Below are 55,683 nucleotides of genomic sequence, written 5' to 3'. Positions count from 1 at the left end.
ATCGTATTGCGCGTGCATATCGAAGCGGCCATCGATTTTCCCGAAGAGGAAATCGACTTCCTCGCCGACCCGGCCATCACGCACAAGCTCGAAGCGCTACGCGGACAGCTCTCCGACCTGTTACGCGAAGTTCAACGCGGCGTACGACTCAACGATGGTTTGCGCGTCGCGATCGTCGGACGTCCCAATGCAGGTAAATCCAGCTTGCTTAATGCACTGGCAGGCAGCGAACGCGCGATCGTCACCGATATCGCAGGCACCACGCGCGACGTGCTACGCGAGAGCATCAACCTCGACGGCATCACACTGGAACTTGCCGATACAGCAGGCCTGCGCGACACGCACGATCCGGTCGAACGCGAAGGCGTTCGCCGTGCACATGGCGAACGCGAGCGTGCCGACGTGGTTTTGCTCGTGACCGATACTCAACATGCCGACGTCGACCTTGCATGGCTGAAGGATCTCCCTTCTGCAGTCGAACGTATTGTTGTGGTCAACAAGATCGACATCGGTGGCGATCAAGCGCGCGGCGAATGGCGTGCGGACACGCAATGGCTATGGCTCTCCGTCAAGTCAGGCATCGGTCTGGAGACGTTGCGCGAACATCTCAAGCGACTTGCTGGTGCCGGTAGCGGCGAAGGCGCATTCAGTGCGCGTCGTCGCCATGTGCTTGCACTCGAACTAGTCAACGATCACCTTGCAAGAACGGCCCACGTTCTGAGCGAAACGCGGTCGGGCGAACTCGCCGCCGAAGAACTCCGGCATGCGCAGCATGCACTTGGGGAAATCACCGGCACCTACAGCAGCGATGACTTGCTAGGCGCCATCTTCAGCTCTTTTTGCATCGGCAAGTAATCAGCCGCGTTGTCTCGCCAGCAGTGCATCCACTTCCGCCGGATGCGGCATCCCGCCGCGCGCACCCAGGCGCGTGACGGAAAGTGCCGCGGCCGCGCACGCCTTGCGCACCGCAATCGGCAAGCCTTCATGCAGAAAGACGGCAAGCGCAGCGTTGAAGGTATCGCCCGCACCGGTGCTGTCCACCGCTTCGACATGAAAGCCTTCTTGATGCTGCGGTTCGCCTCCTTCGCGGAACCAGGCGCCTTCGGCACCGCGCGTGAGCACGACCGGACACGGTGAGCGGCGCATCAGGCTTCGAAAATCCTCGCTGGCCTCTGCGCCAAGCAAGATGGCAAGTTCGTGCTGGTTGGGTGTGATGTAACGGGTGAGTTGCAACCAATCGGTCGGCAGACGTTGCGCGGGTGCCGGATTGAGGATCACGGGTACATGCAGCTCGTGCCCAAGGCGCAGCGTTGCCTCCACGGTCTCAATCGGAATTTCCATTTGCACCAGCACGGCATCGGCGCAAGCCATCACACGCCGCGCATCGCTTACTTGTGCGGGAGTGATTCGTGCGTTGGCACCCGGCACCACGACGATCTGGTTTTCGCCACCGGAGACGGTGATCGACGCGGTACCACTACTGAAGTTTTCGATTCGCGCGACGTGTTTGACATCGACGCCTTCCGCTACCAGTGCATCGCATAGGGGTTGCCCAAAGGCATCGTCGCCCACCGCGCCGACCATGTGCACTTCGGCACCCAGGCGCGCCGCGGCTACCGCCTGGTTGCCGCCTTTGCCGCCGTGTACGGAAACAAAGCGCTCGCCGAGCAGGGTTTCACCGGGCGCCGGGAAACGCGGCGCCACCGTGACCAGATCCATGTTGATGCTGCCGACGACGACGAGACGAGTCATGGGACGCTCTTGAAGTGTGAGGCGAGGCTTTACCCCTGAGAGCGTAAAGGCGAAAGCGCGGACGTGGTAGCTCGTTCGATGCCACGTACCGGCTGCCCGCCGGTACGCCGCGAATGTGTCATCAGTTGCCGTTGCCGCTGGAACCGCCGTTGTTCGCCCCCGTGGAGTGGCTGTCATCGCCGTGGCCGGACGAATTTCCGTTGCGCGCGTTCTGCATGCGTTCCCGCATCTGCTGCTTCATGTTCGCGTACTGCGTCTGCTGGGCGGGCGTGAGCACGGTGTTGATCTGCGAATCGGTGTCTTGCTGGATCGAACGCATTTTCGTGCGGCGGTCCTGCGGCGAAAGCGAGCTGTCGCCGCGAACCGTGGCGAGTTGCTGTTGACGATTCTGGAGAATGGTGGCGATCTTGGACGATTGATCGTCGCTCAAACCCAGACGCTTGGTGAGCCGGGCGGCCTGCTTTTGCGGGTCGGGCGCGGCGTGCCTCGTCATCGCGGGCGACGCGCTGCCGGTGTCAGCGGGGGTGCTGTCCTGCGCAAACGCGGACGACGCAAAGCCGGCGGCGCTCAGCGAAAGGGCGAGCAGGGCAAAACGCAACGCGAACTTCTTCATGGGGTTCTCCTTGGCACAGACATGGTGAAAGGCTTCTGTCGACGACTGCCTGTCTTCAACGATGAAAGCGACGAGTCGTTTACCTGGAGCTGTTCACGCCACGGCGGCAAACGTCAAAGGAACGCAAAAACCGTACGAATACGACAGACCACCGCAAACCTTGAAAGCACCTGTAACGGCCCCGACGCTGTAGGTTTGTGTTTTGGAGGCTCCCCATGATCGACCTGCATTACTGGCCTACGCCGAACGGTCACAAGATCACCTTGTTCCTGGAAGAAGCCGGCCTGCCCTACACCATCAAACCGGTGAATATCGGCAAGGGCGAACAATTCGAACCCGCATTCCTGAAGATCTCGCCCAACAACCGCATGCCGGCCATCGTCGACAAAGCGCCGGCCGATGGCGGCGAACCGATCAGCGTGTTCGAGTCGGGTGCGATTTTGCAGTACCTGGCGGAAAAAACCGGTCGATTCCTGCCGGCCGACCTGCGCGGTCGCACGACGGTGATGGAATGGTTGTTCTGGCAAGTCGGCGGACTCGGGCCGATGCTCGGCCAGAACAACCATTTCAATCGCTATGCGCCGGAGAAAATTCCATATGCGATCGATCGCTACGTGCGCGAGACGCACCGCCTCTACGGCGTGCTCGACAAGCGCCTGGAAGGGCGCGATTTCATCGCCGGCAACGACTACACCATCGCCGACATGGCCGCCTATCCGTGGACCGTGTCACATGAAAATCAGGGCATGAATCCCGCCGATTTCCCGAACTTCAAGCGCTGGTTCGAACGCATTCGCGAACGTGCGGCCACGCAGCGCGCCTATGCGATCGCCGACACGATCGAAGGCAAGCTCGATGCAAGCAGCGACGAGGAAGCGCGCCGCAATTTGTTCGGGCGTTGAGACGTTTTCGGCTCTGGGCGAGAAAAGAAAAGCCCGCCATTTGGCGGGCTTTTTCATGCGGTGTGTTTTCTCAATGCGCGCGGCCGACGCCCGAGTCGCCTTGTAGCAACGGCGGCGGCGCGCCCGCCACGGCGAGCAGCGAGGTGGCGTAGCCGTCTTCGATCGTCACGGTCGATACCTCGTCCCACGCGAAGAACGACGCTTCACGCAGCCACTCCGCATCCGGCGTGATCTCCTGCATGTTGAAGCCGTCTTCCTCGACGCTGACCAGGCGGCCGATGTAACAGACCTCCGACTCTTCCTCGCTGTCCACGTGCACGCCGATCACCGGCGCCATCGCACTGGCGGCTTGAACGACGTCGCGGATGTTGTCGAGCGGGAACGCAAGCGACGGGCGTGGCGCGAGGTTTTTCAACGTCAGCGCCTTTTCCATGAACGAATGATGCTTGTCCGGCGCTTCCAGTTCGGTGACGTCGCGGTGCCGCATGACGTACATGCCGTCGTAGGTGATGCCATCGCCCACGACCCAGAGCAGGAAGAACTCCCGTCCCACACTGCCGACATAACCGCAGAAGCTGCCGTGTTCCAGTTCGCCGCGCCACAACCGCACCAGTTGCTGTTTCTGTTGCGCTTCGCGGAGCTGCGCACGCTGACCGGTGGTCTTTAATTCAATGATCTTGCCCATGGTCAATATTTTACCAGAGGGGGTACGGGGCCTTTGTTTACAGGCTGCTAAAGTGCTGACAGATAGGGTTATTTATCCTTTACAGTCAGTTGGTTACGGGAAAACGACAGCCATCAGAGAATATAGCGGCTCAGATCCTCGTCCCGGACCAGGCTGCCGAGGTTCTTGTCGACATATTCGGCGTTGATAAGGTAATTTTCGCCGGATTTGTCAGCAGCTTCGTAGGAGATCTTCTCCAGAAGCCGTTCCATCACCGTATGCAGGCGGCGGGCGCCGATGTTCTCGGTGCGCTCGTTGACCTGGAAGGCCACCTCGGCCAGCCGGTCGATGCCCGTTTCGTCGAACGTCAGGCTCACGCCCTCGGTACCGAGCAGGGCCACGTACTGTTTGGTCAGTGCGTTGTGCGGCTCGCGCAGGATGCGCTTGAAGTCGTCGACCGACAGGGCCGACAGCTCCACGCGAATCGGCAGGCGACCCTGCAGTTCGGGAATCAGATCCGATGGCTTGGCCAGCGAGAACGCGCCGGACGCGATGAAGAGCATGTGATCGGTCTTGATCGGGCCGTACTTGGTCGACACCGTCGAGCCTTCCACTAGCGGCAGCAAGTCGCGCTGCACGCCTTCGCGGCTCACGCCGGCACCGCCCCATTCGGAGCGCTGCGCGATCTTGTCGATCTCGTCGATGAAGACGATGCCGTTCTGCTCGGCCGCTTCCATCGCCTGCGCGCGCAATTCCTCATCGTTGAGCAGACGTCCGGCTTCTTCCTCGATCAACAGCGGACGCGCGGCCTTGATCGCGAGCTTGCGCTTCTGCGTCTTGCCGCCGCCAAGGTTCTGGAACATCTGGCGAAGCTGCTGACCCATCTCTTCCATGCCGGGTGGCGACATGATTTCCACGCCGACATTCATGCTGACGTCCAGCTCGATCTCGCGATCGTCCAGCGCGCCTTCGCGCAACTGCTTGCGCAGCTTCTGGCGCGTATCGCTTTCGAGCGAGGATGCCGGTGCCGGGTCGTGGCTCCAGTCGCTCGGCGACTGGCGGCGCGGCAGCAGGGCATCGAGGATGCGGTCCTCGGCGCGGTCTTCGGCCTGCGTGCGCACGCGCTTCATGGCCTGCTCGCGCGTGAGCTTGTAAGCCACGTCGGCCAGGTCGCGCACGATCGATTCCACGTCCTTGCCGACATAGCCGACCTCGGTGAACTTGGTGGCTTCCACCTTCACGAAGGGCGCGTTCGCCAGCGTGGCCAGGCGTCGTGCGATCTCGGTCTTGCCCACGCCGGTGGGGCCGATCATCAGGATGTTCTTCGGCGTCACTTCCTCGCGCAATGCCGGTTCCAGCTGCATGCGGCGCCAGCGGTTGCGCAGCGCGATGGCGACGGCGCGCTTGGCGTCGTGCTGGCCGATGATGAAGCGGTCGAGTTCGTTGACGATTTCACGCGGGGTGAGTTCGGACATGAGGTCACCGGAAAAAGAGTGGATTGCTCCGTCCAACCGGCGCAGGCCGAAAGCGCTTGGCTGCGGCGACGCCGATCGTTGACGGTGTTACGAGAACAAGCTGCGGATTACAGCTCTTCAATCGTGGTGTTGTGGTTGGTGTAGATGCAGATGTCGCCGGCGATCTTCAATGCACGCTCGACAATCGCACGCGCATCGAGCTCGGTGTTCTCCATCAGCGCCAGCGCGGCCGATTGTGCATAGGGGCCACCGGAGCCGATCGCGATCAGACCGTGTTCGGGCTCGAGCACGTCACCATTGCCGGAAATCAGCAGCGAGGCTTCTTTGTCGGCGACGGCGAGCATGGCTTCCAGGCGGCCCAGGCGGCGGTCGGTGCGCCATTCCTTGGCCATCTCGACAGCGGCGCGGGTGAGGTTGCCGCCATGCTTGTCCAGCTTCTGCTCGAACAGTTCGAACAGCGTGAAGGCGTCGGCGGTGGCGCCGGCGAATCCCGCCAGCACGTCGCCCTTGCCAAGGCGGCGGATCTTGCGCGCATTGGCCTTCATCACGGTATTGCCCAGCGTGACCTGGCCGTCGCCGCCGATCACGACGCGGCCATGGCGGCGCACCGAGACGATGGTGGTGGCGTGGAACGATTCCATGGAGTTCTCCGAAAACAAGCCTAGCCCCGAAACGTGGGGCCGCAGCGCACAATTCCAAGACGCAGGGAGGGGGTCAGTGCCGCTGCCAGAGCAGCACCGCACCGGCCGCCACGGCGCACCACACCATCAGGGCAACGAGCAGGGCAGGCACCAGCGGCAAGCGGTCGACCAGCCAGTAAAGGCTGACCAGATAAGCCAGATAAGGCACCACCGCCCACATGCCGAACAGGATCGTCGCTTTCAGGTCCGCCGTGCCGCGTTCGCTGCCCACGATGTAGTGCGCCATCAAGGCAAATGTGGGAAACAGCGGCAGCAATCCGGCGATGTAGTAATTGCGCGTGCGCGACAGCACGCCGATCAGCAACACCATCAACGCACCGATCAGCGCCTTGAAAAGCAGGTTCACGGTGGAGCTGGAAACCATCACGTTCGTTTGCGCCGCGCGCGTGGATGCGCGGCGTCGTACACCTTGGCCAGGTGCTGGAAATCAAGATGCGTGTAGATCTGCGTGGTGGCGATGTCGGCGTGGCCGAGCAACTCCTGCACCGCACGCAAATCGCCGGAGGATTCCAGCATGTGGCTGGCGAACGTGTGACGCAACAAGTGCGGATGCACGTGTTTGGCGAAACCCTGCCGCATCGCGAGCGTTTTCATGCGCGCCTGCACGGTGCGCGGACTGATCGGCGCGCCATGACGGCCGCGAAACACCGGCGAATCCGCTTCGCGGCCTTCCGCTTCGCCCAACGCGCGCAACGCCGCGATCGCGTGACGTCCCACCGGCACGATGCGCGTCTTGCGTCCCTTGCCCAGCACGCGCACTTCGCCGGCATCCAGATCCAGATCCAGCCAGCGCAATCCGGTCAGCTCGGAAAGGCGCAAGCCGGAGGAATAAAAGAGCTCCAGCATCGCGCGATCGCGCACGCCCAAGGCATCGTCGCCCTCGCCTTCCACCAGCGCGGTGGCTTCATCGACGTCCAGCACCTGCGGCAGTTTGCGATGCACTTTCGGTCCGCGCACGCCGGCGAGCGGGTCGTGCGTGAGCAGGCCTTCGCGCGTCAGTTGCCGGAACAGGCTGCGGCACGACGAAAGCAGTCGCTGCAGACTCTTCGGCGACAAACCCCCGCGATGCTCCGCGGCGATGAAACCGCGCATGCGGTTGGGCATCAGCGTGTCGAACGAGGCGACCTGCTGCGTTTGCATGAAACGCAGCAATTTCGACAGATCACGGCGATAGCCGTCGATGGTATGCGCCGACGCCTTGCGTTCCGTGGCCAGCCGCGTGAGCCATGCGTCGACCTGGCCTTGAACGTCCACGTCGCCGCTCAGGCGCCGTCTTTCAGGCGTGCCAGGGATGCGGTCACGGTGGCGGAAATCATCTTCAGGAACATCGTGCCCATGCCCGGCTGGAAATGATCCGGATCGCGGCTTCCGATCGCCAGCAGACCGTATTCGCCCAGCGGCATCACGGCGACGGATCGGATCTCCGGTGCGTGCTGACCGAACAGGCGATACAGGCGCTCGGCGGAAAGCCGTCCCGATATGGGTTCGTGATGCGCGAGGAAATCGGCAAATTCGGGCATCGCCGCGCGGCCGCCCGGTTCGTGCAGCAGCCAGTCCGCGGGCGGCAGCGTCATGTCGCCGAACAGCACCAGGCGAACCTGGTCGGTGCCGAAGTCGTCCGACAGTTTGGCCACTACGGTGCGCGCCGCCACGGCCGGCGTATTGGCGCGCAGCACGGCCACGTTGAGATCGTGCACGCGCTGCATCAGGCGTTCGTTGTCCGCGGCTACCGCGGTCAGCTCCGCGAGCTTGCGCTCCAAGTCGCTGTTCTTGTCGCGCAGCGTCTGCAGTTGATAAGCCGCCAGCGAGGCTACCGCGCCTTGCTCGCGCGGCATCGTCAGCACCGCGGCCAGCTCCGGGTAGCTGCTGAGAAAGTCGGGATGGCGCCGCAGGTAGGCGGCCACATCGCTGGCTTTCAGCGTGTCATCGAGCAGGGCGTTGGTCATACGCGAAACCTCGAACCGGAATGGTGGGCGATGGATTGCCAGAGCCGAGTGTGCGATGGACGCGCCCGCGCATCAATCACCGCGTCGTCGATCCAGCCATTCGCCTTCGAACACGAATGTGGCGGGGCCGGTCATCCACAAGCGCTCGCCGGGCCCTTGCCAGTCGATCTGCAGGCTGCCGCCGGGCAGATCGACCTGGACCTGCGCGTCGACTTCGCCGCGCTGGCGCAGCACCGCGACGGCGGCGCAGGCGCCCGTGCCGCAGGCGAGCGTCCAGCCGGCGCCGCGCTCATGTACACGCAGGCGAACGTGTCGGGGGGTCACGATTTGTACGAATCCGGCGTTGGAACCTTCGCCGAAGCGTGCGTGTCCGGTCAGTGCGGGGCCGAGTCGCGACAACTCCGGCGCAGTCATCTCATCCACCGTCACCACGGCATGCGGGTTGCCCATCGAGACCGCGCCGATCTCCAGCGCCTGACCGTCTACATCCATCGTGTAGCGATCCGCGGCGTGCGGCGCATTGAACGGAATGCGTGGCGGATCGAAGATCGGTTCGCCCATGTCGACCGTCACGCGATGCGCGTCGACCAGGCGCACGGCGACCGGACCTGACGGACTCTGGATCTGCACAGTATCGCCAATATTCAACGCACCGGCCCGATGCAGCCATGCTGCCACGCAGCGCACGCCGTTGCCGCACTGTCCCGATGGCGACCCGTCGGCATTCCAGATGCCGTAATAGAAAGCGCTGACGCCGTCGCGCGCCGGCTCCACGCTCAGCAACTGATCGAAGCCGACGCCGGTGTGGCGGTCGGCCATCGCGCGGACGAGAGAAGGGTTCAGCGCCAGTGCGCCATCGCGGCTGTCGATCACGACGAAGTCGTTGCCGCTGCCGTGCATCTTGGAAAAACGCAGTGTCATCGCCTCAACCGAAACCGTCATCCACCGTTGAGCGGCTTGGTGGTGACACTGCTGGAACTGGCCGGCGCTTCTGCCGTACTTGCATGAGCGGGTGCGGCGGTCGAGGCCGTGTGTGCCGGCGCGGCAGCAGGCGCGGGCCTGGGTTCGGGCGGCGGCAGATACAGCGGACCTTTGTTGCCGCAGCCGGACAGCGCAGCGAAGGCGAGGCAAGCCGGCAGGAGAAGAATCGATCGGCGCATGATGCAAAGTCCTCGGGGAACGGCCGCAGTATAGCCAAGCGGCCCGGATCTGACCGCGCCGCGGGTATCATGCGCACCTGACCGCAAAAGGATGTGCGGCACGTGGAGTACCCGATGAACTGGAACGAACTACTACGCTTACCTGCCACCCTGCTCGTCATCCTGGCGGCGGTGGTTTTGTTTGTGGCGCTGGTCCAGCTGATGGCGGCGCGCCAGCATGTGCTGGCGCGCCGCCCCCTTGCTGCCAGCGGTCATGCGCTGCTGCTGGTGATCTTCACGGTGCTGGGATTGTTTCTGGCCGGCATCGCCATGTCGCTGCGCGGCTATCGCTTCCTCAGCGAAGAAGAGCCGGTGGTGCAGATCGACTCGCGCATTCTTTCGCCGCAGCGCTGGGCGCTCACCCTGACCTGGCCGGACGGCGCGACCCGCAACGTGATGCTTGCCGGGGACGACTTTCGCGTCGAAGCCGTCGTGCTGAAGTGGAAGCTGCCCGCCATGCTGGCGGGCTTGCCGCCGCTGTACCGGCTCGATCGCGTCTCCGGGCGCTACGACGATGCATCGCAGGAGATGAACGCACCGCGCACGGTGATCGACTTCAACCGGGCCGGGCAGAGCGATCTGCTGGATCTGCGAAAACAGTATCCGGGCTGGGTGCCCGAAGTGGACGCCTTGTTCGGCAGTGGCGTTTTCCTGCCATTGGTCGACGGCGGCCACTACAGCGTGAGCCTGATGCGCACGGGTGCATTGGTGGCCCGTCCCGACGATGCCACGCAGCAGCGCATCGGCCAGCCGCTGGGTGGCTGACCCTGCACTCGCCACGTCGCCTAACTGTCGATAAATCGCAAGAATTCCCGTTTCTTTTGTGTCATGCCGCGATGCTAGATTCGCCCCACCATCAACCTGCATCCGCAGACGAAAAGGGGAGACACGCATGAAACGTTTCGCATCCGCCGCCTTGCTCGCCGGCCTAACCTTGGTTGCCACCGCCGCGATGGCGCAGCAGCAGCCGGTTCGCGACGTCAGCGGCAGGCACCATCCGAATCTTGCCCGTGCGCAGCATCAGGTCGATGAGGCCTACCGGAGCGTCGTTGCCGCGCAACAGGCCAATGAATTCGATCTGGGCGGCCACGCGCAGCGCGCCAAGGAACTGCTCGACCAGGCCAATATCGAACTCAAGAAGGCGGCTGAAGTCTCCAACGAAGACCACGAGCATCACTGATCGCGGTACGACGGTGGAGCAAGTTCAAAGGCCTCCCGCAAGGGAGGCCTTTTTCATGCCAGTGATTTCTCGAAACGGTAGGCGTCCGAACCGTCTTCGTAAAACCCCTTCAGCACCGGACCGATGCGTTGATAGCCCAGCCGCTCGTAGAGGCGTACGGCGCTGTGGTTGTCGGTGCGCACTTCCAGCCGCACGGCATGGCCGCGGCGCTGGCGAGTAGCGGCCTCGACGGCTTCGATCAGCGCCGTGCCCACGCCTTTGCCGCGCGCTTCGGGCAGGCTGGCGATGGAATACAGCCGCGCCACGCGGCTGCCCTTGCGGAAAAACACCAGCGCCGTCCCCAGGAAGCGGCGATGGTTGGCGCTGGCGACCAGCACCCGCGCGGTATCGCTGTCGAGGTGACGGCGATATTGGGCGCGACTGATCTGATCGTGATCGAAGGTGGCTTGTTCCAGCGCGACCAGATCATCGAGATCGGAAAGTTCGGCTCGGCGCACCCGCACGGCGGCGGTTGCTGGCGATGGCGTCATCAATGGGCTCTCGTTAGAACGCGCTGGCGGCGGGCCTGGCGCGGGTTGCCAAAAGTTCTAGAAAGCAAGGGTTTCGAGTAAGGGCGGCACTGTAGTGCAGAGCGCGCTGGAAAGCATCCGCTGCGAGTCATCCGGAAGCTCTCCGGGAGCATCCGGGCGTCCTGCGTTTAGTCGAGCTTCAGTGCCCGCCCTTGTGCACCCAGCGTCTGTGCATGACACTGCGCCCTTGCGCTGCGCCGCCTCGTTCCCCTACGCGACGACGTCTCTCCCGCCGGTCCACCTGAGGTGTCATGACCCGACTCGTCATCGTCGTCGAGAAAGCTTCCGATTGGGGCTCCTACTATCCGTCCGTCGACGTGGTCAGCGCGATGGATTACCTGCGCGAACCGGTGGGCGGTGACGACGAACGCACCCATGTGATCAACCTGTGCCGCAGCTACAAGTACCTGGGCACGGGCTACTACGTGTCGCTGCTGGCGGAGGCGCGCGGGCATCGCGTGATGCCCTCGGTGCGCACGGTGAACGATCTGCGCCGCCGCTCGCTTTACGGCCTGACGATCGACGACCTCAACGCCAAGCTCACCCACTTCCTGCCGGCGGGCGGACGCGACACCACCGACTTCGGCACCCTCGTCTACTTCGGCGAGACCGCCTACCCTGCACTGCAGGATCTGGCGCGGCAGGTGTTCGAAATGTATCCCTGCCCGCTGCTGCGCATCGAGTTCGAGCGCGAGCGCGTGTGGCAGATTTCGTCGATCAAGCCGGTGGGCCTGCATACGCTCGACGATGCGCAGGAAGACGCCTTCGCCGCCGAACTCGACCGCTTCTCCAAGAAGCTGTGGCGTAAGCCTCGCGCAAGGCGGCTGTATCGCTACGACCTTGCCATGCTCGTCGATCCGAACGAAGCGATGCCGCCGTCCAACAAGAAGGCGCTCAAATCCTTCATCACCGCCGGCAAGGAACTGGGCATCGAAGTCGACCCGATCGGCAAGAACGACTATCAGCGCCTTGCCGAATACGACGGTCTCTTCATCCGCGAAACCACCGCCAGCGACAACCACACCTACATCTTTGCGCATCGCGCAGAGCGCGAAGGCATGGTGGTGATGGACGATCCCAGTTCGATCCTGCGCTGCACGAACAAGATCTTCCTCAACGACCTGATGGTGTCGCGCAAGCTCGCCGTGCCGCGCACGGAGATTCTCTATCGCGACGACACCAAAGGCCTGAGAGACGTCGCCGCCAAGCTCGGCTATCCGCTGGTGCTGAAAATTCCCGACGGGTCGTTTTCGCGCGGCGTGGTGAAGGTGCAAAGCGAAGACGAGCTGGAAAAAGCCACCAGCGAACTGTTCCAGCACAGCGCGCTGCTGCTGGTGCAGGAATTCGTCGCCACGGAATTCGATTGGCGCATCGGCGTGCTCAATCGCGAACCGCTGTACGCCTGCAAGTACTACATGTCGCGCGGCCACTGGCAGATCTACAACCATGGCGCGAAAGGCGCGGCGAAAACCGGCAGTTCCGAAACGATCCCGATTCGCGACGCGCCGCCCGAAGTGGTGAAGCTCGCGCTCAAGGCCACCAGTGCAATTGGCGATGGCCTTTACGGTGTCGACCTCAAGCAAGTGAGCGACAAGGCCGTCATCATCGAAGTGAACGACAATCCGTCCATCGATGCGGGCGTGGAAGACGCCTATCTCGGCGAGGATCTCTACCGGCGCATCATGCAGGAGTTCCTGCGGCGCATGGAACGCAAGCGCTTGGGCATCACCGCCTAGGGTTTTCCGGCTCGTGCATCCGTGCACGAACCGGAATCGTGTGCGCATTCCCTCGCGCTGTCGCCGGCCAGCGACCACTCCATTCAGGCCGACAGACATCCCTTTGCGCAGCACTCCGGCCACGCAGGCTCCACTGCCAGGCGGATGAACTTTTAATTCCAGATCAGGTGTTGCGCGGCGCGGCGACGCGAACGGCGCAAGGCAAGCAGTTGTCGCGGCAGCGCGGGTTCAAGCGTCAGCGCAACGGCCAGCGGTGCGCATAGCAGCCAGAACATCGGCGCCCAACCGAACAACTCGGTATGTGCCGGCACCAGCGTGCTCAGCAGCAACAAACTGCCGACAAACAGCCATGCCAACGACGCTGCCAGCAGTCGAGCACGGCGATGGGTATCAATGATCGGTTGACGCATGAGAAGGCTCCGTGTCGGGCGTGGACAGAGCGTGCCGGTCGCCGATCTCACGGACTGCGATTGCGCCGAAACTTCCCCACCTGCGAAGCAGGGAAGGGTCGGGAAGCCGAGTCCCCGATGGCAAGTACAATGGACGGCTCCGCAGGAGCACCACATGTCCCGACCCAGCCAGTTCGCCGTATTCGGCCACCCGATCGCGCACAGCCTTTCGCCGCGCATCCACCAGGCGTTTGCGCAGCAATTCGGCATCGCACTGGAATACCGCACCATCGATGCCGCGCCCTCGGTGTTCGCCGATGCCGTCCGGCATTTCTTCAGCGAAGAACAAGGGCGTGGCGCGAACGTGACCTTGCCACACAAGTCGTCCGCGTTCGCGCTCGCGGATGAGCGCACGGAAGCGGCCGCGCGCGCAGGCACGGCCAATGTGCTCACGCGTCTGGCCGATGGTCGCCTTGCCGCGCACAACACCGATGGTGCCGCGCTCGTGCGCGATCTCACCGACCGGCATCGCCTCGATCTGCGTGGCCATGACACGCTCTTGCTGGGTGCCGGTGGTGCCGCGCGTGCGGTGGCCTGGTCGCTGTTCGAGGCTGGCGTGCAAACGCTCACCATCGTCAACCGTTCGCCTGAAGCCGCCGATGCCTTGGCCGATGCCATCGGCGAACCGGCGCGCGTGCATACGCGCTACTGGGAAGATCTCGGCAACATCGGCAGCTTCGACCTGATCGTCAATGCCACCTCCGCCGGCACGCTGGGCCAGGCGCTCACCTTGCCGCTCTCGCTGGTGGGATCGCGCGCCGTTTGCTACGACCTTGGCTATGGCGCATCCGCGTTCGGTTTCCTCGCCTGGGCACGCGCAACCGGTGCGCTGCATGCCTACGACGGTCTCGGCATGCTGGTGGAACAGGCAGCGGATGCGTTTCAGCTATGGCATGGCAAGCGACCCGATACGGAACCGGTCTACAAGTCGTTGCGCACGCAAGGCGCTTGAGCATGGGCATGGCGTGTCGCGTCGGCTGCGGTGCATGTTGCATCGCGCCGTCGATCAGCTCGCCCATTCCAGGCATGCCCGACGGCAAGCCCGCGGGCGTGCGCTGCATCCAGCTCACGGACGACCATCGTTGCGCCATCTTCGGCGACCCGCGTCGCCCTCAGGTATGCGTGCGTCTGAGGCCCGAGCCTGTCATGTGCGGAACCGGCCGCGAGCATGCGTTGCGCTGGCTTTCGGAGCTGGAAAAAGCGACTCGCGCCACCTGAATATCGGTGCTTTCAAAGTTGCCTGTCATTTGGCATGTCTAAATTTTGGATCGTGCTAGGTTGGGCGGACAGGGGGCACCACTCGCGGGGGTTAGCGTATGTTGCCGAAGGGGAAGTTCAGTCGTTGCCTGGCTGCGGCCGGGCTCATGTTGTGTTTTGGCGGCGTGGCGCAGGCCGCGCCGGATAACAGCAGTCCAGTCGGTTCGACCAACGTCACGGTGGCCGACCCCACAGTGCCGCGCCCGCCGGGCCAGCCCTGCGTGGTGCAGCTTTTCAGCAATGACACCTTCAACGATTACAGCCCGCGGCCCTTCAGCTATACGCCGCCGGCGGGTTGCGGCACGAAGTGGGCCAAGGTGGTGCTGGAAGGCGATTTCTCGGTGACCGCGGGCATCCAGTACGACCGCACGGCCACCATTTTCCTGGCCGGCGTGAACCTCTATTTCGGTACCACGCAGGAGCCCGATCCCACCGAAGCGCAAAGCTGGCACGTGGAGCGTGACCTTACCGATTACACCGCCTTGTTCCGTAACGCGGGTCAGGGCCAGGTCTTCATCGGCAACATCGTCAACAGCACATATACCGGCGTGATTCACGGCAGCGCACGTTTGCTGTTCTATCCCGCATCGGCGGTTGCGCCGGCGGCGAAGGTGCCCGATGCGGTATATCCGCTCGGCAGCGATCCCGTCGGCAGCACGGTGGCGTTGAACAATTCCAGCAGCCAGCTCGCAGCAACGCTGACGCTGCCGCAAAACGTCGAGCGCGCCTATCTGGATGTTTTCACGCAAAGCCAGAGCAACGACGAGTTCTGGTACACCTGCGTGCCCAATCAATACGCGGCGGAAACACAGGAATGCGGCGGCGGCAATTTCCGCGAGGCTGAAATCAGCATCGACGGACAACCGGCGGGCGTCGCACCGGTCTATCCGTGGATCTACACCGGCGGCATCGACCTGTTCATGTGGGAACCGACACCCGGCGTGCAGACGTTGAACTTCATGCCTTATCGCGTGGACCTCACGCCGTTCGCGGGCCTGCTCAGCAACGGTTCGCCGCATCAGATCGCATTGAGCGTACAAGGTGCCAACAGCTACTTCTCCGCCACGGCATCGCTGCTGGTCTACCAGGATGCGCACGCATCGCAGGTGACCGGCGCACTGGTGCGCAACACCCTCGTCAACCAACCGCCGAACCCCACGATCGGCAGCACGCTCAGCCAGGATTCGTCGGGCAATGTCACCGGCGATATCACCACTGACCTGAGCCGCCACTTCATTATCGAAGGCTATGTGAATACCTCGCACGGCCGCGTCGACACGAAGGTCGATCAGACGGTGTCGTTCGCCGATACGCAAGGTTTCAACATCACCTCGTCCACCTATGGCCAGACCAGCGACCAGCTCACCAAGGTCGATGGTGTCAGCCGCAGCACCGTCAATGGCTTCCTGAGCGGCCAGTTCGACGAGCACTACCGCTATCCGCTGCACGTGGATGTGGGCGAGACCTTCGAAACGAGCGGCGACATCAGCATCCTGACCACGGTTCGCCAGGGTTACGAACAAAAAACCTCCCTGGGACTGGACGGCCTCACGCTCTATAGCGCCGAGGTGCGCAACCACGTGAACGCCGGCGACACGCTCGTGTTGAACTCGAGCTTCCAGATCGCCAGCCACAGCGGCCAATACAACACGCAAGACTTTGCGTTCCATGACTCGCTCGGCGGTTGCTACCGCAGCAGCGTGACCACCACCAACGACACGGTCACTGCTTATAGCAGCGGCAAGGGTTGCCCCGGCGGACAAAACCGGGTGTTCTGGTTCACCCATCCGGATGGTTCGCCCTACAACGGCAACACCTTTCTTGGCTGGTAATTGAACAACCGGCGCCGCCGCGGATAGCTGCGGCGGCACCGGCATGCTAGCTTTGTCGGTACCTGACCCTGCATGTTTCGTTCCACGGAGTCTTTACCGATGCGTACCCGTTTGCTCGCACTTTCCGTCCTTGGCGTGGTTGTCGCGCTCAGTGGCTGCCATCACGCCACGCGTCCGGATGGCACACGGGTCGACAAGAAGGGCGTCAACGACCTGGCAGGCTTCGAGTCGTTCATCGCCACGCATCCGACCGCCGATCAGTTCAAGAAGATGTATCCCGGCGTGGTGCTGATGCTGCCGGGCATGATCAGCACCATGGAAATCCGCTACGACAACAGCCGCTTCTTTCCGCAGTTGGACAAGGACGGCCACATCATCGGCGGCGACTTCCACTGATACATGACGAAGCTGTCATATTCGACAGCCTGAGTCATTTTGCTGACATGTTGGATGACTAACCTGACGCGATAGCAGCAATACGCTTCAGTACGGGCGGTTGCTTCCGAAGTCCCCGTCATCGTGCAGGTGTCATGTCATCTTCCATTTCCACCGTGCCCGGCCGGCGCGGTTTGCTTCTCGTGTCGCTCGCCGCATTGCTGGCGATTGCCGGTGGCGTTTTCTGGTATGCGCATGCTTCGATAGGCAGCAAATCCACGGGGCACACCGCCAACGATGGCAGCGACGTGGGCATCATGCTTGGCCTGGCGGACAGCGCCTATCAGGAAAAGCGCCTGCTCGCGCCGGTGGGCAGCAACATGTACGAGTTCTACTTCAGCGTGCTCCAGCTCGATCCGAACAATTCGACCGCGCTGGAGCGCCTGCGCGACATGTTCAAGCCGGCCTGCGACGTCGTCGAAAACACCATCAATGGTGGCGACCTCGACGAGGCGCAGCGCGAGTTGTCGCTGCTGCGCATGTACGATCCCCACAACTACAAGCTGGCGCTGCTCGGCAGCGTGCTTGACGCGCAACGCGTGATCGAGCGCCGCAGCCACGAAGCCGAGGCTGCACGCATTCAGGCTCAACAAGCGGCGGGTGGACAAAGCGCCAACTGACCGACAGTGCCGTGGCAAGACCGCAGCTGATGCAGGGCGCTGCTGAAAGCGTGGCAGCAACACGCAGAAATAAACGACATTCCGAATTTGCTCCTCCCCCTGCTTGCAGGGGGAGGCTGGGAGGGGGTCGCACGCGCCTGCCTCGACGCAAGATTGCCTAACCCCTCCCCAACCCTCCCCTGCAAGCAGGGGAGGGAGAAAGTTCAGCCGGCAAGGTAAGCGTCCTTCAAGCGCACATAGTGATCGGCGGAATAGTGCAGCTGTTCGATCTGCTTGTCGGTAAGCAGGCGCACGCGCTGGGCCGGATTGCCCAGCCATAGCTCACGCTCGCCGACCACTTTGCCGGGCGGCACCACGCTGCCGGCGCCGACAAAACCGTATTTCTTGATCGTGGCGCCGTCGAGCACGGTGGCATGCATGCCGATCAGGCAGTAATCCTCGATCGTGCACGCATGAATCACCGCGGCATGACCGATCGTCACGCCCTCGCCGACGATGGTGGGAAAACCGCCGGGCGAATAAGGGCCGTCGTGCGTCACATGCACGACCGTGCCGTCCTGCACATTGCTGCGCGCACCAATGCGGATGTAATGCACGTCGCCGCGCAGCACCGCGCCGGGCCAGATCGAGACATCGTCGCCCAGCACGACATCGCCGATCACGGTCGCGGCCGGATCGACATAGGCGCGGGCACCCAGGGTGGGCGTGATGCCCTTGTAACTGCGTATGGCGTTCATGCGCGCATTCTATCCGCTGGTCGTAAGGTTCTCGTTGCCGGACGACGACCCTTCGCGTTCGCGCGCCTCGAGCACACGCATGGCTTCCCGGTAACCCGATTCCACCGCCGACCGCCAGTCTTTCCAGTCGAGCATGCCGACATGTTCCAGCGGCGGCGTGATCAGGAGATCCGCGCGCTCGATGCAATGCACGCTGGTCTCCTCGCTGTTGACCATGGCCGCGCGCGTCAGCGTGGAAACAATGCCGGGCCAGCCCGTGCCGCGGCGCTGGCGCATCCACAGTCGCCACCAGGGCGGCGTGGCGAACTCCTCCGTCTGCGCGCGCAATTCGATGTCGGCGCGAATCGCCACTGCGGTGATGTGCGCGATGCCATCCTCGGCCATCACATCGGTGGGAAGGTTGTCGACCAGCGCGCCGTCCACGTAGACCTGCCCGTGATGCAGCACCGGCGGCAGAATGCCGGGAATCGAACTCGTCGCGCGCAGCCACAACCACAACGGCCCATGCCTGTGCACCACGCGTCCCTGGCCGGAAAGATTGGTCGAGACGCAGAAGAACGGCAGCTCCAGATCCTCGATGTCCAGCGCGCCGAAAGCGCGTCGCAGCATGATCGCCGCACGGCGCCCGCGCGTGAGCGCCACGAACGGCAGCGTCCAGTCCGACAACGGTTTGCCGCGCACGAAGGCTTCGTAAAAGATGCGCGTCATTTCGTCGGTGTCCCACATGTTGGCGACGCCCGCGCCGATGATCGCGCCGATACTCGTGCCGCCGATCGCATCGAATGGGTGCCCGGCCTCGCGCAGCGCGCGCAAGGCACCCAGGTGCGCCAGCCCGCGCGCGCCACCGCCCGCCAGCACCAGGCCGCGACCATGGCCGCTGATGAGTCGCGCGATGCGCGGAATATCGCCCTCGCCGCAAATGTGGTGATGCTGTATCTCGCCGCTGAATTGCGCGCGCCAGCGGCGCGCGGAACCCGGCAACACGCGATGCGCGGCATGCATCAGCAATAGATGGCGTGGTCGATGCCGCACGCGCGCGGGATGGCCCGGCGCGGCTTCCGGCCAAGGTCGTGCTTCCTGTGCCGCCAGCGCGGGCAGCAACAGCACGTCGGCCTGGCGCAGGCAGCGCAAGCGCCACGACGCATCGCCCGTGCTGTCCAGATAGATCACGAAGCGCACGTTCGCCTCGCGCTCGGCGAACCAGTCGCTGCCGCGGTTTGCGCCGTGTTTGGCGTCGATCACCGCGCAGCTGCCGAACGATTCCAGCGCCTGCGCCAATTGCATGGCAAGGCCGCGCACCGGCACGCCGTTGTCGACCGGCAGAATCGCGAAAGTGCGCGGTTTGTCCGGTGGCTCGACGTGGCGCTCGCGGCGAACCAGCCGGTCCATCGCCTGCCTCGCCACGTCGAGCATGGCGCGAGGATGCCGTTCGATCAGATGCTCGAATACCTCGCGATCGAGCCGCAGCAATTCCGAGTCGCGCAACGCGCGCACGTTGTAACGAAACGCCTCGCCGCTGAGCAGGCTGATTTCGCCCACGCAATCGTCCGCGGAAATCTGGCGGATCAGATCGGTGGGGCCTTCGAAGACGCCGAGGCTTCCGCTGCGGAGCAAATACAGGGCTTCGGCCGTTTCGCCGACGCGGATCAGGTATTGCCCGCCAGGCAGGCAGATCCACTGCAAGTTGCCAGCAAGCGCAGTCCGTTGCGCGTCGTTCAGATGCGCAAAAAGCGGAATGCGACCGATCAGGGCGGGGACATCGGCAGGCAGCATGCGCACGATGGTACGACGCCGGCGATGGCGCCGTCCGCCTTGCCCGCATGGGATCTCGAATGTGACGTCTTCCGGCTTGATTTCGATGCGTGCCGACAGCACCCTGTCAGGTCAGAAGGAGTACCCATGAGCCACGACAATCCCCTGTTGGCCGACGACGCCCTCCCGGCGTTTTCGCAGATCCACCCCGATCAGGTCACCCCGGCGATCGATGCCCTGCTGGCCGAGAGCCGCGCCGGCATTGCCGCGCTGACGGTACCGGGCGCGCAGCACGATTTCGCGTCGGTGATGCTGCCGCAGGAGCGGATCGAACAACGCATCGCGCACGCATGGTCGCCGGTATCGCATCTGCATTCGGTGGCCGACAGCGAAGCGCTGCGCAAGGTCTACGGACCGGCCGAAGAAAAGCTCACCGATCACGCGCTCGAAGTCGGCCAGAACCGCGACCTTTATGCTGCCGTGCAGGCCGTGGCCGATGCACCGGGATTTTCTGCGCTGTCGCGTCCGCAACGCGCCTTGGTCGAACACGCGCTGCGCGATTTCAAGTTGTCGGGTGTCGCGCTGGAAGAACCGGCGCGTTCGCGCTTCCGCGAAATCGGTGTGGAACTGAGCAAGCTGTCCACCGAATTTTCCAACGCCGTGCTCGACGCCACGGACGCCTGGCACGAGCACATCACCGACGAGCGCGATATCGCCGGTATTCCCGAATCCGGCCGCGCGGTGTTGCGCCAGTACGCCAAGGACAAGGGGCTCGACGGTTATCTCGTCACGCTCAAGCAACCGAGCGTGCAGGCGGTGATGAGCTACGCCGACAACCGTGGCCTGCGCGAGCGCGTCTACTGGGCCTATCAGACCCGCGCCTCCGACCAGGGCCCGGATGCGGGCAAATACGACAACACCGCGCGCATCGAGCAGATCATGGCCTTGCGCCATGAAGCCGCGCAGCTGCTGGGCTTCGCCACCGCCGCGGAAGAATCGCTGGCGACGAAGATGGCCAGCGCACCGAACGACGTGCTCGCGTTCCTGCGCGATCTCGCTGCGCGCGCAAAGCCCGTTGCGCAGAAAGAACTCGCCACGCTGCGCGAATTCGCATCGAACGAACTCAAGCTCGACAATCTCGAAGCGTGGGATGTCGGGTACGCATCGGAAAAGCTGCGCCAGAAGCAATACGCGCTGGACGAAGAACAGCTCAAGCCCTACTTCCCGCTGCCCGCCGTGATCGACGGCCTGTTCGGTCTGGTGCATCGGCTCTATGGCATCACGCTGCGTCCACGCGACGGCGTCGACGTCTGGCATCCGGACGTTCGCTACTACGACGTCGTCGACGCGGATGGACGCATCTTCGCCGGCGCCTACATCGATCTCTACGCGCGCAACGGCAAACGCGGTGGTGCATGGATGGACGTGTGCCGCGCGCGTTTCGACGATGGCGCGCAATCGCAGTTGCCGGTGGCGTTCCTTACCTGCAACTTCGCGCCGCCGACCGAGGGACGCCCGGCACTGCTCACGCACGACGACGTCCTGACGCTGTTCCACGAATTCGGCCACGGTTTCCATCACCTGCTCACCGAAGTGCCCTTGCCTTCCGTCGGCGGCATCGACGGCGTGGAGTGGGATGCGGTGGAACTGCCCAGCCAGTTCATGGAGAACTTCGGCTGGAACCGCGAAGCGCTCGATCTCTTTGCCAAACATTGGCAAAGCGGCGAACGCCTGCCCGATGAACTCTTCGAGCGCATGCTGGCCGCGCGTCACTTCCATGCCGGTCTGTTCCTGGTGCGCCAGCTCGAGTTCGCGCTGTTCGACTTCCTGCTGCATCTGGAGTACGACCCGGCGAAGGGTGCGCGCACGCTGGATGTCCTGGAGCAGGCGCGCAGCGAAGTGGCGGTATTGCATCCGCCGGCCTGGCAGCGTTTTCCGCACGCCTTCAGCCACATTTTCGCGGGTGGCTACGCGGCCGGCTATTACAGCTATCTGTGGGCGGAGCTGCTCAGCGCGGATGCTTTCGGTGCGTTCGAGGAGCACGCCGCCAACGGCGGCAGCGTGATCGACGCTTCCACCGGCGGGCGCTTCCGCCACGAAATCCTGGCCGTCGGCGCCAGCCGTCCCGCTCTGGAAAGCTTCGTCGCATTCCGTGGCCGCAGACCTGAGCCCGACGCTCTTCTGCGCAGCCACGGACTCGCCTGAACGTCCCGAGCCTCCCCTGCGCAGCAGGGGAGCGCGCTTTGCCGTACTTACACACGGGTACCAAACAGGATCACAATCGGGCAAAAAGCTCTGCCAGTATGCTGGCCGGTAGCGCGATACTGCCGAACCAACAACGCTGTGGATTGGAGAGTCTGTGATGAACGCCATCACGCACCTGCCGCCCGAATGGCAAAAATGGATCCGCGAAAACCTCGCACGCGGCTGCGCACCGCAATCGCTGATCGACGACATGGTGCGCAATCACTTCGACCCGGTATTCGCGCGCGCCGCCGTCAACGGCGTCATGACCGACAGCGCCCCCTTGGCGCCAGCCTTCGAGGCGCTGCCCAGGGTTGCTGCCGGTTACGTCTACGAAAAGCCGCGCCTTCCCGCCGGCAATCTGATCCGCACATCCGATCGCGACGTGCGCATCGTCACGCGCGTGAAACATCCGATGATCGCCGTGCTCGACGGCGTGCTGAGCATCGAGGAATGCGACGAACTCATCCGCCGCTCCGCCGACAAGATGCATCGCTCCACCACCGTGGACCCCATCAGCGGCAAGCACGAAGTGATCGCCGATCGCAGCAGCGAAGGCACGTTCTTTCAGATCAACGCCGATCCCTTCATTGCCCGCCTCGATCGCCGCATCGCCGAAGTCATGAACTCCCCCGTCGATCACGGCGAAGGCCTGCAGGTGCTGCATTACGGGACAGGCGGCGAATACAAGCCGCATTTCGACTACTTTCCGCCGGAAGAACCGGGCAGCCACGTGCAGATGACCATCGGCGGCCAGCGCGTGTCCACGATGGTGATGTACTTGAACGAGGTCGAAGAGGGCGGCACCACCATCTTCCCCGAGATCGGCCTGGAAGTCGTGCCGAAAAAAGGTTCAGCCGTCTATTTCGAATACACCAACAGCCACAACCAGCTCGACCGCCTCACCTTGCACGGCGGTTCGCCCGTAACGCGTGGCGAAAAGTGGATTGTCACAAAGTGGATGCGCCAGCGGCGATACGGGGAGTCTGCAGCAGGCTAAGCAGGCGTTTGGCTTTCTGCAGTCGATGTGTCTGTGTCTGTCTTTTGTTGATTACTTGGGTGAGCCGGTGTTGAAAGCCGCCTTGAAGCCCGGCCAAAATTGGTTAGCCCACTGCTTCATTTTCTCAAGATAGGCGAGCTTTTCCGGGTAACGACCGATATTTGCGCGGGTCCAATCTGTATCGGCGGCTGAAATTGCATCGTTTGATTTGATACCGGCGGCATCAGGACTGAACAGGTAAGAAACCTCAAGGACGCCCCACTTTTCCGTTCGCGTCATTCGTATCCTGAGGAAATCCTGCGAATAGCTCACACCCTTTGCGGCGAGATCTCCTCCCACGGCGCGATCAAGCCGGTCTATTTTCACGGTCGAATCAGCCCATTGCCGCAGTGGCGGCGTAAAGAAACTATTGATGAGCCAGCAGGCCTGATGTCCATCGGGATCCGTGGCTTCGGGAGCTGCATACAGGTCAATACGATCTTCGCCATTGCACCCGCTGAGCTTAGGCGGAAACCCTGCAACAGGCGGATTCACCGTGTGCAAGGCCGTAACCCTGGCACCGCCGACGAGCTGCATGTTCCGGACCTGTCCCAAGAAAACGAGTTCACCCATTGCTTGAGGCGATTTGTAGTGGGCACTGGAGAGAATGACCCAGTTCCCGGCAGGCAGTGGCACCTTGTAACCATCGACGTTGACCGAGCCGCTATAGCTTCGCCCGCCTAATGCGCTATCGAGCTCGCCCGGCTTGGTGGCGTGGCCAGGGGTAGCCAGCGACAGGCTCGCGGTTTGCACTTTCGGTGCAGCAAGCGGCTGACTGGCTGCACCGGCTGTCGTTGAAGTAGCGGTGGCAGGCGGTGGTGCAACGACAACGCCCTTTGATACATCGCCATTCGTTTGCGGTGTGTATGAAGCTTGTCCGGAGACTCCTGCAGGTGGGGAGGCGGGCTTATCGGGTGTTTTGTGGGAAGAAAGAACACCTATCAGAGTCAGCACGGCTGCCAACATGCCGCAAAAACGCCACACCGCCGCACGTTGCCACAAGCGTTTGAAGGTGCCGAAGGGCGTTTCGGGAATGATGGAACTCATGACTCCGCTCTCGCCACGACGCGGCCGCCCTCCGCGACCAGCGCGACGCGGGTGAATCCCTTTTGTTTCGCTTCAATCAGCGTATCGGCGATCGACTCTTCGGCAATACGCACCAGGTCGCGCGCCGAAGCGGCCGTACCGAGTCGTCCCTGACGGCGCATCATGTCAAAGAGTAGTTCTGGATCGATGCCACCAAGGCTTACATCCAGCCCATAGCCCTTGATCATCGCCTCGATCTCAAGCGCGGTGACGCGCGCGACGTCCAGACCCGAAAGCGGCTTGAAGACAAAGATGCGGTCGATGCGATTGATGATCTCGGGCGCGAAGCCGGACTCACGCAACGCATTGGCGGATGTACGCCGCAATTCATCCGGATCGTTGGCGTGCAGATCACTGAATGACTGCAACGCTTCCGTTGCTGCATTGGTGGTCAGGATGAATATTGCTTGCGTTGTTGAAATCTGTTTGCCGTCCGATGCCTCGGTGACGAAACCATCGTTCCACGCGGTGAGAAAGTTCTTGTGCACATCGGGGTGCGCTTTTTCGATCTCGTCGAGTAACACCACCGCATCGGGTGCATCGCGCAGGCCGGCGGTCAGTTTCCCGTAGACATCTGAACCGACATAACCCTTGGCTGAGCCGAACAACTGCGTTGCGGCATGGCCACCGCTCGAGAACTGCGTCATATCGAAATGCAGGAGTTTGCGCTGCAACGCATTGCTCAGGCATTTGGCCAGATAGGTCTTGCCGGTTCCGGGCGGCCCGGCAAGCAAAAACACGCCGACGGGCTTGCCTCGTTGTTTCAGGGCCAATCGCCTGCGGATCTGTGCTGCCATGTCGTCGCAAACACCATCCTGGCCAATGACTTTGCTTTTAAGCGTAATCGCCAGTTGCTCGGCGTCGATGAAAACGGCTTCCGGTTGCCCGGCGAGTTTCGCTTCCAGCGCCGCACGATTCGTCAGACGGTCAAGTATGTCCATGATCCAGCCCCCATCATCTGTCTCGGGATCCACGACGCGTTGGCGTTCGCGGAAATACCCCATGAAAAACACCATCCACAACACTGCGGCTAAGCCCATTTCCCACCATGCGTACGTATGCAGGAAATCGGCAGTTCGTGAGACAAATCCATCCAGCGCGCTGCCGCTGGGCGCATGCTGCAACCAGAATTGGGCGATGGATACGGCAGCGATCAATAGGAACGCCACGGGCATCAGCCGCGTAGCCAGGGATGTGAGCCAACGCATTAATTCATCCTCACCTTCAGCCCCAATTCCTGCCCTTCGCTCATGATCGGGAAGATGGCCCTCTCACTTCCCGAGGCTAGTCCAACCGTAATGCCGCCACCGTCGCCATCACTCACGCCGGTTACCTTGATAACCCCATCGGCAGGCACTGGCACGGCAAAAGTATCGCCCTTCTTGGTGAGGCGCACTGTGCGGGAATAACCCTGGCTATCGAGGCGAACGACATCGCCGTCTTCGACATCGGTATCCCATAGCGTGATCCAGACCAGCCGTCGACGCCGGGTTTGCTGCGGTTTTGCCGCGGGTTGCGGGGCCTGTTGCTGTACAGGAGAAAGGCTCTGGGAATCAGGCGTGCTTTGAGGCGATGGATTTGCATCATCGAGGTCGGCCCTCAACGCCTGTGCTGCCGCCGGATCCAGATGCATGCCCTGGATGGCCTTGTCGACATCGCCTGCGGCGACGGGGACCAGGTCCAGTGGCGGCAATGCGTGAAAAGCTTCAAGACGCGCTTGCGCATCTGATTGCGTAACATCGTCGCCCAGAGGCGACGCGACGTCGGACAGCATGTATGCGCCAACCCCCATCGCGCCCGACAAAAAAAGGGTGGCCAGCAGCGACCGCGCAACGACAGCAAGCGTCCGCGATCGCATGCCTTTGCTTTGAGATCCAGGCGTCGTTGCTTGGGGCGATCTGGTTTTTCCGTTCATCATGCAACCCCTGACTTGCGTGATTGAACCTGCGATGCGGAAACCTTGGCGTCCCACATCAGTCGTGAAGCTTTATGGCGAGGCTCTCGATGAAGTCGTTCGACTCAATTCAGTTTAGTTCGCGGGCCTCGCGCCAGTTTCGGATTTACTTTGGCGGCATCCACAGTGATACCGGGAATGCTCTTTTCCACGCGGACGATGCCGATGTGCTGAACAAACCCGATGAAGCCGGGATTCACATCCTTGCGATTCGCATCCATGCGCACATTTTTCGCTTCAAATTTGAAATTCAAGCTAAGTGCCCAAAGCCCCTCGCTGATATCCTGCTGCTTGATAAGCGACGTCACCACTTCTTCGAAACTGAAGGTGTATTGGCTTGCGTTGGCCATGTTTGCTTTCAACCGGGTATGAGGGGATCAACTTTAGCGCGAAGTCCAACTTGGACAACGAATCATTACCACTGCTTGTTACAGTGATCTTGCTCAGTGGCGGCTGCGCTGGCAAGCCACCGCCGGCACCTGAGTGTTGATGCTAGGTCGCATTTTCTTACAGAGCCGAAGGCATCAATGCCCCATGCATCGACGCCTTTGGTTTGGATTGACTTACAGCAGGCTCTCAGCCATGCGCACCGTCCGCCACCAGGTGGTAATGCGTGGCGACTTCGATTTCCTTCTTCGAACCGAGGAACACCGGCACGCGCTGATGCAGGCCGGTCGGCTGCAGATCGAGGATGCGCTCGCGACCGGTGGTTGCCGCGCCGCCGGCCTGTTCGACGATGAAGGCCATGGGGTTGGCTTCGTACATGATGCGCAGCTTGCCGCCCTTGCTCTTGATCTTCGCGTCGAGCGGATAGAAGAACACGCCGCCACGCGTGATGATGCGATGCACGTCGGCCACCATCGATGCGACCCAGCGCATGTTGAAGTCCCTGCCGCGCGGGCCGTCCTTGCCGGCCAGCAATTCGCCGATGTAGCGCTGCATCGGCGGTTCCCAGTGGCGCTGGTTGGACATGTTGATCGCGAATTCGCCGGTCTCTTCCGGAATGAGGATGTCGCGGCGGCTAAGCGTGAAGCTGCCCACTTCGCGATCGAGCGTGAACTCGTGCGTGCCGTGACCGAAGGTGAGCACCAGCACCGTGGCCGGACCGTACACCACATAACCCGCCGCGAGCTGCGTGGTGCCTTTCTGCAGGAAGTGTTCGGCCTTCGGTTCGGAAATGCCATCGGGGCAACGCAGCACCGAGAAGATCGTACCGACTGAAATATTCACGTCGATGTTCGAGCTGCCGTCCAGCGGATCGAACAGCAACAGGTGATTGCCTTTCGGATACATGTCCGGAATCGGTTGTGGATCTTCCATCTCTTCCGACGCGCAGGCCGCAAGCTGGCCGCCCCAGGCGTTGGCTTCGAGCAGGATCTCGTTGGAGATCACATCCAGCTTCTTCTGCGCCTCGCCCTGGATGTTGCCGGTGCCCGCCTCGCCCAGCACGCCACCGATGGCGCCCTTGTTGGTGGCCACGGCAATGCGCTTGCAGGCGCGCGCCACCACCTCGATCAGCAGGGAGAGTTCGGCATTCACGCGGCCGGCGCGGCGTTCCTCGATCAGGAACTGGATCAGCGAAATGGGTTTCATGGCGAATGTGCAGGCAAAGGGATAGCCATTTTCCCGGGTCCGCCCGGCGGATGCCAGCGGCCTGTCTGAACTGGTCGTCAGGCTCTGCTGACAACACGTTGGCAGTAGGCGGCGCGCAGACTCACAACATCGAAAAGGGAGGGACGATCCATGCGCAATACGGTTCATGTGCTGGTTTTTGACGGTTTTGCCGATTGGCAGGTGGCGCTGGCGCTGAGCGAAATCCGCCGGCCGGGCGACTGGGAGGTCCGCACCGTGGGCTTCACGCGCGAGCCGGTCATGTCGATGAGCGGGCTGCAGGTGCTGCCGGATGAAGGCGTGAATGAGCTCGATGTGGACGCCGTCGCGTTGCTGATCCTGCCCGGCGGCCACCTGTGGCGGCCCACCCGGATGGATCAGGTTGCCGCCATGGCCCGTCGCGTTCACGCGGCCGGCGCACCGGTCGCGGCCATCGATGAGGGCGTGCTGGCGGTTGCGCATGCCGGCTTGATCGACCGCTGCCGGCACACCGGCAACTGGGCGGGTCAGCTTCGCCGCGAAGTGCCGGGCTATGCCGGCCACGACCAGTACGACGCGAATGTACTGGCGGTCAGCGACGGCGGCGTGATCACGGCCAGCCATCTTGGCAGCATCGAGTTCGCGCGCGAAATCATCCACACGCTCGATCTCTACAGCCGCAGCGATCGCGAGTACTGGTACCGATTGTTCAAGCACGCCGTTCCGCCGCCGTGGTTTCCCGGCGTCGCCGTCGAAACGATCAAGGCAGCCTGAGGAGAGGGTCATGAAAGATCTGGTGAATCGTGTCTTGATGGCGTACCGGCCGCTTTATCTTCGCGGCCTGTTGATGGATGGCCAGTACCGTCCGCCGCAGCCGCAGAAAGCGCCGCCGGCGAAGGGGAAAAAGCTCATCCATCTCACGCCTGCTTTCCAACCCGGGCGTAGGCGCGTGTTGATCGCTACCGCAACGGCGGCAGCCGTCGGGGCGTGCGCGCACCCGGTGCTATCCGCGAACGAGGAAGCCCCGGCAGAGCCGATGGACGAATCGCGCGTCCACCGAAACAAGTAACCGCACAGAACAAACAAACCATCGTTGCCGTTTCAACGCTCGTCACGCAAGGACTACGACCATGCAAAAGACTTATCACGGAAGCTGCCATTGCGGCGCGGTAAAAATCGAAACCGATATCGATTTTGCGAAAGGCACCGGGCGTTGCAACTGCTCGATCTGCGCCAAGACGCGGCAGTGGGGCGTGATCGTCAAGCCGGATGCGTTTCGCCTGATCAGCGGCGAGGCGGATCTGAGCGACTACCAGTTCGGCTCGAACAGCATGCATCACCTTTTCTGCAGGCATTGCGGCGTGCGCCCATTTGGCAAAGGCCACCTGGACGTGCTCGGCGGCGACTTCTACACCGTCGCCGTGGCATGTCTGGACGACGTCGAGCCGTACGAACTGATCGAGTCGCCCATGCATTTCAGCGACGGTCGCAACAACAACTGGCAGAACGCGCCTGCCGAAACCAGGCACCTGTGACTTTCCCGTGACGGAGGAAATCATCATGCATTCGACTATCGCCCACCTCGACCGAAAAGTGATGTTTTTCCATGCGCCCAACAGCCGGTCTGCCGGCACGCTCGCATTGCTCGAAGAACTGAACGCCGATTACGAACTGCATTTGATCAATTTCAAAACGGGCGAACAGCGTCAGCCCGCGTATCGCGCGATCAATCCGATGGGCAAAGTGCCGGCAATCCGCCATGGCGATGCGCTGGTTGCCGAACAACCCGCGGTGTTCATCTATCTGGCCGACCTCTTTCCCGAAGCAGGTTTGGCGCCGGCGATGGGCGATCCGTTGCGTGGTCCTTATTTGCGCTGGCTGGTCTATTACGGATCGTGCCTGGAGCCCGCGATGATCGACCGTTCGCTAAAGCGCGATCCTGCAACGCCATCGGCATCGCCCTATGGAACCTGGGACGACGTGCTGAACACGATCAACGCGCAGCTGGCGCAGGGACCTTATCTGCTTGGTGAGCGATTCACGGCGGCCGATGTGTTGTGGGGCATCGCGCTGGATCGGGTCACGGCGTTCAAGCTGGTGCCTGAAACGCCGCAAATTCGCGCTTACGTCGACCGTGTGCTTGCCCGTCCCGCGATGCGCCGCGCAGCGGCGAAGGACGCCGATTGGGCCGCCGAGCAGGCCGCGTTGGCGTAACGAGTCAGTCGATCATGAAGCGCGTTACCAGCTTGCTTATGCCTGTCTCACCTATCGCGACGCCATCGCGTGACTTTGGACGCTGGCTGTCGCGGTCTCGGTGGGCGATCATCTACGGATGCGCCGCGCCGACCGACTCTTCCTCATCATCAACGCCTTGCGCGGTCGCCGTACCGCGCTGCAGGCGCGTCAGCTTGCCGAAACGCTGGGCGTGTCGCTGCGCACCGTCTATCGCGATGTGGCCGACCTGCAGCTCTCGGGCGTACCGATCGAAGGCGAAGCCGGCGTCGGTTACGTGCTGCGCAAGGGCTCGGACATTCCACCGCTGATGTTTACCGCCGACGAACTCGAATCGCTGGTGGTCGGCACACGCTTCGTGCGTGCCTTTGCCGGCGAGAAGCTCGCCGCCGGTGCGCAAGCGGCGTTGGTGAAGATCGAAGCGGTGCTGCCGCCGGAACTGCGCGAACGTTCGTCGCGCACGCGCATCTACGCGCCGATCTGGCGCGATGAAGAATCCGTCGCCTTTGCCGCACGCATCGATCAGCTGCATGCGGCGATTGAAGCGCAGCGCGTGCTGCGCCTGTTCTATAAGGATGAAGTGGGTCACGAAAGCGAGCGCGAGGTCGAGCCGTTGTGCCTGGCGTTCTGGGGCGGCAAATGGACATTGGGAACGTGGTGCCGCCTGCGCCGCGATTTTCGCAACTTCCGTCCCGACCGCATCGAGCGGTTCGAGGAGACGGGCGAAGTGTTCGAGAGTGCGCCCGACCGCAATCTGGCGTCGTACCTGCAGGCGATGCGCGGTTATTACTCCGGGTTGGAATGACGACGTAAAAGAAAACCGCTCCACGTAGTCCACCCTTTCCTCACCGCCGACGACTTCAGGTACCCTGCGCAAACCGGGGGTTACTGTAGGAGTCATGTCATGTCGTCAGGCGTGCGTCATCCTTTGCTGTCGATTGCGCCGGGCAAATTGCGCCCGACCCAGATGACGGTAGGCAGGGCCGAAGTGGCCGAAAAGCGGACCCAGTGGGAAAAGCTCGGCAAGAAGAAGCGCAAGGACATGCTCGCCGAACACTGGTTCCCGGGCGTGCTGGGCCCGAAGAATCAGGTTTACATCGTCGATCATCATCACCTCGGGCTCGCCCTGTTTGAAGAAGGCGTGAAAGAAGTGCCGGTGATGATTCAGCGCGACTTCTCGTGGCTGGAGCCGCCGGTGTTCTGGCACACGATGGAATTCAACCGCTGGGCGCATCCTTACGACCAACACGGCCAGCGGCAGGAATACGCCTCCATTCCGGTCAACCTCAAGGACATGGCCGACGATCCGTTCCGCACGCTTGCGGCGCGTGTGCGCATGGCGGGCGGATATTCCAAGGACGCCACGCCCTATTCGGAATTCCTGTGGGCCGATTTTTACCGGCGCAACATGAAGCTCAAGGACGGTCGCGTCACGCCGAAGGTCGTGCAGAACGCCTTGTTGTTCGCGCACGCGCATGACACGGCGTATCTACCGGGATGGACCGGCGTCATCATCCAATGAACGCCGCGCCCGCCGCGAGTTCCGTGCGCATCGCCGACCTGCTGGCGGGCCTGGCGATCGCGGGTTTACTGGTGCCCGAAGCGGTGGCGTATTCGGGCATTGCGGGCATGCCGCCGCAAGCGGGCGTCATCGCGCTGTTCGTCGGCCTGATCTGCTACGGGCTATTGGGGCGAAGCCGCTTTGCGATCGTGTCGTCCACGTCGTCATCCGCGGCCGTGCTGGCTGCGGGTACGTTGGCGCTGGCGGGCAACGATCTCGCCGCGCGCGTGGCGATCGGCGCCACGCTGGTGCTGTTCGGCGGCATCTGCTTTTTGATCGCGGGTGCCGCGCGTCTGGGAAGTCTGTCGCATCTGATCGCGCGTCCGGTGCTGCGCGGCTACACCTTCGGTTTGGCCATCGTGATCGCCTTGAAGCAACTGCCGAATCTGGGCGGCTGGCCGGGGCTGCACGGCGATTTCGTGCCTTTGCTGATGGCGGACCTGGTGCGTACGTCGAACCAGGTCCACCCGGTCACGCTGGTCACGGGATTGATGGCCCTTGCGCTGCTGTTTGTCTGCGAACGCGTACGCCGCTTGCCCGGCAGCTTGTTGGTCATCGCGCTGGGAGTGATCGCGTCAGGCTGGTTGTCCGCGCATGGCGTGCCGCTCACCGGCACCATCAATCTGCACATGGCGCTGGGCATGCCGACCTGGCCTGGCAGCGGGCAGTGGTTGCCAAGCGTCGAACTGGCGGCGGCATTGCTGCTGATTCTTTATGCGGAGTCGTACAGCTCGATCCGCGGCTTTGCGCTCAAGCACAACGATCCGGTGCAACCCAATCGCGACCTGCTGGTGCTCGGCGTTGCCAATGTGTTGTGCGGTTTGTTGCACGGCATGCCGGTCGGCGCGGGTTACTCGGGCACGTCGGCTAACGAAGCGGCTGGTGCGCAGTCGCGTTTGGCCGGCCTGGTCGCAGGCGCCAGCGTGTTGTTGATGGTGTTGCTGCTGTTGCGCTGGATCGAGCGGATTCCGGAGGCTGTCTTGGCCGCGATCGTGATTCATGCGGTAAGCAAGTCGTGGCGGCTGTCGGTATTTCGGCCGTATCTGCAGTGGAAGCGCGATCGTCTGCTGGCGTTGGCGGCCGTCGTCGCCGTGCTCTCGCTGGGCATTCTCAATGGCTTGCTGGTGGCGATCGCCTTCAGCCTGATCCTGTTGCTGCGTCAGCTCGCGGCGGCGCGGGTAAGCGTGCTCGGTCGTTTGGCCAACGGTCACGACTTCGTCGATATCGCCCAGCATCCCGATGCGGTGCAGCCACCGGCGACACTGATTCTGCGCCCGGAAGAGCCGCTCTTTTTCGCCAACGCCGAATCGGTGATGACGCTGGCGCGGCAGCAGGTCGAGCAACGCAAGGATCTGAAGCAGGTGATCCTGAGCCTGGAGGCTTCGCCGGACCTCGACAGCACCGCGCTGGAATCGCTCAGCGACTTTTCGGCCTGGTTGCAGTCGCGTGGCGTCGCCTTGCGCGTCGCACGCCTGAAGGACGACACCCGCGCCCTGCTGCTGCGCGCGGCGCTGCCCCAGCTTTCACCACAGGCACTTAGTTACTGGAGCGTCGAAGATGCCGTGTCGGCCTCCTCGGCGCCGTCTTCTACGGGGAATCGAGCGTAGTGAACACTGCAACGCGTATCGGGAGCATCGCCTTGGGCCTAGTGCTGACACTGCCTGCGTTGGCGCAACAGGGCGCCGATGCGCATTTCAAGCAGATTTATCAGCAGGAGTGGGCGTGGCGTACCGGCCAGGCCGGCATCAGCACATCCGGCGAGTCGCAGCCCAACAACGGGCGGCTCGATCAGGTCGACGCGAAAAGCCAGCAGCAGCGTCTCGACGAATGGCGCAAGGTGATGACGCAGCTCGATGCGATCGACATCAAGCAATTGTCGCCGGCCGAGCAGGTGAACTACGCGGTGTATCGCGAGCAGATCCGCAACTTCATCGCGGATCAGGAATTCAAGCAGTGGCAGATGCCGTTCAACAGCGACTCGGCGTTCTGGAGCGAGCTGGACGACGATCTCGAGAGCAACAACCTGCGCACTGAAGGCGACTTTCGCCGTTACGTGGATCGCCTGGGTCAGGTGCCTGCGTATTTCGATCAGCAGATCGCCAACATGCGCGCCGGTTTGCAGCGAGGCTTCAGCGTGCCGCGCGCGGTGCTCGCGGGCCGCGATGTATCGATCGCCTCGGTCGCCGACGTGAAAGACCCGACGCAAACCAGTTTCTACGCATCGCTGCAACACATGCCATCGACGATCCCCGCCGCCACCGCGGCAGCGATCCAGGCGGACGCGCGCGAGAAGATCAGCAGGGATGTCATTCCCGCCTACGCGAAGTTGTTGGCGTTCTTCCGCAACGAGTACGTGCCGCACGCGCGCAGCACGCTTGCGGCCGAAGCGCTGCCCGACGGCAAGGACTACTATCGCCAGCAGATTCGCGAATACACCACGCTCGATCTCGATCCGGACACCATCCACAAGATCGGCCTGGAGCAAGTAGAGAAAATCCACGCGCAAATGCTGCAGACGATGCAGCAAACCGGCTTCAAGGGCAGCTTCGCCGATTTCCTGCATTTCCTGCGCACCGATCCGCAGTTCTACGCCAAGACACCCGAGGAACTGCTCGACAAGAGCGCGTGGGTGGCCAAGGAAGTGGACGGGCAGGTCGGCAAGTTCTTCGGCCATCTGCCGCGCAAGCGCTTCACCATCGAGCCGGTGCCGGCGGATATCGCGCCGTACTACACCTCCGGGCGCGGCGGTCCGGACGTCTATCTGGTGAACACCTACGACCTGCCTTCGCGCCCGCTCTACAACATGCCGGCACTGACGCTGCACGAGTCGTATCCCGGTCATGCGCTGCAATTGGAACTGGCGGAAGAGGAACACGATCAACCCGCCTTCCGCCGCAACGGCTACATCTCCGCCTACGGTGAAGGTTGGGGCCTGTATTCGGAATATCTCGGCAACGAGATGGGCATCTACAAGACGCCCTATCAGCACTTCGGTTTTCTCACCTATCAGATGTGGCGTGCGTGTCGCCTTGTGGTCGACACCGGCATCCATCACCTCGGCTGGACGCGCCAGCAGGCGATCGATTACATGACGGAAAACACCGCGTTGTCCGACCGCGAGATCGCCAACGAAGTGGATCGCTACATCAGCTGGCCCGGGCAGGCGCTTTCGTATGAGCTTGGTTATCTCAAGCTGCTCGAGCTGCGCGCCAAGGCGGAGAAGGCGCTGGGACCGAAGTTCGACATCCGCGCTTTCCACGACACCGTGCTTTCGACGGGATCGGTTCCGCTGCCGGTGCTGGAGCAGCGCATCGATCGCTTCATCGTAGAAGGCGGGTCCGAGCCGGACTATGGAAAATAACGCCCCTGGCGCCTCTGACAGTTTTCTCTGAACCATGCATATCGCAATCGTCACGTTCGATGGATTCAATGAACTCGATTCTCTGATCGCTTTGGGCATTCTCAATCGAGTGAAGCGCCCGGATTGGCGGGTGTCACTGTGCTGTCCTGCGCAGTCTGTGACGTCGATGAGCGGCGTTGTGCTGCAAGCGCAGTCGAAGTTGAAAGAAGTGCGCGCTGCCGACGCCGTCGTTGTCGGCAGCGGCGCCAAAACACTAGATATTGCGCGTAACGCAGCACTCATGGATCAGCTCGACTTTGATCCGGCTCGGCAATTGGTCGGTGCTCAATGCTCCGGTGCGTGGTTGCTTGCGAAGCTTGGCCTGTTTCGAAACCAGCCGGCATGCACGGATGCCAAGTCCAGGCCCTGGTTGGAGGAGGCGGGCATCGAAGTGCTCGATCAGCCCTTTCACGCTAAGGCCAATCTCGCCACCGCCGGAGGCTGCTTGGCTTCGCAATACCTGGCCGCCTGGATCATCGCTCGTAGCGAAGGTCTGGAAGCGGCCAGGGAAGCTCTCCACTATGTCGCCCCAGTGGGCGAGAAAGACGACTATGTCGAACGGGCCATGAGCAACATCACGCCTTATCTGGCCTAGCGGGCTCGCCGCCCTTTCCCGGCCACTGGCGAAAACTTCACCAATGAAGTAGAATCAGCTCAAGCTTTATTGGAAGAGTTGGCCATGACAGCGAACGCCCTGCCCAGGACATCCCCGGCCGAAGACCTCGGCGGCCCTGCCCTGCGGACCTTTTTCAAGCTCGCCGACCAGTGGGATCTGCGCATCGCCGAACAGCGCAAGCTGCTTGGCGATCCGCCCGAATCCACCTTCTACAAGTGGAAGCGCCAGCAGGATGGCGTGCTGGGGCGCGATACGCTCGAACGCATCAGCTATCTGCTGGGCATCTACAAGGCGCTGCAGATCCTGTTTCCGGATGTCGCGCAGGCCGATGCATGGCTGCGCAAACCCAACCAGTCGGCGCTGTTCGGCGGGCATAGCGCGCTGGATCGCATGTTGTCGGGCAACGTGTCCGACTTGTTCGTGGTGCGGCAGTACCTGGACGCGCAACGCGGCTGGAACTGAGCCACCGAAGGGTGCCCGTTGTCGCAATCGTCGAGAACGCGCTGCGGCAGTATGTGAGGCGAACAGGGAAGAACAACACGGCGCGGTCCGTGCCAAGGATTTCGCATGCCCAACGACACGCCTCCTATTCGACGCATCCGCTGGACCCAGGCCTACCGCATCGTGCCAAGCCGGTTTCCGCCGGCGGGCTTGTTCGATCGCATCGCCGATCCGGTCGACCTGGACGCGGTGTTTGCGATCGAGGCGCTGACCAATCCGCGCCTGCGCGAGGAAGCGAACACCATGCAGCTGGTGCCGCGCGAACGTCGCATCAGCGGCCCGGGCTCGACGCCGGTGATGGCGGCGTTCACGCATCTCAATCCGGAAGGCAGCCGCTTTTCCGACGGCACGTGGGGCGTGTTTTATGCGGCGCGCGCCGTCATCACCGCGGTTGAGGAAACCGTCTATCACCGCGAGCGTTTTCTCGCCGCAACCTCGGAGCCGGCGTGCGAGATCGAAATGCGCTGCTATCGCACCAGCGTCGACTGCAAACTGCATGATCTGCGTGGCGGATGGCCCGAGGCGCACGACCCGGACAGTTATGTCGCAAGCGTGAAACTCGCGCGCTCGCTACGCGCGGAAGGTTCCAACGGCATCGTCTACGACAGCGTGCGTCAACGCGGCGGCGAATGCCTGGCCGCGTTCTATCCCGATGTCGTGGCGCCCTGTGTGCAAGCCCAGCATCTGATTTATCGCTGGGATGGCAAGCGCATTGCGAAAGTGCTTGAAGTGAACGAGTTGAAGCGCGACTGAGACAGTACAGGTCTTCCTGCACTGGTCCGCACCTTGCAAAACCGGACAATGGCGGCGGTTGGATGACCTGTCCGGAGTCGCATCGATGCGATACGCAGTATGGCTGGCCTCTCTCATCATGCTTGGCGCGTATGCGACCAGCGCATGTTCGGCGTCGGTCGAACCTGTCCAGACTGTTTCGATAAGCCTTGGTCATTCGGTTGTTGCGTTGAACGGTCCCTGGCGATTCAAGACCGGTGACGACCTTCGCTGGGCTTCGCCGGATATCGACGACAGTCAATGGGAGACGGTCGATCTCACGCCGGCCCCTGGTGCTCACGATGCCGACGTCGGACTTCCTGGTTACGTACCCGGATGGAGCATGCGCGGGCATTCCGGATACATCGGCTACGCGTGGTATCGCACGAGGGTGACCGTCGATGGCGATAAAGATGCGCGACTCGCGCTGGCGGGGCCCACCGATGTGGATACGACGTATCAGCTCTATGCCGACGGAAAACTGCTGGGCGGCCCGGGCGTGTTTTCCGGCAAGACACCGACGGTGTACAGCGTGCAGCCGACGGTTTTTCCGTTACCTGTGGCGCCGGTGAACGGGACGCACACGTATCTCATCGCATTGCGCGTATGGATGGATCCCAGCGATGCGGGCGACGAGAACGGGGGCATTCACATAGCGCCATCGATCGGCGATGCGGACGGCATCGATCTTCTGAATCAGGTGCAATGGCTACAGACCTTCAAGGGTTATGTGGTCGACGCGATGGAACCGCTGGCTTTTGTGCTGCTCGCGATCATCGCAGCTGCGTTGATGGTGCGCCGCTCCAGCGACTCTTATCGCTGGCTTGTCGCCGCGCTTCTCCTGACTGCATGGCTGCGCGCCAACCAGGTGCTCTTCTTCTGGACGCATGTGGAGAGCCTGCATGCCTACGATGTGATAACCGCGGTTCTGCTCGTTCCTTTGGCGTTGGCGACATGGACGCTGGCGTGGCGCGACTGGTTCGGTGTGGATAAACGTCCATGGCTGCGCCACGTGTTGGTAGCGCTGACGATCATCTACATGCTGTTGTCGTTGATCGGGCGTCCGTGGTTCGCATCGGAGGCAACGCGTGGGTTGAAGGACGTAGCCAACGCGCTTGTCGACTATGTCCGTTTGATCGACGCGGCGCTGTATCTATGGACCATCGGGCGCGGCTTGATCGGGCGATTCCGGTTGTCGGCTTGTCTTGCAGCGTTCGCTGCGGTGCTTGTCGGGGTTGGTCTGTTCGCGGCGGAGCTCAGTAAGCTCGGCGTCCAAGGCATATGGTTTCCCTACGGGACTGGCGTATCGCGCACGCAATTCGCATACGCAGGTTTCATCGCTGTTTTATTTGCGCTGCTTCTGATGCGATTTGCCGCATACGCCAGAGTGAGGCTCTGCCGATGAGTGCATGGTTCTGATCGGTGAGGACTCGCTTCAAGCGAATACGCCGGACTATGATCGGACGAGGGGATACGCGCGTGACGATCTACGGCACGATTGCCACGCATCCCGCAGTCGTCCATTAGGGTCATGCCCGGGAGCGTCATGAAAATCCTGCTATCGCTGTTGTTCGCATGCGTGCCATGCATGGTTTGCGCTGCCGAAACCAGCCACCAGTACTGGGAACCTGCCATCGAGGCATTCGAAGCGTCCGATCGCGCGAGTCCGCCACCGCAAGGCGCAGTGCTTTTCATCGGCAGTTCGTCGATCGAGCATTGGAAATCCGTCGCCGCGGATTTTCCGGAAGTGAAGGTGATCAATCGCGGCTTCGGCGGATCGGAGCTGGGCGATTCCACGTATTTCGCCGATCGCATCGTGGCGCCCTATCACCCGCGTGCCATCGTGCTATATGCCGGTGACAACGATTTATGGGATGGCCGCAGTCCGCAGCAGGTGCGCGACGAATTCGCGGCGTTCGTGAGCAAGGTGCGCTCGGAAGATCCCGGCGTGTCGATTGCCTTCGTGTCCATCAAGCCCAGCATGGCGCGCAAGATGCTGCTGGCGAAGATCGAGGAAGCCAACGCGCGGGTGCGCGAATACGCGGCGACTCAAAAAGGCGTGACGTTCATCGACACCTTCACGCCCATGCTGGGACCCGATGGCCAGCCGCAGTCCAAGTGGTTCGTGCAGGATGGCCTGCACATGAACCGCTCAGGTTATGAGCTGTGGATCGGCATCATCAAGCCGTGGGTGGATGCGCACGCCCGCTGATCTAGTTTTCCACGCCGTCATTTCGGCGCAGGCCGGAATCCAGTAGCGACAACCGTTGAAAGTGCCGTCACGGATCAAGTGTGAGGACGCTGGATTCCGGCCTGCGCCGGAATGACGAAAATCAGGCGTCGGCGTTTTGCGCGAACCCTTCGCGCGTACCACGCGTGAACACGCGGTCGCTGTCGAGCACATCGGCCGCCGCATGCGCAGGCAGTTCTTTCAGCTTGGCGTAGATCGGCGTGAAATCCGGCCGCGTCGCTTCGAACAGCTGCTCGAAGCTGTCGATCACGAAATACGTCTGCTGATAGGTATCGATGCGATAACGCGCACTCATCACGCGCTCCAGCCCGAAACCGATCCGGTTCGGAGCGGGCGAATCCAGGCTATAAATCGATTCGCCTTTCGAGCTGACGATGCCTGCGCCATAGATGCGCATGCCTTCGTCGGTATTGATCAGGCCGAATTCCACCGTGTACCAGTAGAGGCGCGTGAGGTTCATCAGCGCTTCGGGACCGATGCCGAAGGCCTTCATGCCGCCGCGTCCATAAGCCTGCATGTAGTCGGCGAAGATCGGATTGAGTAGCAGCGGCACGTGGCCGAACAGGTCGTGGAACAGGTCGGGCTCGCTCAGGTAGTCGAGCTGATCCGGCTTGCGGATCCACCAGCTCACCGGAAAGCGGCGATTGGCGAGGTGATCGAAAAACACCTCGTCCGGCAACAGGCCTTCGACTGCCACGAGCTCCCAGCCGGTGGTCTTGCCCAGCACCTTGTTGAGGTCGGCGAATTTCGGAATGCCGCCGTCGCCGAGGCCGAAGCGCTCCACGCCGGCCAGGAATTCCTTGCAGGCGCGCGCCGGCAGCAACTCGCGCTGGCGCTTGAACAGCGTGTCCCAGACCTCGTGATCGGTACGGGTATAGCTCGACCAGGGCTGTTCCACGACACCCGTGGCGTAGACCGGGATGTAACCGCGATCGGTCTGCTGGTGCTCAACGCGGCGGGGGGTGTCGTTTTCCATGGGAGCTCCGGCGTGATCCCGGTAAAAGGTGTCGGGATGTTCTGCAAAAGCATACGGCCGAACCCGCACAAAGTGGTTGTTTTATTGTTGACTTTGCCCGCTTGTGTGCAATATTCAACCTAATAAATGTGATTCTGTGAAGGAATCGTGCATTGACAGAACTCGATCGCACCGATCTGCGCATGCTCGCCACCCTCCAGGCCGAAGGGCGCATTACCAACGCCGAGCTGGCTGAGCGCATCAACCTTTCACCCTCCGCCTGCCTCCGCCGACTTCAGCGATTGGAAACGGAGGGCGTGATCAGTGGCTATGCGGCGCAGATCAATCCCCAGGCTGTCGGCCTGGGTCTGCAAGCCTTCGTGCGCGTGCAGCTGGCCCGGCATGAAGGCGCCGAGATCGAGCGCTTCGTGCAGCGCCTGGCGGGCTGGGACGAGGTGGTGGCCTGCCATGCGCTCACCGGCGACATGGACTACCTGATGCACATCTACGTCGCCGATCTGGAGCATTTCTCGCGCTTCCTGCTCGATCAGCTGCTGAATGACGCCGCGGTGGCCGATGTCAATTCCAGCTTTGTCCTGCGTACTGTAAAACGCTCACCGTCGCTCCCGCTGCAGCAACTAGAGCGTTAGCCGATCGAAAACGTTAAAATGATGTACTGATGAGTATCGAAGCCGTTTCTGCCCCGGACCGGGACCTGCTGCGCCCCCTGCGTTACCTGTGGCGCATACCGCTGCTGCTGCTGCACATCGTGCTCGGCATTTTTTTGTGCGGGTTCATCCTTACCTGGAATCGCCATAGGGTGATGAAGAACGGCCGCGAGCCGTTCACCCATCGCATGATCCGCGCGTGGTCCACCGGACTGATGCGCATCTTCGGCCTGCGATCCGTACGCGTCGGGCAGCCCTTGTCCGATGCCGCGCTGTTCGTGGCCAACCACACGTCCTGGATCGACATCGAGCTGCTGCACAGCCAGCGCGCGGCGTGTTTCGTCGCCAAGGCGGAAATCGCCAGCTGGCCGCTGGTCGGCTGGCTGGCGGCCAGCGGCGGCACGATCTTCCATCGCCGCGGCAGCAATCACTCGCTGGCGTCGGTGATGCAGGTGATGGTGGACCGCATGCGCGAAGGCCGCTCGGTCGCCGTGTTCCCCGAAGGCGGTACCGGTCACAACGGTGTGCTGAAGGTGTTCCACGCACGCATTTTCCAGGCGGCGCTGGATGCGGAAGTGCCGGTGCAGCCGGTGGCGCTGCGTTTCGCCCGCGACGGCAAGCGGCAGGTCGATGCCGGTTTCCGCGAGGACGAAAACTTCATGCAGAACTTCCTGCGCCTGCTGGGCGGTCCGGCGATGGATGCCGAAGTGCATTTCCTGGAACCCGTGCCCACCCATCCGGACGGCCGGCGCCGCATGGCGGAGCTGGCGCGCGAGCGCATTGCCATAGCGCTGGAGGACCGCGCCGGATGACTTTGCCGTCAGGGCGGGATTTCCGCCCGCCTTGGCCGCTCACCAGTGGCCACATCCAGACGATGCTCTCTTCCAGCGGCGTGCGTCGCACGCTGCTGCCGCGTCGCGCTTATCGGGTGCTGGAAGGTGCGGAGCCGGCGACGATCGACGGCGGCGACGGCGTACGCTTGACCGGCGCCTACACCGCACAAAAAACACAGGCCGAGTCGCGCGGCCTGGCCGTGCTGTTCCACGGCTGGGAAGGCAGCGTCGATTCCACCTACGTGCTGCAGACGGGAAGCCGTCTTCTTGACGATGGCTGGGACGTCTTCCGCCTCAATTTCCGCGACCATGGCGACAGCCATGCGCTCAACGAAGCGCTGTTTCATTCGTGCCGCGTCGATGAAGTCGTGCATGCGGTGGGCGACATCGCGCGGCGTTGGCCGTCGCGGTGCGTGGCGCTGGCGGGTTTCTCGCTGGGCGGCAATTTTGCGTTGCGCGTGGCGCTGCGCGCGCCCGCCACGGGCATTCCGCTGAACTATGCGCTGGCGGTCTGTCCGATCATCGATCCGGGCGAAGGCCTGTTCTCGCTGGAAGAAACCGCGCCGTGGTTTTACCAGGCGTACTTCATGAACAAGTGGCGGCATTCGTTGCGCGCCAAGCAGGCCGCGTTCCCGCATCGCGAATATTTCGAGCTGCAGGAGTTGAGGCAGAACCTGCGTGGCCTCACCGAAGCGCTGGTGCTGCGCCACACCGACTTCGGTTCGCTGCAGGCCTATCTGGATGGCTATTCGGTGGCGGGTCGCGCGCTCGCCGACATGCAGATTCCGGCCACCATCCTCACCGCGCGCGACGATCCGGTGATTCCTGTCGATGCCTTCGAAAAGCTGGAATTGCCGAATCATGTGGAGCTGGATATCGCCACCTACGGCGGCCATTGCGGCTTTATCCGCGGTTGGGACATGACAAGTTTCTGCGATGACTACATCGCCGCGCGTTTCAACGCACTCGCCGGGGGCTCATCGCCCATCGCATGATGCCGAAAGCGAAGGTCGTGCGCGCAACGCGCTATCATTGAGCGCATCCCCCGGCCCACACCGCCCATGCGCTCAGCCCGTGTCGTCATCAACACGATTGGTTCGCTCGGCGATCTGTTTCCATTTCTGTCGATAGGGCACGCACTGCACGCGCGCGGGCATCACGTCACGGTGGCAACGCTCGACCTGCATCGCGCCGCCGTGGAACAGGCGGGTTTGCGCTTCGTCAACGCGAGTGCGATGCCGCAACCGGACAACGTTGCGGAATTCACCGAGCGCGTTTTCCATCCGGTGCGCGGCCCGCGTCTGCTGATACGCGACCTCGCCGGTGCCGACGTGCGCGAGAGTTATGCGCGCTTGCAGGTCATCTGCAAGGATGCCGATGTGCTCGTCACCTCGACCTTGGCGTTCGCGGGCCAGATTCTCGGCGAAACGCTAGGAGCCGCCGGGCGGTTGCGCTGGGTATCGGCGGTACTGACGCCGTGCAATCTTCTTTCCGTCTTCGAACCGCCCATCGTGGGCGTACCCTGGATGGATGCCCTCACGCGCGGTCCGCTGCGAGGCAAGCGACTGCTGCAGCATTTGACGTTGATGAGACTGCGAAACTGGACCGGTCCGGTCCGTGCCTTTCGGCGCGAACTCGGTCTGCGCCCCGAGTCGATACTGGGCAATCCGCTGCAGCACGGGCAGCATTCACCCGATTGCGCGCTTGCCCTGTTTTCGCCGCTGCTTGGATCGCGACAGCCGGATTGGCCGTCCCAGGTGCGCATCACCGGTTTCGCCCACTACGCACAACCGGGTGCGAAGCTCGACGGCAAATTGGAAGCCTTTTTGCACGATGGAACGCCGCCACTGGTGTTCACGCTGGGCTCGAGCGCCGTACACATCGGGGCGAACTTCTTGCATGAAAGCTTGAAAGCATGCGAGCGACTGGGACGTCGTGCGGTGCTCTTCACCGGCTCGCCCGAGATGCGCGCGAAGCTGCCAGCCTCGCTGCCTTCCTTCGCACACGCTGTCGAGTACGCGCCACACGCGGCCGTGTTCCCGCATGCCGCGGCCATCATTCATCACGGCGGCATCGGCACCAGCACCGAAGCGCTGCGCGCGGGCCGGCCGATGCTCGTGGTGCCACATGGCTTCGACCAATACGACAACGCAGAGCGCCTCAAGCGTCTGGGTGTGGCGCATGCCATTGCGTCGCGCGAATACAGCTGCAAAACGGTCACGCCGTTGCTCAAAGATTTACTCGAAGACTCCCGTTACGGCCACCACGCATGGCGTTGCGCCGAATCCGTACGTGCGGAACACGGTGAACGTGTCGCCGCCGACCTGATCGAAGCGCAACTGCGCGAACGCTTCTGAAGTTGCTGATCTTTTCGGTTGCATGACGGGTCGAGCGCTGGCCGCTGCGCCGGCGTTCTTCAGCGAACCATGCCAACAGGCACCCCTCCCGATGTGACTTCCTGCAGGTGGACGCGGCCCGGCTTGCGCGTAAGTTCCGCGCCATTGCTCTCACTTTCGAAACGCCAGGACCTTGTAGGAGAGTCGAAATGGAACGTCGCACGGCCATACCCGCATTATTCGCGTTGGCGCTGACTGCGCCGGCTTTCGCTGCCACGCTTCCGCAGGATGGCGACATCGTGAAGGGTTCCTCGCATCCAGGTTGCGATCGCATCGATGCGAAGGGCTGCGTGGAACAGGCGATCGAAGCGATGGGCGGGCGGCGACGGCTCGCCGATATCCATAGCGCGAGCTACGAAACCGTCGGACACACCGTGCTATCGGAACAGTCGTACCGGCAGCAACCATTCATCACCGCTTACGAGCGCGACAACGTGACGGTGGATTTCGACAAGCAGCGCGTCGTGCGCGATGTGCATCTCACCTGGCCCGAATCCGATCCTCACACTGCGGACATCGACGTCACGTTGATCGCCACGTTGCAAGGCGGCGTCTATCACAGCAAGCAGGGCGATTCACCGTGCTCGCTGGCGGATCTGGACGATACGAACGACGCGCTCACGCTCGGGCCGGAGCGCTTGCTGCTGAATGCTGCCACAGCGGGCGACCTGCACTACGCACCATCGCAATGGCTGCGCGCGACGCCCCACAGCGTGGTTGAATTCACCTGGCAGGGCGTACCGGTGAAAGTGTTGCTCAACGCCTACAACCACCTGCCCGACGCGCTGGAGCGCACGCGCACCTTCAAGGATTTCTGGTACGCATGGGGCGATGTCGACCAACGCATCTATTTCGACAACTGGCACGTAGTGCAGGGCGTGGTGTTTCCAACCAATCGCATCGATCAGCGCAACGGCCTGTGGTACGCGTCCACGCAAGTGATCGATCCTGCGTTCAACGTCGCCATCGATGACAAGCTGTTCGCGATGGATGCTGCTGTTGCCGCCAAGAGCGCGCAATCGAAAGGATGGAATCGCCTATTCAGCGACAAGAAGCATGTGCAGCTCGCGCCGGGTATAGAGCTCTACCAGGGATCGTGGAACACTACGCTGATCAGGCAGGACGATGGCGTGCTGGTATTGGAAGCTCCCATTTCAGGCAGCTACGTGCAAGGCATTCTGGCCAAGGTGCGCAGCGAATATCCGGGCGTGCCGATCAAGGGCGTGCTCAGCACCTCCGATTCGTGGCCGCACATGGCCGGCGTGCGGCAGGCGGTGGCCGAAGGCTTGCCGGTGTACGCACTCGATCTCAACAAGCCGCTATTGGATCGGCTGGTCGGCGCGCCGCATCGCCTTCAGCCGGACGACTTGCAGTGGCATCCCAAGACGCCGCACTGGATTACGGTCGGCGATCGCGTGGAGATCGGCGCAGGCGCCAATCGCGTGGTGCTGTATCCGCTGCGCGGCGCGTCGACCGAACGGCAATACATGGTCTACTTCCCGCAATACAAGCTGCTCTATGCCAGCGACACGCTTGCGTTGAACGCCGACAACACGCTTTACGATCCCGATCTGATGCATGAAGTGATGCAAGCGGTGGCGCGCGAACATCTGGACGTCCAAACGGTGTATGCGATGCACCAGGGTCCCACGCCGTGGGTGGACGTTAAGCGCATGGTCGATCAGGCGGTGGCGCCGGCCGGCGGCAGCAAGTCCACCGGCTGAATCGGTGCCGGCGGCGTTCAATCCGCCGGTACGCAGCGTCCGTTGGCCCATGCGCGCAGCGCGGCGACCTGCTCGTGCATCAGCACGGATAGCGGCCTGGTGGAGTGCAGGGCATTGATCAGCATCGCCTGGTCGAGTGCCGCGCCGTTGCCACCGGCATCGTAGAGCGCGCTTACCACGGCCTGCTCGATTTCCGCGCCCGAGAAGCCGTCGCTGGCTTCCGCCAGCGCATTCAGATCGAACGATTCGACCGCGAGCTTGCGGCGCTTCAGATGCAAGGCGAAGATCGCCGCGCGCACTTCCAGGCGCGGCAGGTCGACGAAAAAGATTTCGTCGAAGCGTCCCTTGCGCAGCAGTTCCGCCGGCAGTTCGTTCACCGCGTTGGCGGTGGCGACCACGAACACCTTGGATTTGCGCTCGGCCATCCAGGTCAGCAAATAGCCCAGCACGCGCCGCGATACGCCGCCATCGTCGCCGCCGCCGCTCGCCAGGCCTTTTTCGATCTCGTCGATCCACAGCACGCACGGTGCCAGCGTTTCGCAACTGGCGAGCGCTTCGCGCAAATTCTTTTCCGTTTCGCCCTGGTACTTGTCGTAGAGCGAACCGAAATCCAATCGAATGAGCGGCACGCCGAAACCGCCCGCGACGGCTTTCGCCGCGAGACTCTTGCCGCAACCCTGCACGCCCAGCAGCAGCACGCCCTTGGGCGGATCGAGGGCGGGTTGCGGGTTGGGATCGAGGAACACCGCGCGCCGGCGCTGCACCCAGTCGCGCACGTGGCTGACCCCGGCGATGTCAGCGAAGCTTGCCGTGGCGTATTCGTAATGCAGCAGGCCCGAGCGATTGAGCAGGTCGAACTTGGCCTGCATCAGTTCGGGCAGGTCGTTGGCGTTGAGCGCGCCGTCGTTGTAGATCAGCTTGCGCACGATGCGACGCGCATCCTGCGCGGTCAGGCCGACCAGGTTGCGCACGATGGTGCGCGCAGCGTCGTTGTCCACTTCGAGCTTGCGATTATTTTCGCGTTGCCAGGCTGCGGCTTCGCCGCGCAGGATGCCGGCCAGTTCCTTGAGGTCCGGCAGCGAGAGCGGCACCCGCGTGGCCATGGCATCGAGTTCCTGCGGCAGCTCTACCTTGGCGCCAATCAGCACCAGGGTGTGTGCGGCCGAATGATCGCGCTGCACGATTTCGCGCATTTGCCGCAGCGTCATGGGGTATTGCAGGCAGGGCTGGAAATCGAACAGCAGGTAGATGCCGCGTTGCTCGGCGTTGCGGATGGCGGTCAGCGTGGCCGTGGCATCCGGCGGAATTTCCAGCGTGCGCGGGCCGTTGAAATCCAGTCGCTGCAGACCTTCGGTAAACGTCCACCGCCAAAGCGGGTGGAGCGCCTGGGCAATCACATGCTGAAAGCAGTCGATCACCCGTTGTTCGTCTACCGTCTCGATCACCAGCAAGGGTGTCGCGGCACGCACCAGCGTGCTCAGGTCTTCCAGCTCGGCCATGCTTCCTCCTGCAAGACCGCTACATTAGCAGGGCTGTCACGACCGGATCATGGCGGCCGGGGTAAGGTTCGCCGTCAGGCTGCAGCAAGCCCCGGCTTGCGCACCTTCGCGCGAGTCCCCACGTTGGATGACTCCCCCGACCACTCCCAAGGAAATTTCCATGCAGCTACGCAGCGACAACTTCCAGCACGGCAAGCCGATCCCGCCAGAGTTCGCGTTCGGCAAGGCCGGCCAGCCGATGGCGTTGTCGGACAACCGCAATCCGCATCTGGCCTGGAAGGGTGCGCCCGCGGGCACCCGTTCGTTCGTGCTCGCCTGCATCGACACCGATGTGCCCAGCAAACCGGACGACGTCAACAAGGAAGGGCGCACCGTGCCGGCCGATCTGCCGCGCGTGGAGTTCGCGCACTGGTTGATGGCCAATATTCCCGCCGAGTGCGGCGAACTGGCCGATGGCTCCTGCAGCGACGACATTACGCCGCGCGGCAAGCAACAGCCGTTCGGTCCGCCCGGCAGTGTTCAGGGCGTGAATGACTACACCGGCTGGTTCGCCGGCGACCCCGCCATGGGCGGTACGTATCTCGGATACGACGGCCCGTGCCCGCCGTGGAACGACAGCATCGTGCACCACTATCACTTCCACGTTTACGCGCTCGACGCGGAACGCCTGGCGCTGAAGCCCGGCTTCACGCTCTCGGACCTGCGCGCGGCGATGGCGGGGCATGTGCTGGCCGAAGCCGTGCTCACCGGCACGTACAGCCTCAATCCGAAAGTGCCGGCCTGAGATCGTCGCGCACCTTCACGCCCAGAGGGCATGGAATGTGGCACATGGAATGCGGGGCGCGCGTGGCGTCGCCCCGGTTTCATGAGGATCGCTGCCATGCTCCATTACGCCCTGGTTTTCCTGGTTATCGCCGTTATCGCCGCGCTACTGGGTTTTACCGGTATTGCCGGTACCGCAGCATGGATCGCCAAGGTGCTGTTCGTGCTGTTCCTGATCCTGGCCGTGGTTGCTTTCCTGCGGCGTGCTAGCTGAACGACGGGGGCGACGGTTCAGCCAACCGGGCCATAAAACGCTAGAGTGAACACTCTGCCATCGGAGAACGTCATGAACAAAGAAGTCCAGGCGCAGGAGAACGGTGCTCAGGGGCGCATTGACCAGGGCGCCGAACGCATCAAGCAAGCCACATCCGAGGCGGTGGCCAGCAGCAAGGAAAAATTCGATCGCGCTGCGGACCATGTCGAGGAAAGCCTGCATCGCGCGACCGACAAGGCGGCCCATGCCGCCAATCGCACCACCGACAAAGTGGCCGAGGCCAAGGAGCGCGGTCGCGTCGCGTACGACCATGCCAAGGATCGTGCCGACGAGTGGCTGGACGAAGTCCGCGACTACGTGCGCGAAAAGCCCGTGCAGGCGGTCGCCATCGCGCTTGGCGCGGGCTGGCTGCTCGGCCGCATTCTTCGTCGTTGATCCTGACGAATTAGGCACGGGGGCGGGCGATGCACGATTCCGTGCGCGATGACGAAACGGCTGGGCGTTCCGAATCACCCGGCGCGCCGCCGCCGAGCGGCCTGCTCGAGGAACTCGGAGCGCTCGCGCGCGCGGTGCGCAGCCTGTTCGGCGCGCAGTTGCAGTTGCTTGCCGCCGAGCTCGGCCTCGCGCGCAGCGCCATCTCCTGGCTGCTCGCCGCGGGCCTGGTCGCCACCGTGACCGGCGTCGGTTTCGGTCTCACGGTACTGGCGCTGATCGGGCTGCTGCTGGCCAAGTGGCTGCATTCTTTGATCTTCGCGTTCGCCGTGCTGGCCGTGCTGGAGGCGCTCTTCCTGTTCGGCGCGATCATGCTGTTCCGCCGCTGCATGCACTGGATGAGCCTGCCCGCCACGCGGGAGGAATGGCATGCGATCATGCACGACACCCTGCAGAAGGCCGAGCAGGACATCGATGCCGGCGAAAAGCCGGGATCAGAAGGGGTGAAGCAGCTATGAGCCTGTCCAAGCAGATCGAGAAGGTCAACAAGGCCCGCCAGCGCGTGGCCATGCATCGCGATGAACTGGCCGTGCCGGCAGCGTCGCTGTTGTTGCGCGGCTATCGGCATCCTCTTACGACCATGGGCGCGGCGGCCGGTGCGGGTTTCGTGCTGGGCAGCCTGGGTGTCGGCGCGATGCGCGTACCGGGACTGTCATCGCTGCTGAGCGGCGGCATCGCGGAAATCGTGGCGCAGGGGACGCGCCTGATCACCGAACTGGGCATGGACGATAGCGGCAACGATACCGACGACAGCGACAACGCATGAGCACCACGCAACCCACCGTGTCGACTGGCGATGTGCCGGTGGTCGGCGCCGCGCACGGGACTGGGTTGGCGCACTCGCCCGAATCCGCGGCAGTCACCAAGCAGGTCAAGCAGGCGACGCAAGGTGTGTACCGATTGCGCAAACATCTGCGCGCGATCCGCATGATGCTCAACGCGCTGCTGATCCTCGCCCTGCTCTACACCGTGACGATCGTGCGCGAATTGCTCATACCGTTGGTGCTGGCGGCTTTTATCGGCCTGGCCCTCAATCCGATTGTTGCAGCCGGTGCACGGCATCGCATTCCGCGCTGGCTCGGCGCTAGCGTGCTGATGATTTCGCTGATCGCCGGGCTGGGAACCGGGGTGAGCATGCTCACCCAGCCGGCGGTCGGCTGGTTTCATAACGCGCCATCCGTGATTCGCACCTTCGGCACAAAACTCGAACATATAACGCAGCCGCTGGAAGCGGCCAATCGCGCGACGCAAACACTGGTCAACAACGGGCATCCGGTTCGCGCGCAAACCGGGCAGAATCCGGCCGATGTGGCGATCAGCATCTGGGATGTGCTGGCCAACGCGCCAAAAGTGCTGGCGGCCATTCTTACCGTGCTGCTGCTGGTGTTTTTCTTCTTGATCTACGGCGATCTTTTGCTGCGAAGGCTGGTCGAAATCGCGCCGAACTTCGGCTACAAGCGCCACGCGGTGTCGATTGTGCGCGGCATTCAGTCGGAAGTGTCGCGCTACATCCTCACCACGGTGGTGATCAACGTGACGCTGGGCATGACCACGGCGGGCATGCTGTTCCTGCTGCATATGCCCGATGCCTTGCTGTGGGGCACCGTGGCGATGCTCGCGAACTTCATTCCGTACCTCGGAGCCATCGTCACCACGACCACCTTGCTGCTGGTGGGTTTGATTCACTTCGACGACTTGCCGCACGCCTTGCTGCCGGCCTTGTGCTTTGCGGCGATTACCGCGGTCGAAGGTAACTTGATCACGCCGATGATCCTCGGGCGACGCATGCGCATCAGCCCGATTGCGATCCTGATCTGGTTGCTCGTCTGGGGTTGGTTGTGGGGTGTTCCCGGCGCACTGCTGGCGGTGCCGATGTTGACGAGCGCGAAGTTGATCGCCGAACGCGTGCGCGGGTGGGAGTGGTTTGCGCGGATGGTGCAGCGCTGAGGCGGGTGCCCACCATCAACATGCCTCAACGTACACGCTTGTCACTGACCAGCCGCGCCGTTGTAAAGCGTCTCGGCGCAGGCCGGAATCCAGTGTCCTCTCGCTTGATTCGTGAGGATACATACAACCGTTGTCGTTACTGGATTCCGGCCTGCGCCGGAATGACGATGAGGGACTAATGTGTAGTGGCGACGGAATTGGCGACTTGCGTGCAAGTGACGTCGTTGCATGCCTGCCAACCGCCACCGAGCGCTTTGTAAAGCGAAACGGCGCGCGTATCGATGGCCGTTTCCGACTGCGCCAGATCATCTTCCGCCGCCAGCTGCACGCGTTCCGCATCCAGCAGTTCGAGATACCCGGTGGCACCTTCCTGATAGCGAATGCGTGCAAGATCCGCAGCTCGCTTGCTCTGCTCGCTCTGCGCGATCAACTGTTCGATACGCGCATGTTCGGCGTTGTAACCCACCACCGCGTTGTCGACATCCTCGATGGCCGACAGCACCGTGCGCTGGTAGTTGGCCTCGGCCGCATCGGCGCGCGCTTCGCTGGCGTGCAGGTTGGAGCGCACGCGCTCCACATTCAGGCCGTTCCAGGTGATGCTGGGTCCGAACGAGAACGCACGCGAGGCCGGGCCGCCAAAGTCGTTGCTGCGCCCGGCCAGAAAGCCGACGAAACCGCCCAGCGAAAGGTGCGGAAAGAAATCCGCCTTGGCCACGCCGATACGCGCCGTCGCCGCCGCGTACTGCCGCTCAGCGATACGCACATCCGGACGACGCGACAGCGCGTCGCCCGCGTCGCCCATCGGCAACGCGGTGGCGATGGGCTTGAACGTTGTCGGCGAAACATCGACATCCAGCTCGCCGGGACGCTCGCCAAGCAACGCCGCGAGGCGATACTCGTACGCGTGCTCCTGTGCGTCGAACACCGGCAACTGCGCCTTGGCGGCACTCAGCTGCGCGCTGGCGCTCGCCACATCCTGCTCCGACGCAGTACCGATCTGCGCACGCGCCTGAATCAGCTTCAGCGTATCTTCCTGATTGGCGATATTGCGCTGGGTGATGGCCAAACGTTCCTGCGTGCCGCGCAGTTCGAAATAGTTGCGCGCTACTTCGGCGAACAGGCTGACCTGCGCATCTTGCAGCGACGCTTCGCTCGCGCCGAGATCGGCGCGAGCCGCCTCGACTGAACGACGCACGCCGCCGAAGATATCCACTTCCCACGATGCGTCGAAGCCCGCCTGGTAGGTGGTGATCGGTACGCGCTGCGTGGTGAAGCCGGGCTGCTGTTCGAGCGCACGGCTATAGGAGACATCCGTGCTGATCGTCGGAATCTGGTCGGCTTTGGCAGTACCCAGCAGCGCACGCGATTCGTTCAAGCGCGCCACCGCGATGCGCAGGTCGAGACTGCCTTTCGCCGAGCGCTGGATCAGCGCATCGAGCACAGGGTCGTTGAATTGCTTCCACCACGTGGCCTGGAACTGCGCGGCGCTTTCGCGCGCCGCGTCGATGCCTTGCACATTCGCCGCGGGTTTCGCGGGTGTCTTGTAGTCCGGCCCCACGCTGACGCATCCGGCCAGCGCGAGTGCGGCGAACAGGGTGGTGTTACGAAGAAAACGTGTCATCTCAATGGCCCTCCAGAGCGGGCAAAGTCGATGCGTGCTGCTTCTTGCGCGCTTCGCGGCGTTCCACCACGGCGCGGATCAGCACGTAGAACAGCGGGGTATAGATCAGGCCGAAGATCGTCACGCCGAGCATGCCGGAGAACACCGCCACGCCCATCGCATGACGCATCTCCGCACCGGCACCGTGCGAGGTCACCAGCGGCACCACGCCCATGATGAACGCGATCGACGTCATCAAGATCGGACGCAGTCGCAGGCGAGCGGCTTCCAGCACCGCGTCGTGACGGCTCATGCCTTCATGCTGACGTTCGCGCGCGAATTCCACGATCAGAATCGCGTTCTTGCACGCCAGGCCCACCAGCACGATCAAGCCGATCTGCGTGAAGATGTTGTTGTCGCCACCCGACAGCCATACGCCGGCAATCGCGGACAGCAGCACCATCGGCACGATCAGGATCACCGCCAGCGGCAGCGACCAGCTCTCGTACAGCGACGACAGCACCAGGAACACCAGCAGCACGCACAACGGGAATACGAGGATCGCGGTGTTGCCGGCGAGGATCTGCTGATAGGTGAGTTCGGTCCACTCGTAGCTCATGCCATTGGGCAGATTGTCCTGCGCCAGCTTTTCCATCGCCGCCTGCGCCTGGCCCGAGCTGTAACCCGGTGCCGGGCCGCCGCTGATTTCCGCGGTCACGTAACCGTTGTAGTGCATCACGCGCTCGAGGCCGGCCGTCCGACGCACGGTGACGAACGAACCCAGCGGCACCATTTCGCCCTTCGCGTTGCGCGTCTTCAGTTGCAGGACGTCCTGCGGCTCGTGACGGAAACCCGGTTCGGCCGAGACGTTCACCTGATAGATGCGTCCGAAGCGGTTGAAGTCGTTGACGTAGAGCGAGCCGAGATAGGCCTGCATCGTTTCGTCGACATCGGCCAGATCCACGCCTTCGGCTTTCGCCTTTTCCCGATTCACGTCGGCGTTGATCTGCGGCACGCTCACCTGATAGCTGGAGAACAGGCCCGCCAGCGCCGGCACTTTCTGGCTCTGCGCGATCAGGTTCTGTGTCTGCTTGTAGAGCTCGTCGAAACCGAGCTGGCCGCGGTCTTCGATCTGGATGCGGAAACCGCCGATCGTTCCCAGGCCCTGTACCGGCGGCGGCGGGAAGATCGCGATGTATGCATCCTGGATCGACGCAAACTTCTGGTTCAAGGCGCCGGCAATCGCACCCGCCGACAAGGACGGATCGCGACGTTCCTCGAACGGCTTCAAGGTCACGAACACGATGCCTGCGTTGGTGCTGTTGGTGAAGCCGTTGATCGACAGGCCCGGGAACGCCACCGCACTTTCCACACCCGGCTGCTTCAGCGCGATCGCCGACATGCGTTGGATGACGTCTTCTGTGCGATCGAGCGAAGCCGCATCGGGCAGCTGCGCAAACGACACCAGATACTGCTTGTCCTGCGCCGGTACGAAACCCATCGGCACGTGCGAGAAGCCGAACCAAGTCATGCCGATCAGGCCGGCGTACAGCACCAGCGCAGCCGGACCCATGCCCACGATGCGGTGCACGCCGCCGACATACGTTTCCGCGCCGCGATGGAACAGCTTGTTGAACGGGCGGAACAGCCAGCCGAAGGCCTTGTCGATCAGGATCGTCAGGCGATCCTTCGGTGCGTCATGGCCTTTCAACAGCACGGCCGCCAGCGCGGGACTCAGCGTCAGCGAGTTGAAGGCCGAGATCACCGTGGAGATCGCGATGGTCAGCGCGAACTGGCGATAGAACTGGCCGGTCAGGCCGCTGATGAAGGCGGTCGGAATGAACACTGCACACAACACGAGCGCGGTGGCGATGATGGGGCCCGTCACTTCGTTCATCGCGCGGCGCGTGGCATCGCGTGGCGACAGGCCAAGTTCGATGTTGCGCTCGACGTTCTCCACCACCACGATCGCATCGTCCACCACGATGCCGATGGCCAGCACCAGGCCGAACAGCGACAGCGCGTTGAGCGAGAAGCCCGCGACGTACATCACCGCGAACGTGCCGATCAGCGACACCGGGACCGACACCAGCGGAATGACCGAGGCGCGCCAGGTCTGCAGGAAAAGAATCACTACCAGCACGACCAGGAAGATCGCTTCCAGCAACGTGTGCGCCACTGCTTCGATCGAACCGCGCACGAACACGGTGGGGTCGTAGACGATGCTGTATTCAACGCCCTGCGGGAACTCCTTCTTCAGCTCCGCCATGGTGGCGCGCACTTCGTTGGAGATCTGGATGGCGTTCGAACCCGGACGCGCGAAGATCGGAATCGCTACCGCCGGCTGGTTGTTGAGCAGGCTGCGCAACGCGTACTGGTCGGAACCCAGCTCCACCCGCGCCACGTCGCGCAAGTGCACCACGCTGCCGTCCGGATCGGTGCGCACGATGATGTTGTTGAACTCATCGACCGTGCTCAGGCGCCCTTGCGTCTGCACATTGAGCTGGAAGTCCGTATTACCCGGAACAGGCGGCGCGTTCAGCGCACCGGCTGCCACGGCGACGTTCTGCTCCTGGATCGCGTGCACGATGTCGCTGGTCGTCATGTTGCGCTGGGCCAGCTTGTTGGGCTCCAGCCACACACGCATGCTGTATTCGCCGGCGCCGAAAATCTGCACGTCGCCGACGCCGTCGAGGCGGGCGAGAAGGTCTTTCACATGCAGACGCGCGTAGTTCGACAGATACAGCATGTCGTAACGCTTGTCGGGCGACGTAAGGTGCACCACCATCGTCAGGTCGGGCGAACTTTTCTGGGTGGTCACGCCCAGACGCTGCACTTCTTCCGGCAACCTCGGCAGCGCTTGCGACACGCGGTTCTGTACTTCCACCTGCGCGTTGTTGAGATCGGTGCCCAGCGCGAACGTGACGGTCAAGGTCATCTGGCCGTCGCTGGTCGCCTGCGAGGACGAATACAGCATGCCCTCGACGCCGTTGATCTGTTCCTCCAGCGGCGTGGCGACGGTTTCGCCGATCACCTCGGGGCTGGCGCCCGGATAGTTGGCGCGCACCACCACGGTGGGCGGTACCACTTCGGGATATTCGCTGATCGGCAGCTTGAACACCGCGATGCTGCCCGCGATCACGAAGATCAGCGAAAGCACGGCGGCCATGATCGGCCGGTCGACGAAAAACTGTGCGATGTTTTTCATGGTTTATATCTCGATCAATCTTGCCGTAATGGCGCCCTCTCCCCTTCGGGGAGAGGGATGGGGTGAGGGGCCAACCTAGCGTGGACGTTCAATGCGCGATGCCTTTGATGTGGCTTGGTCGCAAGAGCGTCCCCTCACCTCGGTCCTCTCCCCAGAGGGGAGAGGAAGAAAGGCTTAGCCTTGCGGGTGTTTCTGTGCGGCAGCGTTCGCCTGCGCAGTACGCGTGTCATCGCCATCGGGATTGGTGGCTGCGGCGTCTAC

The 55,683-nt window shown here is 62.7% G+C and carries 60 protein-coding genes (2 of these 60 only partly in view); 36 read left to right on the top strand and 24 right to left on the bottom strand.

Features of this window, described 5'->3' with window-relative positions; translation table 11 throughout:
• Positions 1-855, top strand: the 3' portion of a protein-coding gene (gene mnmE / locus DWU99_RS17665) for a tRNA uridine-5-carboxymethylaminomethyl(34) synthesis GTPase MnmE (protein WP_115479394.1). 498 nt of this gene lie to the left of the window's left edge; the window shows 855 of its 1,353 coding nt (coding positions 499-1,353); the start codon falls outside the window, past its left edge; its stop codon occupies positions 853-855.
• Here mnmE and rbsK read toward each other — a convergent pair whose 3' ends face one another.
• The gene (gene rbsK, locus DWU99_RS17660; RefSeq protein ID WP_115479393.1) at positions 856-1,752 is read right to left on the bottom strand and encodes a ribokinase; all 897 of its coding nucleotides are present in this window, start codon (positions 1,750-1,752) and stop codon (positions 856-858) included.
• A 121-nt stretch (positions 1,753-1,873) separates the two neighbouring features.
• Complete coding sequence (locus DWU99_RS17655; protein ID WP_115479392.1) at positions 1,874-2,365, bottom strand: hypothetical protein; 492 nt, start codon at positions 2,363-2,365, stop codon at positions 1,874-1,876.
• Positions 2,366-2,580: 215 nt separating this feature from the next.
• On the opposite strand from DWU99_RS17655, the gene DWU99_RS17650 reads away from it, so the two are divergent.
• Positions 2,581-3,267, top strand: coding sequence for a glutathione binding-like protein (locus DWU99_RS17650; RefSeq protein ID WP_115479391.1), 687 nt, complete (start codon positions 2,581-2,583; stop codon positions 3,265-3,267).
• Positions 3,268-3,337: 70 nt separating this feature from the next.
• Here DWU99_RS17650 and DWU99_RS17645 read toward each other — a convergent pair whose 3' ends face one another.
• From DWU99_RS17645 to lptM, 8 genes are all read right to left on the bottom strand, one after another.
• Positions 3,338-3,952, bottom strand: a complete 615-nt coding sequence (locus tag DWU99_RS17645) for a hypothetical protein (RefSeq protein ID WP_115479390.1) — start codon at positions 3,950-3,952, stop codon at positions 3,338-3,340.
• A gap of 113 nt (positions 3,953-4,065) precedes the next feature.
• Positions 4,066-5,406 carry an ATP-dependent protease ATPase subunit HslU gene (gene hslU / locus DWU99_RS17640; RefSeq protein ID WP_115479389.1) on the bottom strand — a complete coding sequence of 447 codons (1,341 nt, stop codon included), beginning with the start codon at positions 5,404-5,406 and terminating at the stop codon, positions 4,066-4,068.
• 107 nt (positions 5,407-5,513) lie between these two features.
• The gene (gene hslV / locus DWU99_RS17635; RefSeq protein ID WP_114825171.1) at positions 5,514-6,047 is read right to left on the bottom strand and encodes an ATP-dependent protease subunit HslV; all 534 of its coding nucleotides are present in this window, start codon (positions 6,045-6,047) and stop codon (positions 5,514-5,516) included.
• A 73-nt stretch (positions 6,048-6,120) separates the two neighbouring features.
• A complete protein-coding gene (locus DWU99_RS17630; protein ID WP_199535848.1) occupies positions 6,121-6,471 on the bottom strand; it encodes a GlpM family protein in 351 nt (116 codons plus the stop codon).
• Positions 6,471-7,361, bottom strand: a complete 891-nt coding sequence (xerC, locus tag DWU99_RS17625) for a tyrosine recombinase XerC (RefSeq protein WP_115479388.1) — start codon at positions 7,359-7,361, stop codon at positions 6,471-6,473. Before xerC ends, DWU99_RS17630 begins: the two co-directional genes overlap by 1 nt.
• Positions 7,362-7,369: 8 nt before the next feature.
• Positions 7,370-8,053, bottom strand: coding sequence for a DUF484 family protein (locus DWU99_RS17620; protein WP_115479387.1), 684 nt, complete (start codon positions 8,051-8,053; stop codon positions 7,370-7,372).
• Between the two features lie 72 nt (positions 8,054-8,125).
• Complete coding sequence (dapF, locus tag DWU99_RS17615) at positions 8,126-8,974, bottom strand: diaminopimelate epimerase (protein ID WP_115479386.1); 849 nt, start codon at positions 8,972-8,974, stop codon at positions 8,126-8,128.
• Positions 8,975-8,991: 17 nt separating this feature from the next.
• The gene (lptM, locus tag DWU99_RS17610) at positions 8,992-9,213 is read right to left on the bottom strand and encodes an LPS translocon maturation chaperone LptM (protein WP_115479385.1); all 222 of its coding nucleotides are present in this window, start codon (positions 9,211-9,213) and stop codon (positions 8,992-8,994) included.
• A 114-nt stretch (positions 9,214-9,327) separates the two neighbouring features.
• On the opposite strand from lptM, the gene DWU99_RS17605 reads away from it, so the two are divergent.
• Together DWU99_RS17605 and DWU99_RS17600 are read left to right on the top strand one after the other, a co-directional pair.
• On the top strand, positions 9,328-10,017 hold the full coding sequence (locus DWU99_RS17605) for a hypothetical protein (RefSeq protein WP_115479384.1): 690 nt from the start codon (positions 9,328-9,330) through the stop codon (positions 10,015-10,017).
• Positions 10,018-10,144: 127 nt separating this feature from the next.
• Entirely contained in the window at positions 10,145-10,432 is a 288-nt protein-coding gene (locus tag DWU99_RS17600; protein WP_115479383.1) for a hypothetical protein, read from the top strand.
• Positions 10,433-10,485: 53 nt separating this feature from the next.
• On the opposite strand, the gene DWU99_RS17595 is transcribed toward DWU99_RS17600, so the two are convergent.
• The gene (locus DWU99_RS17595) at positions 10,486-10,962 is read right to left on the bottom strand and encodes a GNAT family N-acetyltransferase (RefSeq protein ID WP_115479382.1); all 477 of its coding nucleotides are present in this window, start codon (positions 10,960-10,962) and stop codon (positions 10,486-10,488) included.
• Between the two features lie 290 nt (positions 10,963-11,252).
• Between DWU99_RS17595 and DWU99_RS17590 the strand changes: the two genes are divergently transcribed.
• Positions 11,253-12,737, top strand: a complete 1,485-nt coding sequence (locus DWU99_RS17590) for a RimK family protein (protein WP_115479381.1) — start codon at positions 11,253-11,255, stop codon at positions 12,735-12,737.
• Between the two features lie 152 nt (positions 12,738-12,889).
• On the opposite strand, the gene DWU99_RS17585 is transcribed toward DWU99_RS17590, so the two are convergent.
• Positions 12,890-13,147, bottom strand: coding sequence for a hypothetical protein (locus tag DWU99_RS17585; RefSeq protein WP_115479380.1), 258 nt, complete (start codon positions 13,145-13,147; stop codon positions 12,890-12,892).
• 154 nt (positions 13,148-13,301) lie between these two features.
• Between DWU99_RS17585 and aroE the strand changes: the two genes are divergently transcribed.
• The 5 genes from aroE to DWU99_RS17560 all read left to right on the top strand — a co-directional run bounded on the left by aroE (position 13,302) and on the right by DWU99_RS17560 (position 17,330).
• Positions 13,302-14,138: a shikimate dehydrogenase gene (gene aroE, locus DWU99_RS17580; RefSeq protein WP_115479379.1), complete on the top strand. Its 837-nt coding sequence runs from the start codon at positions 13,302-13,304 to the stop codon at positions 14,136-14,138.
• 8 nt (positions 14,139-14,146) lie between these two features.
• Positions 14,147-14,404 (top strand): YkgJ family cysteine cluster protein, encoded by a 258-nt coding sequence (locus DWU99_RS17575; protein ID WP_147292962.1) that lies wholly within the window; start codon positions 14,147-14,149, stop codon positions 14,402-14,404.
• Positions 14,405-14,502: 98 nt separating this feature from the next.
• Complete coding sequence (locus DWU99_RS17570; protein WP_115479377.1) at positions 14,503-16,275, top strand: peptide-N4-asparagine amidase; 1,773 nt, start codon at positions 14,503-14,505, stop codon at positions 16,273-16,275.
• 99 nt (positions 16,276-16,374) lie between these two features.
• On the top strand, positions 16,375-16,671 hold the full coding sequence (locus tag DWU99_RS17565; protein WP_115479376.1) for a hypothetical protein: 297 nt from the start codon (positions 16,375-16,377) through the stop codon (positions 16,669-16,671).
• Between the two features lie 134 nt (positions 16,672-16,805).
• On the top strand, positions 16,806-17,330 hold the full coding sequence (locus DWU99_RS17560; protein WP_115479375.1) for a hypothetical protein: 525 nt from the start codon (positions 16,806-16,808) through the stop codon (positions 17,328-17,330).
• A 203-nt stretch (positions 17,331-17,533) separates the two neighbouring features.
• On the opposite strand, the gene DWU99_RS17555 is transcribed toward DWU99_RS17560, so the two are convergent.
• The gene (locus DWU99_RS17555) at positions 17,534-18,067 is read right to left on the bottom strand and encodes a gamma carbonic anhydrase family protein (protein WP_115479374.1); all 534 of its coding nucleotides are present in this window, start codon (positions 18,065-18,067) and stop codon (positions 17,534-17,536) included.
• A 9-nt stretch (positions 18,068-18,076) separates the two neighbouring features.
• On the bottom strand, positions 18,077-19,942 hold the full coding sequence (locus tag DWU99_RS21410) for a patatin-like phospholipase family protein (RefSeq protein ID WP_325048479.1): 1,866 nt from the start codon (positions 19,940-19,942) through the stop codon (positions 18,077-18,079).
• Positions 19,943-19,966: 24 nt separating this feature from the next.
• On the opposite strand from DWU99_RS21410, the gene DWU99_RS17545 reads away from it, so the two are divergent.
• Together DWU99_RS17545 and DWU99_RS17540 are read left to right on the top strand one after the other, a co-directional pair.
• Positions 19,967-22,024, top strand: coding sequence for a M3 family metallopeptidase (locus DWU99_RS17545; RefSeq protein ID WP_115479373.1), 2,058 nt, complete (start codon positions 19,967-19,969; stop codon positions 22,022-22,024).
• 157 nt (positions 22,025-22,181) lie between these two features.
• On the top strand, positions 22,182-23,063 hold the full coding sequence (locus tag DWU99_RS17540; RefSeq protein ID WP_115479372.1) for a 2OG-Fe(II) oxygenase: 882 nt from the start codon (positions 22,182-22,184) through the stop codon (positions 23,061-23,063).
• 51 nt (positions 23,064-23,114) lie between these two features.
• On the opposite strand, the gene DWU99_RS17535 is transcribed toward DWU99_RS17540, so the two are convergent.
• The 5 genes from DWU99_RS17535 to DWU99_RS17515 all read right to left on the bottom strand — a co-directional run bounded on the left by DWU99_RS17535 (position 23,115) and on the right by DWU99_RS17515 (position 27,735).
• On the bottom strand, positions 23,115-24,149 hold the full coding sequence (locus DWU99_RS17535; protein ID WP_147292961.1) for a hypothetical protein: 1,035 nt from the start codon (positions 24,147-24,149) through the stop codon (positions 23,115-23,117).
• The gene (locus DWU99_RS17530) at positions 24,146-25,345 is read right to left on the bottom strand and encodes an AAA family ATPase (RefSeq protein ID WP_199535847.1); all 1,200 of its coding nucleotides are present in this window, start codon (positions 25,343-25,345) and stop codon (positions 24,146-24,148) included. The genes DWU99_RS17535 and DWU99_RS17530 overlap by 4 nt, the downstream gene beginning before the upstream one ends.
• Before the next feature lie 50 nt (positions 25,346-25,395).
• On the bottom strand, positions 25,396-26,103 hold the full coding sequence (locus DWU99_RS17525; RefSeq protein ID WP_147292960.1) for a hypothetical protein: 708 nt from the start codon (positions 26,101-26,103) through the stop codon (positions 25,396-25,398).
• Between the two features lie 104 nt (positions 26,104-26,207).
• Positions 26,208-26,492, bottom strand: coding sequence for a hypothetical protein (locus DWU99_RS17520; RefSeq protein WP_115479369.1), 285 nt, complete (start codon positions 26,490-26,492; stop codon positions 26,208-26,210).
• Between the two features lie 226 nt (positions 26,493-26,718).
• Entirely contained in the window at positions 26,719-27,735 is a 1,017-nt protein-coding gene (locus tag DWU99_RS17515; protein ID WP_115479368.1) for a class 1 fructose-bisphosphatase, read from the bottom strand.
• A gap of 150 nt (positions 27,736-27,885) precedes the next feature.
• Here DWU99_RS17515 and DWU99_RS17510 point away from each other — a divergent pair, with 150 nt between their 5' ends.
• The 13 genes from DWU99_RS17510 to DWU99_RS17450 all read left to right on the top strand — a co-directional run bounded on the left by DWU99_RS17510 (position 27,886) and on the right by DWU99_RS17450 (position 39,025).
• On the top strand, positions 27,886-28,506 hold the full coding sequence (locus tag DWU99_RS17510) for a DJ-1/PfpI family protein (RefSeq protein WP_115479367.1): 621 nt from the start codon (positions 27,886-27,888) through the stop codon (positions 28,504-28,506).
• A 10-nt stretch (positions 28,507-28,516) separates the two neighbouring features.
• Complete coding sequence (locus tag DWU99_RS17505) at positions 28,517-28,801, top strand: hypothetical protein (RefSeq protein ID WP_115479366.1); 285 nt, start codon at positions 28,517-28,519, stop codon at positions 28,799-28,801.
• Between the two features lie 61 nt (positions 28,802-28,862).
• Positions 28,863-29,267 (top strand): GFA family protein, encoded by a 405-nt coding sequence (locus DWU99_RS17500; RefSeq protein ID WP_115479365.1) that lies wholly within the window; start codon positions 28,863-28,865, stop codon positions 29,265-29,267.
• Between the two features lie 25 nt (positions 29,268-29,292).
• Positions 29,293-29,946 (top strand): glutathione S-transferase family protein, encoded by a 654-nt coding sequence (locus tag DWU99_RS17495; RefSeq protein ID WP_115479364.1) that lies wholly within the window; start codon positions 29,293-29,295, stop codon positions 29,944-29,946.
• Positions 29,947-30,064: 118 nt separating this feature from the next.
• Positions 30,065-30,769: a helix-turn-helix transcriptional regulator gene (locus DWU99_RS17490; protein ID WP_115479363.1), complete on the top strand. Its 705-nt coding sequence runs from the start codon at positions 30,065-30,067 to the stop codon at positions 30,767-30,769.
• A gap of 99 nt (positions 30,770-30,868) precedes the next feature.
• Positions 30,869-31,486, top strand: a complete 618-nt coding sequence (locus tag DWU99_RS17485) for a ParB-like protein (RefSeq protein ID WP_115479362.1) — start codon at positions 30,869-30,871, stop codon at positions 31,484-31,486.
• Positions 31,483-33,132, top strand: coding sequence for a SulP family inorganic anion transporter (locus DWU99_RS17480; protein ID WP_233511203.1), 1,650 nt, complete (start codon positions 31,483-31,485; stop codon positions 33,130-33,132). The genes DWU99_RS17485 and DWU99_RS17480 overlap by 4 nt, the downstream gene beginning before the upstream one ends.
• Positions 33,132-34,886, top strand: a complete 1,755-nt coding sequence (locus DWU99_RS17475) for a DUF885 domain-containing protein (RefSeq protein ID WP_115479360.1) — start codon at positions 33,132-33,134, stop codon at positions 34,884-34,886. Before DWU99_RS17480 ends, DWU99_RS17475 begins: the two co-directional genes overlap by 1 nt.
• Before the next feature lie 34 nt (positions 34,887-34,920).
• Positions 34,921-35,520: a DJ-1/PfpI family protein gene (locus DWU99_RS17470; RefSeq protein ID WP_115479359.1), complete on the top strand. Its 600-nt coding sequence runs from the start codon at positions 34,921-34,923 to the stop codon at positions 35,518-35,520.
• A gap of 84 nt (positions 35,521-35,604) precedes the next feature.
• Positions 35,605-36,003, top strand: a complete 399-nt coding sequence (locus DWU99_RS17465) for an MbcA/ParS/Xre antitoxin family protein (RefSeq protein WP_115479358.1) — start codon at positions 35,605-35,607, stop codon at positions 36,001-36,003.
• Between the two features lie 105 nt (positions 36,004-36,108).
• Entirely contained in the window at positions 36,109-36,795 is a 687-nt protein-coding gene (locus DWU99_RS17460) for an RES family NAD+ phosphorylase (RefSeq protein WP_115479357.1), read from the top strand.
• Between the two features lie 85 nt (positions 36,796-36,880).
• Positions 36,881-38,218 (top strand): glycoside hydrolase, encoded by a 1,338-nt coding sequence (locus DWU99_RS17455; RefSeq protein WP_115479356.1) that lies wholly within the window; start codon positions 36,881-36,883, stop codon positions 38,216-38,218.
• Positions 38,219-38,359: 141 nt separating this feature from the next.
• A complete protein-coding gene (locus tag DWU99_RS17450; RefSeq protein WP_233511202.1) occupies positions 38,360-39,025 on the top strand; it encodes an SGNH/GDSL hydrolase family protein in 666 nt (221 codons plus the stop codon).
• A 121-nt stretch (positions 39,026-39,146) separates the two neighbouring features.
• Here DWU99_RS17450 and phhA read toward each other — a convergent pair whose 3' ends face one another.
• Positions 39,147-40,040 carry a phenylalanine 4-monooxygenase gene (phhA, locus tag DWU99_RS17445; RefSeq protein ID WP_115479354.1) on the bottom strand — a complete coding sequence of 298 codons (894 nt, stop codon included), beginning with the start codon at positions 40,038-40,040 and terminating at the stop codon, positions 39,147-39,149.
• A gap of 152 nt (positions 40,041-40,192) precedes the next feature.
• On the opposite strand from phhA, the gene DWU99_RS17440 reads away from it, so the two are divergent.
• The 5 genes from DWU99_RS17440 (at position 40,193) to DWU99_RS17420 (ending at position 45,640) form a co-directional block, all read left to right on the top strand.
• Positions 40,193-40,669, top strand: a complete 477-nt coding sequence (locus tag DWU99_RS17440; RefSeq protein WP_115479353.1) for an Lrp/AsnC family transcriptional regulator — start codon at positions 40,193-40,195, stop codon at positions 40,667-40,669.
• A 29-nt stretch (positions 40,670-40,698) separates the two neighbouring features.
• Entirely contained in the window at positions 40,699-41,499 is an 801-nt protein-coding gene (locus DWU99_RS17435) for a lysophospholipid acyltransferase family protein (RefSeq protein ID WP_115479352.1), read from the top strand.
• Complete coding sequence (locus DWU99_RS17430; protein ID WP_115479351.1) at positions 41,496-42,515, top strand: YheT family hydrolase; 1,020 nt, start codon at positions 41,496-41,498, stop codon at positions 42,513-42,515. Before DWU99_RS17435 ends, DWU99_RS17430 begins: the two co-directional genes overlap by 4 nt.
• Positions 42,516-42,581: 66 nt before the next feature.
• Positions 42,582-43,877 carry a glycosyltransferase gene (locus DWU99_RS17425; protein ID WP_115479350.1) on the top strand — a complete coding sequence of 432 codons (1,296 nt, stop codon included), beginning with the start codon at positions 42,582-42,584 and terminating at the stop codon, positions 43,875-43,877.
• Between the two features lie 188 nt (positions 43,878-44,065).
• A complete protein-coding gene (locus DWU99_RS17420) occupies positions 44,066-45,640 on the top strand; it encodes an MBL fold metallo-hydrolase (RefSeq protein WP_115479349.1) in 1,575 nt (524 codons plus the stop codon).
• A gap of 17 nt (positions 45,641-45,657) precedes the next feature.
• Here DWU99_RS17420 and DWU99_RS17415 read toward each other — a convergent pair whose 3' ends face one another.
• Positions 45,658-47,139, bottom strand: coding sequence for an AAA family ATPase (locus tag DWU99_RS17415; RefSeq protein ID WP_115479348.1), 1,482 nt, complete (start codon positions 47,137-47,139; stop codon positions 45,658-45,660).
• 160 nt (positions 47,140-47,299) lie between these two features.
• On the opposite strand from DWU99_RS17415, the gene DWU99_RS17410 reads away from it, so the two are divergent.
• From DWU99_RS17410 to DWU99_RS17385, 6 genes are all read left to right on the top strand, one after another.
• A complete protein-coding gene (locus tag DWU99_RS17410) occupies positions 47,300-47,923 on the top strand; it encodes a YbhB/YbcL family Raf kinase inhibitor-like protein (protein WP_115479347.1) in 624 nt (207 codons plus the stop codon).
• Between the two features lie 96 nt (positions 47,924-48,019).
• A complete protein-coding gene (locus tag DWU99_RS17405; protein ID WP_115479438.1) occupies positions 48,020-48,175 on the top strand; it encodes a DUF1328 domain-containing protein in 156 nt (51 codons plus the stop codon).
• Positions 48,176-48,247: 72 nt separating this feature from the next.
• A complete protein-coding gene (locus DWU99_RS17400) occupies positions 48,248-48,610 on the top strand; it encodes an ElaB/YgaM/YqjD family protein (protein ID WP_115479346.1) in 363 nt (120 codons plus the stop codon).
• A gap of 29 nt (positions 48,611-48,639) precedes the next feature.
• On the top strand, positions 48,640-49,125 hold the full coding sequence (locus DWU99_RS17395; protein ID WP_115479345.1) for an ABC transporter ATP-binding protein: 486 nt from the start codon (positions 48,640-48,642) through the stop codon (positions 49,123-49,125).
• Positions 49,122-49,433: a hypothetical protein gene (locus DWU99_RS17390; RefSeq protein WP_115479344.1), complete on the top strand. Its 312-nt coding sequence runs from the start codon at positions 49,122-49,124 to the stop codon at positions 49,431-49,433. The genes DWU99_RS17395 and DWU99_RS17390 overlap by 4 nt, the downstream gene beginning before the upstream one ends.
• Entirely contained in the window at positions 49,430-50,614 is a 1,185-nt protein-coding gene (locus tag DWU99_RS17385; protein ID WP_115479343.1) for an AI-2E family transporter, read from the top strand. The genes DWU99_RS17390 and DWU99_RS17385 overlap by 4 nt, the downstream gene beginning before the upstream one ends.
• A gap of 175 nt (positions 50,615-50,789) precedes the next feature.
• On the opposite strand, the gene DWU99_RS17380 is transcribed toward DWU99_RS17385, so the two are convergent.
• The 3 genes from DWU99_RS17380 to DWU99_RS17370 form a co-directional block, all read right to left on the bottom strand.
• Positions 50,790-52,235, bottom strand: a complete 1,446-nt coding sequence (locus DWU99_RS17380; protein ID WP_115479342.1) for an efflux transporter outer membrane subunit — start codon at positions 52,233-52,235, stop codon at positions 50,790-50,792.
• A 1-nt stretch (position 52,236) separates the two neighbouring features.
• Positions 52,237-55,422, bottom strand: a complete 3,186-nt coding sequence (locus DWU99_RS17375; RefSeq protein ID WP_115479341.1) for an efflux RND transporter permease subunit — start codon at positions 55,420-55,422, stop codon at positions 52,237-52,239.
• A gap of 174 nt (positions 55,423-55,596) precedes the next feature.
• Positions 55,597-55,683: the final stretch of an efflux RND transporter periplasmic adaptor subunit gene (locus tag DWU99_RS17370; RefSeq protein ID WP_115479340.1), read on the bottom strand. 1,170 nt of this gene lie beyond the right edge of the window; the window shows 87 of its 1,257 coding nt (coding positions 1,171-1,257); the start codon falls outside the window, past its right edge; it ends in the stop codon at positions 55,597-55,599.

Origin of the sequence: Dyella psychrodurans (assembly GCF_003363265.1) — a bacterium.
GTDB lineage: Bacteria > Pseudomonadota > Gammaproteobacteria > Xanthomonadales > Rhodanobacteraceae > Dyella_B > Dyella_B psychrodurans.
Note: the sequence above shows the minus strand (reverse complement) of the source record. Positions and strands in the feature narration are given on the sequence as shown.

Coding starts and splice junctions, on each gene's coding strand:
- DWU99_RS17645 (WP_115479390.1), bottom strand. CDS start 3,952: ATGGGCAAGATCATTGAATTAAAGACCACCGGTCAGCGTGCGCAGCTC.
- phhA (WP_115479354.1), bottom strand. CDS start 40,040: ATGGAAAACGACACCCCCCGCCGCGTTGAGCACCAGCAGACCGATCGC.
- DWU99_RS17495 (WP_115479364.1), top strand. CDS start 29,293: ATGCATTCGACTATCGCCCACCTCGACCGAAAAGTGATGTTTTTCCAT.
- DWU99_RS17590 (WP_115479381.1), top strand. CDS start 11,253: ATGACCCGACTCGTCATCGTCGTCGAGAAAGCTTCCGATTGGGGCTCC.
- DWU99_RS17400 (WP_115479346.1), top strand. CDS start 48,248: ATGAACAAAGAAGTCCAGGCGCAGGAGAACGGTGCTCAGGGGCGCATT.
- DWU99_RS17390 (WP_115479344.1), top strand. CDS start 49,122: ATGAGCCTGTCCAAGCAGATCGAGAAGGTCAACAAGGCCCGCCAGCGC.
- DWU99_RS17480 (WP_233511203.1), top strand. CDS start 31,483: ATGAACGCCGCGCCCGCCGCGAGTTCCGTGCGCATCGCCGACCTGCTG.
- DWU99_RS17555 (WP_115479374.1), bottom strand. CDS start 18,067: ATGAACGCCATACGCAGTTACAAGGGCATCACGCCCACCCTGGGTGCC.
- DWU99_RS17435 (WP_115479352.1), top strand. CDS start 40,699: ATGAGTATCGAAGCCGTTTCTGCCCCGGACCGGGACCTGCTGCGCCCC.
- DWU99_RS17465 (WP_115479358.1), top strand. CDS start 35,605: ATGACAGCGAACGCCCTGCCCAGGACATCCCCGGCCGAAGACCTCGGC.
- DWU99_RS17460 (WP_115479357.1), top strand. CDS start 36,109: ATGCCCAACGACACGCCTCCTATTCGACGCATCCGCTGGACCCAGGCC.
- DWU99_RS17520 (WP_115479369.1), bottom strand. CDS start 26,492: ATGGCCAACGCAAGCCAATACACCTTCAGTTTCGAAGAAGTGGTGACG.
- DWU99_RS17430 (WP_115479351.1), top strand. CDS start 41,496: ATGACTTTGCCGTCAGGGCGGGATTTCCGCCCGCCTTGGCCGCTCACC.
- DWU99_RS17525 (WP_147292960.1), bottom strand. CDS start 26,103: ATGAACGGAAAAACCAGATCGCCCCAAGCAACGACGCCTGGATCTCAA.
- hslV (WP_114825171.1), bottom strand. CDS start 6,047: ATGGAATCGTTCCACGCCACCACCATCGTCTCGGTGCGCCGCCATGGC.
- DWU99_RS17575 (WP_147292962.1), top strand. CDS start 14,147: ATGGCGTGTCGCGTCGGCTGCGGTGCATGTTGCATCGCGCCGTCGATC.
- rbsK (WP_115479393.1), bottom strand. CDS start 1,752: ATGACTCGTCTCGTCGTCGTCGGCAGCATCAACATGGATCTGGTCACG.
- aroE (WP_115479379.1), top strand. CDS start 13,302: ATGTCCCGACCCAGCCAGTTCGCCGTATTCGGCCACCCGATCGCGCAC.
- DWU99_RS17385 (WP_115479343.1), top strand. CDS start 49,430: ATGAGCACCACGCAACCCACCGTGTCGACTGGCGATGTGCCGGTGGTC.
- DWU99_RS17655 (WP_115479392.1), bottom strand. CDS start 2,365: ATGAAGAAGTTCGCGTTGCGTTTTGCCCTGCTCGCCCTTTCGCTGAGC.
- DWU99_RS17565 (WP_115479376.1), top strand. CDS start 16,375: ATGCGTACCCGTTTGCTCGCACTTTCCGTCCTTGGCGTGGTTGTCGCG.
- hslU (WP_115479389.1), bottom strand. CDS start 5,406: ATGTCCGAACTCACCCCGCGTGAAATCGTCAACGAACTCGACCGCTTC.
- DWU99_RS17540 (WP_115479372.1), top strand. CDS start 22,182: ATGAACGCCATCACGCACCTGCCGCCCGAATGGCAAAAATGGATCCGC.
- DWU99_RS17470 (WP_115479359.1), top strand. CDS start 34,921: ATGCATATCGCAATCGTCACGTTCGATGGATTCAATGAACTCGATTCT.
- DWU99_RS17380 (WP_115479342.1), bottom strand. CDS start 52,235: ATGACACGTTTTCTTCGTAACACCACCCTGTTCGCCGCACTCGCGCTG.
- DWU99_RS17630 (WP_199535848.1), bottom strand. CDS start 6,471: ATGGTTTCCAGCTCCACCGTGAACCTGCTTTTCAAGGCGCTGATCGGT.
- DWU99_RS17410 (WP_115479347.1), top strand. CDS start 47,300: ATGCAGCTACGCAGCGACAACTTCCAGCACGGCAAGCCGATCCCGCCA.
- DWU99_RS17535 (WP_147292961.1), bottom strand. CDS start 24,149: ATGAGTTCCATCATTCCCGAAACGCCCTTCGGCACCTTCAAACGCTTG.
- DWU99_RS17375 (WP_115479341.1), bottom strand. CDS start 55,422: ATGAAAAACATCGCACAGTTTTTCGTCGACCGGCCGATCATGGCCGCC.
- DWU99_RS17620 (WP_115479387.1), bottom strand. CDS start 8,053: ATGACCAACGCCCTGCTCGATGACACGCTGAAAGCCAGCGATGTGGCC.
- DWU99_RS17650 (WP_115479391.1), top strand. CDS start 2,581: ATGATCGACCTGCATTACTGGCCTACGCCGAACGGTCACAAGATCACC.
- DWU99_RS17420 (WP_115479349.1), top strand. CDS start 44,066: ATGGAACGTCGCACGGCCATACCCGCATTATTCGCGTTGGCGCTGACT.
- DWU99_RS17600 (WP_115479383.1), top strand. CDS start 10,145: ATGAAACGTTTCGCATCCGCCGCCTTGCTCGCCGGCCTAACCTTGGTT.
- lptM (WP_115479385.1), bottom strand. CDS start 9,213: ATGCGCCGATCGATTCTTCTCCTGCCGGCTTGCCTCGCCTTCGCTGCG.
- DWU99_RS17585 (WP_115479380.1), bottom strand. CDS start 13,147: ATGCGTCAACCGATCATTGATACCCATCGCCGTGCTCGACTGCTGGCA.
- dapF (WP_115479386.1), bottom strand. CDS start 8,974: ATGACACTGCGTTTTTCCAAGATGCACGGCAGCGGCAACGACTTCGTC.
- DWU99_RS17485 (WP_115479362.1), top strand. CDS start 30,869: ATGTCGTCAGGCGTGCGTCATCCTTTGCTGTCGATTGCGCCGGGCAAA.
- DWU99_RS17425 (WP_115479350.1), top strand. CDS start 42,582: ATGCGCTCAGCCCGTGTCGTCATCAACACGATTGGTTCGCTCGGCGAT.
- DWU99_RS17605 (WP_115479384.1), top strand. CDS start 9,328: ATGAACTGGAACGAACTACTACGCTTACCTGCCACCCTGCTCGTCATC.
- DWU99_RS17490 (WP_115479363.1), top strand. CDS start 30,065: ATGCGCCGCGCCGACCGACTCTTCCTCATCATCAACGCCTTGCGCGGT.
- DWU99_RS17395 (WP_115479345.1), top strand. CDS start 48,640: ATGCACGATTCCGTGCGCGATGACGAAACGGCTGGGCGTTCCGAATCA.
- DWU99_RS17500 (WP_115479365.1), top strand. CDS start 28,863: ATGCAAAAGACTTATCACGGAAGCTGCCATTGCGGCGCGGTAAAAATC.
- DWU99_RS17450 (WP_233511202.1), top strand. CDS start 38,360: ATGAAAATCCTGCTATCGCTGTTGTTCGCATGCGTGCCATGCATGGTT.
- DWU99_RS17570 (WP_115479377.1), top strand. CDS start 14,503: ATGTTGCCGAAGGGGAAGTTCAGTCGTTGCCTGGCTGCGGCCGGGCTC.
- DWU99_RS17515 (WP_115479368.1), bottom strand. CDS start 27,735: ATGAAACCCATTTCGCTGATCCAGTTCCTGATCGAGGAACGCCGCGCC.
- DWU99_RS17560 (WP_115479375.1), top strand. CDS start 16,806: ATGTCATCTTCCATTTCCACCGTGCCCGGCCGGCGCGGTTTGCTTCTC.
- DWU99_RS17545 (WP_115479373.1), top strand. CDS start 19,967: ATGAGCCACGACAATCCCCTGTTGGCCGACGACGCCCTCCCGGCGTTT.
- DWU99_RS17595 (WP_115479382.1), bottom strand. CDS start 10,962: ATGACGCCATCGCCAGCAACCGCCGCCGTGCGGGTGCGCCGAGCCGAA.
- DWU99_RS17510 (WP_115479367.1), top strand. CDS start 27,886: ATGCGCAATACGGTTCATGTGCTGGTTTTTGACGGTTTTGCCGATTGG.
- DWU99_RS17405 (WP_115479438.1), top strand. CDS start 48,020: ATGCTCCATTACGCCCTGGTTTTCCTGGTTATCGCCGTTATCGCCGCG.
- DWU99_RS17415 (WP_115479348.1), bottom strand. CDS start 47,139: ATGGCCGAGCTGGAAGACCTGAGCACGCTGGTGCGTGCCGCGACACCC.
- DWU99_RS17505 (WP_115479366.1), top strand. CDS start 28,517: ATGAAAGATCTGGTGAATCGTGTCTTGATGGCGTACCGGCCGCTTTAT.
- DWU99_RS17455 (WP_115479356.1), top strand. CDS start 36,881: ATGCGATACGCAGTATGGCTGGCCTCTCTCATCATGCTTGGCGCGTAT.